Consider the following 55,389-nt stretch of genomic DNA (forward strand, 5'->3'; position numbering starts at 1 on the left):
GTTGCCGTTGCCCCGGCCGGTGCTGCCTGCGGTCGACAACAGCGGGGCGCTGCCCTACGGCACGCGCGACCGGCTGCGCGAACTCGGCGCGGAAAAATTCTCGCGCTGGATGCTCGAGCAGAAGCAGGTCCTGCTGACCGACACCACGATGCGTGACGCGCACCAGTCGCTGTTCGCCACGCGCATGCGCACTGCCGACATGCTGCCGATCGCGCCGTTCTATGCGCGCGAACTGTCGCAGCTGTTCTCGCTGGAGTGCTGGGGCGGCGCGACCTTCGACGTGGCGCTGCGCTTCCTCAAGGAAGACCCGTGGCAGCGCCTTGAGCAATTGCGCGAGCGCGTGCCAAACGTGCTATTCCAGATGCTGCTGCGCGGCTCCAATGCGGTGGGCTACACCAACTATGCGGACAACGTGGTGCGCTTCTTCGTGCGCCAGGCCGCCAGCGCCGGCGTGGATGTGTTCCGGGTGTTCGATTCGCTCAACTGGGTGCGCAATATGCGCGTGGCGATCGATGCCGTCGGCGAAAGCGGCGCGCTGTGCGAAGGCGCGATCTGCTATACCGGCGACCTGTTCGATCCCAAGCGCTCCAAGTACGACCTGAAGTACTACGTCGGCATCGCGCGCGAGCTGCAGCAGGCAGGCGTGCATGTGCTGGGCATCAAGGACATGGCGGGCATCTGCCGTCCGCAGGCCGCGGCCGCGCTGGTCAAGGCGCTCAAGGAAGAAACCGGGCTGCCGGTGCATTTCCATACGCACGACACCAGCGGCATCTCGGCAGCGTCGGCACTGGCCGCGATCGAAGCCGGCTGCGATGCGGTGGACGGCGCGCTCGATGCGATGAGCGGGCTGACCTCGCAGCCCAACCTGTCGAGTATCGCCGCGGCGCTGGCCGGCAGCGAGCGCGATCCGGGCCTGAGCCTGGAACGGCTGCATGAAGCCTCGATGTACTGGGAAGGGGTGCGCCGCTACTACGCGCCATTCGAATCCGAGATCCGCGCCGGCACCGCAGACGTGTACCGCCACGAGATGCCTGGTGGCCAGTACACCAACCTGCGCGAGCAGGCGCGCTCGCTTGGCATCGAGCATCGCTGGACCGAGGTGTCGCAGGCGTACGCCGAGGTCAACCAGATGTTCGGCGATATCGTCAAAGTGACGCCGACCTCCAAGGTGGTAGGCGACATGGCGCTGATGATGGTGGCCAACGACATGAGCGCCGCGGACGTGTGCGACCCGGCCAAGGAAATCGCGTTCCCGGAATCGGTGGTCTCGCTGTTCAAGGGCGAACTTGGCTTCCCGCCCGATGGCTTCCCCGCGGAACTGTCGCGCAAGGTGCTGCGCGGCGAACCGCCCGCACCGTACCGGCCCGGTGACCAGATCCCGCCGGTCGACCTCGATGCCGCGCGCGCTGCTGCGGAAGCGGCCTGCGAGCAGCCGCTCGACGATCGCCAGCTGGCGTCGTACCTGATGTACCCGAAGCAGGCCGTGGATTACCACGCGCACGTGCGCAACTACAGCGACACCTCGGTGGTGCCGACGCCGGCATTCCTGTACGGCCTGCAGCCGCAGGAAGAAGTGGCCATCGACATCGCCGCGGGCAAGACGCTGCTGGTTTCGCTGCAAGGCACGCACCCCGATGCCGAGGAAGGCCGCCTCAAGGTCCAGTTCGAACTGAACGGCCAATCGCGCACGGCATTGGTTGAGCAGCGCATTGCCACGCAAGCGGGATCCGCGCGCCAGAGCCGTCCGGTGGCCGAGCCCGACAACCCGCTGCATATCGCGGCGCCGATGCCGGGCTCGATCGTGACCGTGGCGGTGCAGCCGGGGCAGCGCGTGGCCGCGGGCACGACGCTGCTGGCGCTGGAGGCGATGAAGATGGAAACCCATATCGCCGCCGACCGCGACTGCGAGATCGCGGTGGTGCATGTGAAGCAGGGCGACCGGGTGGCGGCGAAGGACCTGCTGATCGAGCTGAAGCCGTCGGAGTGAGGTGAGGGACGGGCGGCAACTGCTCGGGTTGCCGCCTTCACTTCTGGCGCGTCAGATCGCGCCGGCCGCCGCCAGGGCCTCGATCGAGCCGCTCGACCAGCTGCTCGCGTGTCATGCCCCGCAGATGCCGGCCGATCTCCTGGTCCAGTCCGGCACCATTGGCGACGCGCAGGAGGTTTGAGTTGAAGCGCTCGTTCGCAAAGGGTGAGCTACGTTCCCAACCGCTTCCGAAGCGCGTCAGAAGAAAAAGCAGCGCAAGGTGGCAAGCTGGCAGTCTCGCCACCTTCCGGCGTCAGAAAATCTGCCGGATACCCACGGTGACGCCGACCATGCTCTTTTGTCCCGCCATCGTCGGGTAGCGGAAGGCATAGGCGGTGGCGGCGCTGTCGAAGCTCAGCCCGCCGTTGCGGGCGTAGCCGGCCGACAGGTACACGTCGGTGCGCTTGCTGAAATTGTAGTCGGCGATAAAGCTGACCTGTTGCATGTTGGGCGGGTTGGTTTCGGCCGAGGTCGGGGTCGAGGCTACGCGGGCGCCTTTGACGTCCGCGTAGTAGTAGGCGAGCGACAGCCCCAGCGCCGGCGTGGCCTGGTAGTTGATGCCGGCCCACCAGTAGTCGTCACGCAGCAGGGTGTTGCCGTTGGCGAACTCGGCCTTGTTGTAGCGGTAGCCCAGCGTGAACTTGAACGGTCCGGTGTTGTACAGCGCCGCCGCGCCGAGCTTGGTCATGGTGCCGGGCTGGCCGGTTGTCGCGGCCGGGCGCCATACGTCGGCGGCGATCGACGCGCCGAAGCCGCTGCCGTTCAGGTACATCAGCGAGGCGCCGTAGGCGGTGTTGTCGCTGAAATGCCCCGGCACTTCGCCGGCGCCGCCGTTGGCCAGGAGGATGCTGGCATTCTGCACCGCCACGCCGGTGCCGAACGACCAGTGTGCCACTGCCTGCAGCGGGCCGAACTGGCCGGTGTACTTCACCATATTGTCTTCGCGGTAGTTCAGGCCCATCCACCAGATGCCCGGCTCGTAGGTGGCGGCGAAGCGCATCGGCGCGAAGTTGGCCATGCCTTCGAAAAACGAGGTGTACTGGCGGCCGAAGGTCAGCTTGCCGATGCCCTTGCTCTGCATCCCGATGAAGGACTGGCGGTTGAACAGCGGCGCGCTTTGCAGTTGGCCCGAGTCCCACTGGAAGCCGCTTTCCAGCACGAACAGCACCTGGTTGCCGGCGCCGAGGTCTTCCACGCCGCGCAGGCCCCAGCGCGAGGCGCTCAGACCGCCCACGCTGGGCATGCCGAAGCGTTTGCCGCCCTGGGTGGGCGTGGTGGCCGATGCCGCCACCCGGTTGACGTATTCGATCGATCCGTCGATGACCCCATACAGCGTCACGCCGGACTGTGCATTGGCGGCGCCAGACGCTGCGCCAAGCACGGCCAGGGTGATAAGCGATTTCCTCATGCTAAGTCGTCTCCTGTCGGTTTTGTCGTTTCGGTACCCGGGTGCGATGCCCGGGCCAGCACCCATTAGACCTGTGTGCGTGCCGCCATACCCCATCCCAAAAGGAGTGGTTCGGGGACTGTTGCAACGGGACACAAGCTGCTGGCAGGAGCGGTTTCCCATTGAGATGAATCGATGTGACTGAACGCGGTATCAGTCGTTGGACTGCACCGGCCAAAAGAAACAGGGCCCCGCAAGCGGGGCCCTGTCGGGCACAGCAAAACCGTCTGCTTACTGCACGTTGCCCGCGACCGCGATCACCTGGCCGGTGATGTAGTTCGAATCGGGCGAGCAGAACAGGTACACGCCGCCTGCCGCTTCCTCTGGCGTGCCGCCGCGGCCGAGTGGGTTGCGCTGGGCGTGAGACTTGAGCATTTCCGGGTTCAGGCCCACGCGGATCTCGCGGCCTTCGATGTTCACCGTGGCGCCGGCATGCGCGTCGGCCGAGGTCATGCGGGTGTGGATCAGGCCGAAGGCCACCGCGTTCACGTTGACGTTGAAGCGGCCCCATTCGCGCGCCATGGCGCGGGTCATGCCGATCACGCCGGCCTTGGCGCCGGAGTAGTTGATTTGGCCGGCGTTGCCGTTCAGGCCGGACGTCGACGAGATATTGACGATCTTGCGGTACACCTCTCGGCCGGCTTCCTTGTCGGCTGCCGACAGCGCCTTGATATGCGGGTAGGCGGCGCGCAGGATGCGGAACGGCGCGGTCATGTGGCAGTCCAGGATGGCGTACCACTGCTCGTCGCTCATCTTCTGCACCACATCGTCCCAGGTGAAGCCGGCGTTGTTGACGATGATGTCGATGCTCTTGAAGTTGCTCATCGCCGTGTTGATGAAGCGGTCGGCGAAATCCGGCGCGGTCACGTTGCCCACGCATGCCACCGCTTCCACGCCCATCGCCTTCAGTTCTTCCACCGTCTGCTGCGCGGGTTCGGCGTCGAGGTCATTGATGACCAGGCGCGCGCCTTCGCGCGCCAGGCGCTTGGCGATTGCATTGCCGATGCCGCGGCCCGAACCGGTGACCAGTGCCACCTTGCCTTCAAGTGCTCCCATTGCTGACTCCTTTGTGCTCGATTGGATTTACAGGGCGACGACGGCGTCGCCGAGGATCTTGGTTTCGCCGTACTGGTTGGCGGTCTGGATTTCCAGCTTGATGTGCTGTTCTTTGCCATTCGGGCCGTCCACTTCCAGCTTTTCGACCACGCGGCCGCTGCAGGTGATGCGATGGCCCAGGTGCGTGATGCCGACAAAGCGCACGCCGAACTGGCGCAGCTGGCGCTGGTCGACCCACTGCGTCAGCAGGCGGCCGAGGTATGCCATCGACAGCATGCCGTGCGCAAACACATCCGGCATGCCGGCCTTGCGTGCGTAGTCGGTATCGATATGGATGGCGTTGTGGTCGTTCGACGCGCCGGCGAACAGCGCCAGCGTGGTGCGGTTGACTGGTTCCAGCGTCAGCGGCGGCAGGGTGTCGCCCACCTTGACCTGGTCGAAGCTCAGTTTGCTCATGTGGGGTCTCCCGTTCAGCCGTTGCGTTGCACCAGTACGCTGCGCAGGTCGGCCACGTGCTCGCCATCCTGGTTGGTCACGCGCGTGATGCGTTCGACAAAGTCCAGCGCGCCGCCTTTCTTGTCGTAGATGTCGGAGATGGTGGTCTTGAAGTGCAGCGTGTCGCCGGCATAAGCCATGCGGTGATAGGTGAAGGACTGCTCGCCGTGCAGGATGCGCTCGACCTTGATGCCAAGCTCGTCGCGCCAGCCGCTGGGCGGGTTGACCAGCTCAAGCGAGAACAGGAAGGTCGGCGGCAGCGGCAGGCCGGGGTGGCCGGCGTCGCGCGCCGCGGCTTCATCGATATAGACCGGATCGGTCTGGCCGGTGGCCTTGGCGAAGAAGCGCAACTGGCTGGCCGGCGCGGACGTGCGGAAATCCGCGACGACCTTGCCGATGTGCTTTTTGTCGATCATGAGAAGTCTCCTTGGATGCGCGCGATCAGGCGTGCTTCTGGTACAGGGTCACCACGCAGGCGCCGCCCAGGCCCAGGTTGTGCGTCAGCGCCAGGCGCGCGCCTTCCACCTGGCGCTTGCCGGCCGTGCCGCGCAGCTGCTGGACCATCTCGAAGCACTGCGCCAGCCCGGTGGCACCCAGCGGATGGCCCTTGGACAGCAGGCCGCCCGACGGATTGACCACCCACTTGCCGCCATAGGTGTTGTCGCCGTTGTTGACCAGCTTCTCGGCGCCGCCTTCCTCGCACAGGCCAAGGCCTTCATAGGTCAGCAGCTCGTTCTGCGCGAAGCAGTCGTGCAGTTCGATCACGTCGATATCCTGCGGGCCGACGCCGGCCTGCTCGTACACCAGCTGCGAGCCTTCGCGCGTCATGTCGAAGCCGACCACACGGATCATGTCGCGCGCGTCGTAGGTGCTGGGGCGGTCGGTAGTCAGGGACTGGCCGGCGATCAGCACATCTGTCTTCAGTCCCTTCCTGCGCGCGAATTCCTCCGACACCACGATCGCGGCCGCCGCGCCGCAGGTCGGCGGGCACGCCATCAGGCGCGTCAGCACGCCTTCCCACAGTGCCGGCGCGGCCAGCACATCTTCGGGAGTCATGACGTTGCGGAACACGGCCAGCGGGTTGTTGGCGGCATGGCGGCTGGCCTTGGCGCGGATCTTGGCGAAGGTTTCCAGCCTGGTGCCGTACTTGTCCATATGCGCCTTGCCGGCCCCCGAGAACTGGCGGATGGCGTTGGGCAGGTCCTTGCGCTCGACCAGTTCGTCGACCAGGTCGAGCGCGCGCTCCAGCGCCGGGGCGCGGTCGTCCCAGCGCGACCTGAGCGCGCCGGGCTGCATGTACTCGAAGCCGACCGCCAGCGCGCAATCCACGGCACCGCTCTGCACGGCCTGGCGCGCCAGGAACAGCGCGGTCGAGCCGGTGGCGCAGTTGTTGTTGACGTTGACCACCGGGATGCCAGTCATGCCGACCTGGTACAGCGCCTTCTGGCCGCAGGTGGAGTCGCCGTAGACGTAGCCGGCGTAGGCCTGCTGCACGTCGTCGTAGCTCAGCCCGGCGTCTTCCAGCGCCTGGCGCACGGCCGTGGCGCCCATCACGTCATAGGTGTCGCTGCTGCCCGGCTTCTTGAACGGGATCATGCCGGCGCCGGCGACGAAAACCTTGCGAGTCATGTGTGTCCTCCGATGGATGTTCTGGATGGTCTGGCGTTACAGCTTGCGCGAGATCAGTTCGCGCATCACTTCGCTGGTGCCGCCGTAGATGCGCGTGACGCGCGAATCGGCAAAGGCGCGCGCCACCGGGTACTCGAGCATGTAACCGTAGCCGCCGTGCAGCTGCACCATCTGGTCCAGCGCCTGGCCCAGCGCCTCGGTCGCATACAGCTTGGCCACCGCGGCTTCTTCCAGCGTCAGGCGGCGGCGGATGTGCTCGCCCAGGTAGTGGTCGATCATCAGGCGCACGGCGATGGCCTGCGCCTTGATGTCGGCCAGCTTGAACTTGGTGTTCTGGAAGTCCCACACGGTCTGGTTGAAGGCCTTGCGGTCCTTGACGTAGGCCAGCGTGTGCTCCAGCGAAACTTCGAGCTTGGCCGCGGCGCTGATGGCGATCGACAGGCGTTCCTGCGGCAGTTCGGCCATCAGGTAGCCGAAGCCCTTGCCTTCCTCGCCGAGCAGGTTGGCCACCGGCACGCGCACGTTGTCGAAGAACAGCTCGGCGGTGTCCTGCGCGTGCTGGCCGACCTTGTCGAGCTTGCGGCCGCGGCGGAAGCCTTCGCGGTCGGCTTCGACCACGATCAGGCTGACGCCGCGAGAGCCGGCGGTGGGGTCGGTCTTGCAGACCATGATGATCAGGTCTGCATTCAGGCCGTTGGAGATGAAGGTCTTGCTGCCGTTGATGACGTATTCGTCGCCCTCGCGGATCGCGGTGGTGCGGATCGCCTTGAGGTCGCTGCCGGTGCCGGGCTCGGTCATGCCGATCGCCAGGATGTATTCGCCCGAGCAGACCTTGGGCAGCCAGCGCTGCTTCTGTTCCTCGTTGCCGATGCGGGCGATGTACGGCGCAATGATGTCGGAATGCACGCCGAAGCCCGGGCCGCTGATGCCGGCGCGCGCCTGCTCTTCGTTGAAGATGGCGGAATGGCCGAAGTCGCCGCCGCCGCCGCCGTATTCGGTCGGCAGCGTCACGCACAGCAGGCCTTCGCGGCCGGCCTTGAGCCAGGTTTCGCGATCGACCTTGCCGGCCTTGTCCCACTCGGCCTGGCGCGGCAGGCACTCGCGTTCGAGGAAGCGGCGCACCGTGGTGCGGAACATCTCGTGGTCGTCGCGGAAGATGGTGCGTTGGATTTCCATGGAGGTCTCCGTATGTCTGCCCGCAAGTGGCGCCCGCGGCTTGCGGTCTGCGGCGTGACGAGTTTTCTGGAAAAGCGGTTCGGGCACAGGTCGCCGGCTGGTTGCGGGCCGGGCCACTGGCATGTCGCTAAGTTACTGGGGGGAGGGGGGCGCGAACACCACCCGCGTCAGGTGGTGGGGTGGGCGCGGTTGCCGCGCCCGGCGCGGACGGCGCGGGCGGGCAGGGAGGCGGGTGCCGGGAGGCGGATCAGTGTGAGGCGCGCGCCCCGCAGAGGGCGAGGCCTCGGGCGCGCATGAGCAGTGCCAGCGGTGCCGGCGGTGTTAGTGGTGTCAGCGCGCCCCGTCGGGCGGCTGGCCGCCCTGGCCAAGTTCGCGGTCGCGCACGCGCGCCACCGCCTCGTCGCGGCTGCTCACGCCGAGCTTGCGGAATATGTTGCGCAGGTGCCATTTCACCGTCTCCGGCGACAGGCCCAGCGTGCGCGCGATCTTCTTGTTGGGCAGCGCCTGGCCGAGCAGGCGCACCACGTCGGCCTCGCGGTCGCTCAGTTCTTCGGTGCGCCCCTCCGCGAGCCCCGCGGGGGCGGTGCCGGCGGCCGCTGCACTGGCCGGTGCCCGCTGCGGCATGGCCTGCTGCAGCCGCTCGATGTAGAACGCCAGCACCGGGTCAAGCCCGGGCGTGCCGGCGATGGCTTCGATCTGCCGCATTGCTCCCGGGTAGGCATCGATCAGGCTGCGCATCAGCCCGAGCCGGTGCCCGCGGCGCAGGCCTTCGAGCGCATGCTCGTGCGAGGCTTCGGGATCGCCGCGGCGCATGGCGACGCCCGCGGCCAGCATGTGCAGCTGCGCCACGTGGCGCTGCCAGCCGCGCGTCTCGCAGTAGGCGATCAGCGGTGCCAGCCGCGTCCAGGCGGCGCGCAGGTCGTCGTGCGCCAGGCTTGCCAGGATGTGCGCACGCTCGGTCACCATGTGGATCGCGTCGAGGAAGCCGCGCGGCGCATCGCGGTGGCGCGCGGCAATGGCGTCGAGCCGCGCCAGCACCGCTTCGGCCGTGGCGATGTCGCCGCTGGCCAGGTGCAGGCGAACCTGGTTGGAGAGGCTCTGCGCCACCAGTCGGTCCAGGCCCTGCTGCGCGCCGTAGTCCTCCAGCCGCTCCAGCTGCGCGAAGGCATCGAGCCGGTGGCCGATGATCCAGTGCGCGGCGGCCAGCGCGATATGCACGCGCAGCACGGAATCGGGGATCGACACGCGTTCCAGCACGTCGACGCGGTCTTCGAGCAGCTTGCGCGCGGCGTCCAGGTCGTTGTGCTCGTACAGCACTTCGCCCAGCAGCGCGGCGGCAAAGTACTCCGGCTCGGCGCCGGCGCCGCCGTGTCCCCCCACCTGCTCGACTTCGCGCAGCACGTCGCGGCTGATGCGCTCGACCTGCGTCACGTTGCCTTCCATCGCATGGCTGAACCCGGCCAGGCAGCGGCCGTTGAGCATGCCGCTGGCGGTGCCCAGCAGCGGCACACCGTCGACCAGCAGCGGCGGCGTCTCGGCGTGGATGGCGCGCGCGCGTTGGTAGTCACCCAGGTGCATGTACAGCAGTGACAGCAGGTTGTTGCGCGAGCCCATGTAGAAGGGCGCGAGATCGGCCGGGGCGGCTTCGATTTCGGGCAGCAGCGCCAGCGCGCCGGTGGTGTCGTCGCGCAGCAGCACCAGGCTGAAGCGCAGCAGCGCCAGCCGGTAGCGCAGCGAGGCGTTGCCGGGCCCGGGGCCGATATCGGCTTCGAGCCGGTCGGCCCCGGCGGCACAGCCGTCGAGGTCGCGGGTGAGCATCTGCATGCGCAGCGCCAGCAGCCGCAGTTCCGGGCGCGCCTGGATCTCGCTGGCGGGCAGCAGGCGCAAGAGTCCGATCGCCTTGCGCACTTCGCCGCGCGCCATCAGGGTGTCGGTATAGCGTTCCACGAACTCGGCCGCGGTGCCGGCATCGCCGGCCAGCACGGCATGGTGGACGGCCTCGGCCAGCATGCGATGGTCGCGGAACCAGCGCCAGGCGGCCCCGTGGATGGCGCGCTGCTGCGCTTCGCCGCGCGCGCGGAAACGCTCGGCCAGGGTCTCGCGCAGCAGCGGGTGCAGGCGGTACCAGGCTTCACGCTCGGGGCCGTGCGTGGGAGTGATGAAGAGGTTCTCGTGCTCCAGCCGCGTCAGCAGGGCCAGCACCTCGTGCTCGCCCATCGCCTGTTCGCCCAGCGCCTGGCACAGCGACGCGGTAAAGCGTTCGCACGCGGCGGCGCGCACCAGCAGCTCGGCTTCGTCGGGCGCCAGCCGCGACAGGACTTCGCGCTCGAAATATTCGGCGAAGGCGCCGGCGTCCTGCACGTTGGCCTGTACGAAACCGCTGGCAAAGGTGATGCCGCTGGCGTTGGCCTTCTTGCGCTTCCAGTGCGCGGCGAACAGTTGCAGGCCGGCGACCCAGCCGTCGGCCAGCTCGTGCAGCAGTCGCGCGTCGCGCGCGGAGATATCGCCGAGTTGCGCGCGCAGGAAGTGCTGCGATTCGGCCAGCGTGAAGCGCAGGTCGCGCTGGTCCAGCTCCAGCAGCAGGCCCTGGTCGCGCAGGCGCCCCAGCGACAGTGGCAGCGCCGTGCGCGTGGCGAGCAACACGTGGAAATTCGGCGGGGCGTAGTCGAGCAGCCATTGCAGCGGCTGCAGCACCCTTGCCGAGGCCAGGTGCTGCACGTCGTCGAGCACCAGCGTCACTTCGCGCTGGTGCGCGCCGATGCCGCGCACCAGCGCCACGATCGCGCGCTCGACGGCTTCGTCGTCGCTGCCGCGGTCGGCCAGCAGCACGGCCTCGCGGGTGATGTCGGGGCTGACCTCGGTCAGGCAGCCGAGCACGCGGTCGAGCCAGCGCTGGCGCTCGTTGTCGGTGGGGTCCAGCGCCAGCGCAGCCATGTCGAAGCCCAGTGCCAGCAGATCCAGCCGCCAGGCGCTCAGCAGCGCTGTCTTGCCGTACCCGGCCGGCCCCTGCAGCACGATGCAGCGCCGGCGGCGCGCTTCGGTCAGCTGCGCCAGCAGGCGTTCGCGCGCGACCACCCGCGCGGCGCTGCGCAGCGATGCAGGACGCGACGGCGGCGAAGGCAGCGTGGCGGGCTGGCTGCCAGGTGGCGACGGAGGGTTGGCGGATGAATGGGGCATCGGTGCGGCGGAATTTGCAAGCCTATGGCATGCCTATGGGTGACCTAGGGAAGGCCTATGCAAGGCGGCTGCGCTGGCTCGCAAGCGCCAGGGCGTCCAGCCCCGGCGGGACAAGAGGCAGTTGTTGCGGCGATTGTAATGGCAGAAACCACGGCCGGGAGAAACCGCCCTGGCGCGGCCATCGGCATGCCGGGCCGGGCCGTGCCGGTGCCATGCCGGTGTCATCAGCGTGCTGGGGCGCACGCAGCACCTGCGCGCCACCCGGAACAGGTGGGGGAGGGTTTGCCGGATGCCGGGCTTTGCCATGCTGCGCTTATAGTCGCCCCGCGAAGCGCCCCCCGGCCAGGCGGGCCGTGCCCCGCCGTTTCGATTGCGCACCGCGAAAAAAATCGCCCATGGAAACCCTGAACGCCGTCGTGGCGACCCGGCTGCTGCCGCCGCGCGTGAGCCGCTGCTCGATCCCGCGTACAACGCTGCTGCACAGCCTGCATGCCGTCCGGCACAGCCGGCTGGTGCTGCTGACCGCGCCCGCCGGCTATGGCAAGACCAACGTGATGGCGCAATGGCGCCAGCGCCTGCTCGCCGACGGCGCGCGCGTGGCGTGGCTGGCGCTGGCCGCCGAGGACGACGATCCGCGCCAGCTTTGCGCCAGGCTCGAAGCGAGCCTGCGCCAGGCCGGCGTCCAGCCCCGGCGCGCCGGGGCCGCGCCGTTCCCGGACGGCGCCGGTCCGGCGGCGCTGCTGCCAGCCCTGGCGGCCCTTGTCGCGTTGCTCGACGGTGTGCCGGGAGAGGTCTACCTGATGCTGGACGGCTTCGACCACCTGCGCCAGCCCGCCACGCTGGCGTTCCTGCAAGACTTGCTGCGCGCGCGGCTGCCGCACCTGCACCTGGTCGCCACCGCGCGCGGCAGCACCGGGCTGGCGCTGGCCCGGCTGCGCGCCGGCCGCGAGCTGGCCGAGTTCGGCAGCGCCGCGCTGGCGTTCACACTCGCAGAGACGCTGGCGTTCGTCGGCCAGCGCGCCGATGGCTGTACCCCGGGGGACAGTGCGCAAGCCGCCATCGACACCGCGGTGGGGCTGCACGAGCTGACCGAAGGGTGGCCAGCCGGGCTGGAGCTGGCCGCCGCGTGGCCGGACACGGCCGGGCCGCTACAGTGCGGCTGGCAGGCACCCGCGTCCTTGCAGGCATACTGGCGCGAGGAAGTGACCGCCACTCTGGCGCCGGCGCTGCTGGACTTCCTGCAGCGCATCGCCGTGCCGCGGCAGGTTGACGCGGCGCTGGCCGCGCAGCTGACCGGCGCCGCCGATGCCGGGCAGCAGCTCGCGCAGATTGCGGCGCGCGGGCTGTTCCTGGACGCCGTGCCCGGCCATGCCGAAGGCGGCTGGTACCGGCTGCACCCGCTGTTCCGCAGCCACCTGCTGCACGAGCTGGCATGCGCCGGCCCGGCCGGGCTGCCGGCGCTGCATGTGCGTACCGCCGCCTGGCTGGCGCGGCATGGCCAGCCTGCCGGCGCCATTGCGCACGCCCTGCAGGGCGACGATTTCGAATGCGTGCAGGCGCTGGTGGCGGCCAATGCGGCGCAACTGCCCGGGATGCATCCGCTGCGCGAGTTCCTGCAGTGGGCCGACCGCATCGCCCCGGCGCGGCTGGCCGCGCATCCCGCCTTGCTGCTGGCCGCGGCGTGGGCCTGCGTGGTGTCGGCGCGGCCACGCCAGGCGGAGCACTGGATTCGTCAATGGGAGGCCAGTGCGGCGCACGGCGCCGCCCTCCGCGGCATCGATGCCGAGCGGCACGCCACCGTGATGCGCGCCACCATTGCCGCGCAACGCGACGACCTGCCGCGCACGCAAGCCCTGCTCGACACGCTGCATGGCAAGCCCGCCGGCAATCCCGAGCTCGAACTGGTGCGCATGAGCCTCGGCCTGCGCTGCGCGGCGACGCTGGGCCAGCCGGCGCGTTCGCGCGCGCCATTCCGCGCCGCGGCGCAGCCGGGCGCCACCGAACTGGGCCTGCTGGGCGGCGCCATGATGGCGATGATGGCGTGGCAGGAGGGCAATGCGTATGAAGCCTTGCGCCTGGGCCGGCAGGTGCTGGCGCTGGCGCAGCAGGCGTACGGGCGGCGCTCGATTGCCGCCAGCGTATGTGCCGTGCCGGTGGCCGCGGCACTCTACGAACAAGACCGCATCGACATGGCCAGCGAAGTGCTGGCCGGTCCGCTGCAGACGCTGCGCACCGGCACGCCGGACGTGCTGATCGAGGCCGGGCTGTGCCATGCGCGGCTGCAATGGCTGGCGGGCGCGCGCCAGGAAGCGCTGGCCGAGCTGGCCGAGGCCGAGGCGATGTTCCACCGCCGGGGCCTGCCGCGCGGCGTCGCGCGCATGGTGGCCGAGCGCCAGCGCATCGTGCTGGCGGGCAAGGACCTGCGCCATGCGCAGCGGCTGCAGGGCGCACTGGACGAGCTGGAGCGCCATCACGCCGGCACGGCGCCACGCGACCAGGAGATTGCCGCGCTGGCGGCGCTAGGCCGCGCGCGCCTGGCGCTGGCCGCAGGCGAGCCGGCGTCGGCGCTGGCTGCGCTGGTGCCGATGCGCGGCCTCGCCATCGTGACGGTGCGCGAGCCGCTGATGGCCAGTGCCGACCTGCTGCAGGCGGCGGCGCTGGACACGCTGTACCGTTCCGACGAGGCAGCGGCATCGCTGCAGGCCGCGCTGGCCGCGGGCGAGCGACTGGGGCTGGTGCGCACGTTCGCCGACGAGGGCGCGTGTGTGCAGGCCTTGCTCGACCGCGCCGCGCCATGCGGTACGGAATACCTTGCGCGGCTGCGCGCAGCGTCCGCGCCGGCGGCGGTGGCCATCCCGGCCATGTCGCAACCGTCGCCGCCGCCAAAACCGCTGCCGCCGGCGGACGCCGGCAAGGGCCGGCAGCTGACACGCCGCGAGCGCGAGATCCTGGCCCTGCTTGAGCAATCGATGTCGAACAAGCGCATCGCGCTGGCGCTGAACCTGAGCGTCGACACGGTCAAGTGGAACTTGCGCCAGATTTACGCCAAGCTCGAGGTGTCACGCCGCTACGATGCCATCCTGGTGGCACGCAGCGCCGCCCGGCACGCGGACTGACGGCGCCGCGGCCAGGGCCTATTCCGCGGTGGCGCCGCTGGCCTTGATCATGCGCGCGATCACCGGCTCGGTGGCATCGAACTCGCGCCGGAATTCGGCCGGGCTGTTGCCGACCGGCTCCATGGCCAGCGCGTCCAGGCGCGTGCGCATGGCGGGCGAGAGGATCGAGGCGCGCGCTTCCGTTTCCAGCCGCGACAGGATCGCCGCCGGCGTGCCGGAGCGCATGAACAGGCCGAACCACGCCGGCGAGCGCAGTTCGTGTTCCTTGAGCCCGGCCTCGGCCAGGGTCGGAACCTCGGGCAGTTCCTTGATGCGCTGCTCGCTTATTACGGCCAGCGGACGCACGCGGCCGCTCTTGATGTGCGGACCCAGGGTAGTCATCGAGCCGATCACCCACGACACATTGCCGGCAATCATGTCCTGCACCATGGGCGCCTCGCCCTTGTAGGCAATATGCGCCATGTCGAGGCCGCGGGTCTGGTTCAGGTGCGAGCCGACCAGGTGCGGAAAGGTGCCGACGCCATACGAGCCGTAGCTGACCTTGCCCTTGTTCCTGGCGGCCCAGTCGAACAGTTCCTGCACGGACTTGGCCGGGACGTCGCGGTTGACCGCCAGCACGATCTTGCCGATGCACAGCTCGGTGAGAAAGGACAGGTCGCGGCGCACGTCGTACTGCACATTGCGGTACAGATGCGGCGTGTTGATCAGCGGCGACGAATGGCTGAGCAGCATCGTATAGCCGTCCGGCGCGCCGCGCGTGATGGCCTGCACCGCGATCACGCCGGCACCGCCGGGCTTGTTGTCGACGATGATGGTCTGGCCCAGGCGCTTGCCCATGTCTTCGGCCAGGGCGCGCGCCAGCGTGTCGGTGGCGCCGCCGGGCGGCCCCGGCACCACCAGGGTGATCGGGCGCGACGGATAGGTCTGCGCGCCGCAGGCGGCGCTAAAGGCGACCAGGGCCAATGCAATCAGGGATGTCTTGCTGCGCATGTCGTATTGCCTCGGTGGATCAGGAGTGTGGGAAAGGCGGGATACGACCAAGGTAGCGGATGGGACGGGGCGGTACCCCCCGCCGGAATGGGCGGGGCGGGATAGTCCTATCAGTGTCTACCCTAGACGGGTTGCGGCGGAACGGGTGCCATGCGCCGGAAAAAATGCCGGCCGCATAGGCGGCCGGCAAGGGAAGTGCAGGAACGGAGGGTAAGGCCGGCGCCGCCGGCGACGTCAGCGCGGTGGCTCAGCCTGCCGGGAGCACGCCAAGGCCCATGGCCTGTAGCTGCCCGATGCCGTCACCATCGAAGCCCCAGTCGCGCAGTGCGGCCGCACCGTGCTGGCCGCGTTCGGGGGCGCTGCGCATCACCTCCGAAGGCGTGCCGAGAAAGCGCGGCGCGGGAGCCGGCTGCACCACGCCGTCTACTTCGATAAAGCTGCCGCGCGCGCGGTGGTGCGGGTGCTGCGGCGCCTCGCTGAACTCGAGCACCGGCGCCACGCAGGCATCGCTGCCTTCGAATGCCGCGCACCATTCGTCGCGCGTGCGGGACTGGAACACTGCCTCGAAGCGCTGGCGCAGCACCGGCCAGCCGCTGCGGTCGTACTGCGCCGGCAGCTCGCTGGCATCCAGGCCGAGGCGTTGCAGCAGCTCGGCATAGAAGCGCTGCTCGACCGGGCCAATCGAAAAGTACTTGCCGTCGCGGGTCCGGTAGCTGTCGTACCAGGGCGCGCCGCCGTCCAGCACGTTCGACTGGCGTGCTTCCTTCCAGGTGCCGGAGGCCAGCATGCCCCAGAACACCGCGCCCAGCTGCGCCGCGCCTTCGGTCATGGCGGCGTCGACCACCTGTCCCTTGCCGCCGCGCTGCACGTTGAGCAGCGCCGCGACCACGCCCAGCGCCAGCAGCATGCCGCCGCCGCCGTAGTCGCCGACCAGGTTCAGTGGCGGCACCGGCGCCTCGCCCGCGCGCCCGATGCCCGACAGCACCCCGGACAGTGCCACGTAGTTGAGGTCGTGCCCGGCGCGGTCCGCCAGCGGGCCGGTCTGGCCCCAGCCGGTCATACGCCCGTAGACCAGCTTCGGGTTGCGCGCGAGCGCGACGTCCGGCCCCAGGCCCAGGCGTTCCATGGTGCCGGGGCGGAAGCCTTCGAGCACGACGTCGGCGCGCTCGATCAGCGCCAGCGCCGCGCGCTGCGCTTCGGGCTGCTTCAGGTCCAGCGTGACCGAGCGCCGGCCGCGGCCGGTGATGTCGATGCGGCGGGCGCCTTCGGCCTTCTTCGGGCCGAGGTCGGCGGGCGCCTCGGGGCGGTCGACGCGGATCACGTCGGCGCCCATGTCGGCCAGCAGCATTGCGCCGAACGGGCCCGGCCCGATGGCTTCGAATTCGAGTACGCGGATTCCGCTCAGTACGCCCATGTTCGCTCTCTCCTGTGGTGTGGCGGTGGCGCGCGCGCGGCCCATGCCGGCGCATTGCCGTCTGCCTGCAAGTAGACCAAATGCCCGTTGGCGGCGAACCCACCCGTATCAGGTAGGACGGCGCGATATTCTTTTGCAGCGCACAAACGCACTCCTATAATCGGCAGACGCTGACGGACGGTCCGCACCGGGTCGCACGGCAAGCGAAATCCAGTGAGCCGGAGGCAGCAGTGAGCCAGACCCAGCGCGCCAGCGCATTGCCAACAGGAGCCGACCATTCCCTGCGGACCGCTTCCCCGGCGCGCCTGCTGCCGGTGCTGAGCGAGCTCAGGGAGGAAGTGCGCGCGCTCAGCCGCCAGGCGCACAAGCTCGCGCTGGCGCAGGCCGGCCGTGAAGCGCACGACAGCAAGGCGCACGACGGCAAGGCGCACGACGGTGAAGGTGCCTACCATGCCTGCCTGGCGACGCTGTTCGAGCGCTGGGTCGAAGACCGCGCGGGCCGGGCGCAGGTGGTGTGCTTTGCTTCGGCGGCGGAGTTCGGCCTGCCGCTGCACAGCCATGCGGAGCGCTGCCGCGCGGCGGCCATGCGCGATGGCTCGCACGCGGTGCGCGCGCTGTACTGGGCGGCGCTGCACCGCACGCGCAGCCGTGTCGGCATGACCGCGCAGATGGACGATGCGCTGGCCGCGGTGGCGCCACACGCGGCGGCAGAAGCCATGCAGGCGCCGGCTGCTCCCGAGGTGTCCCGGCAAGCGCTGTGCCGCCATTGCGAGCGGTTGCGGCTGGACGCACGCTGCGCCGACGGCCACGGCGCGCTGCGCGCGTTGGGCGAGGCGCACTGGCGCAGCGTCGGCGCGGGCGTGCCCTGCCAGACGCGCGAGCACCAGTGCGCCTCGTGCAAGACCCGCTGGACGCAGCATCGCAGCGCCGCGGACCCGTTCACCGTCTGGACCATCAGCCGCCGCGGCCGCATCGCGGACACGGCCGTACAGGATGTGAAGATGGCCTGAGACGGCGGGGAGGGCGCGCCGATCCGGCACGGCCACCCTCGTGCCAGCCGCGCTCAGTTCACCGCGCGTGCCTTGCCTTCCCAGTGCGGTGCGCGCAGGTCCCGCTTGAGGATCTTGCCGGCACCGGACAGCGGCAGCGCCTGGCGGAACTCGATGCTCTTCGGGCATTTGTAGCCGGCGATATGCGCGCGGCAGTGCTCGCGGATTTCTTCTTCCGTCGCCTGCGCGCCAGCCTTCAGCACCACCACGGCATGCACGGCCTCGCCCCATTTCTCGTGCGGCACGCCGATCACCGCGCTCATCGCCACCGCGGGATGGCGGCCGATGACGTTCTCCACCTCGGCCGAATAGACGTTCTCGCCGCCGCTGACGATCATGTCCTTGATGCGGTCGACGATAAAGATATAGCCCTGCTCGTTCATGTACGCGCCGTCGCCGGTATGCAGCCAGCCGTCGCGCAGCGCGCGGGCGGTGTCTTCGGGCCGGTTCCAGTAGCCGGGCGTGACGCCGCCGCTGCGCACCAGGATCTCGCCGACGGTGCCGCGCGGCACTTCGTTGCCTTCAGCGTCCGCTATCTTCACCTCGATGCCGATGCCGGCGCATCCGGCCGACAGGTGCAATCCCTGCGCGCGCGCCGTGCTGCCATGGTTGCCTGGCGGGTTGGTAGTGACGATCATCGACTCGGTCATGCCGTACGAGTGCGCGAATTCGACGCCGGGCAGCTTTTCCATGGCCTGTTCCAGCACCGCGGCGCTGATTGGCGACGCGCCATACCCCAGCCGCTGTACGCTGCCGAGGTCGCGCGAGGGAAAGTCCGGGTGGTGGATCAGCATCTGGATGGTGGTCGGCACCATGCCCAGCTCGGTGATGCGTTCGCGCTCGATAGTTTCCAATACCTCGCGCGCTTCGAACGACGGCAGGATCACGTGGGTCTCGCCGGCGATGAACTGCATCAGCACGCGCGCGATCGCGGCGATATGGAAGAACGGATTGGTATGCAGCACGCGGCCGCCTTTCAGCGGCGGGGTGTCGGCCATGCGCTGCAGGGTGCCGCACCACAGCGAGCTGTGGGTCTGCATGACGCCCTTGGGAAAGCCCGTGGTGCCACCGGTGTACATGACGATGGCGAGGTCGTCGCCGCCGCGCTCCGCATCCGGCACCGGTGCGGCGTCGTCGATCAGCCGCTCGTAAGACAGCATGCCGGCGGGCGCGTCGCCGTCGCCGGCATGGATCAGCACCGGTTCGCGCCGCGCCGTGGCGCGGATGCCGTCGGCCATCGGCAGGAACTGGTCGTCGACCACCAGGATGCCGGTGTCGCAATCATCGAGCGAGTAGACCACCTCCGGCACGCTCCAGCGCACGTTGACGGGGTTGAGCACGCCGCCGCCCCACCAGGCGGCCATGGCGAACTCGAGGTAGCGGTCCGAGTTCTGCGCCAGGATGCCGACGCGGTCGTTCGGCCGCATGCCCAGCGCCTGCAGCGCGCCGGCCAGGCGCGCGACGCGCGCGCAGAACTCGCGATAGCTGCGGCGCCGGCCGCGGAAGATGGTAACGATTTCGTCCGGCTGCTGTTGCAGCGAGCGGTGCAGGGCTCGGGTCAGGTACACCGTTGTCTCCGTTCTTGCCTTCTTGTCCTTGGGCCGGCGCATGGTCAGGCCGGGTTGGCTGTATTGTGCGACGCCCGGCGATTATGGAATTCGGATATGCCGAAGGCAGTGTTTGCCAGACGGAAGCGCGCCGCCCCGCTGTTGGCGCCGGCCGCTACAATCCGCATGGGACATTTCTGAATACATGCAAAAAGACTCGATGACATACATCGTTGACGCGGTGGACGAGGCGCTGGGCCTGCTGATGCTGGTGGCCGAACATCCTTCGCTGGGGGTAACCGAGCTGGCCCGCCGCGCGGGGCTGACCAAGGCCCGTGCCTTTCGCCTGCTGGCCACGCTGGAGCATCGCGGCATGATCGCGCGCGAGCCCGCGGCCGCGGTCTACAAGCTCAGCTACAACGCCTTGCTGGTGGGCAATGCCGCGCGCGACCAGTTCGACCTGGTCAAGGTGGTGGCACCGCGGCTGGCCGCGATCGGCGCGGCCTGCGGCGAAAACGTGATCGTGCGCGTGCGCGACGGGCTGGAATCAGTCTGCGTGGCGCGGCACGAATCGTCGCAATCGGTGCGCGTGCATACCGAAGTCGGCAACCGGCGGCCGCTGCATGTGGGCGCCTCGGGCAAGCTGCTGCTGGCTTTCGCCGCGCCCGAGGTGGCCGACGCCGTGGCGGCGCAGGGCCTGGAGCGCTTTACCGAGCGCACCATTGCCAGCGCCGAGCAGCTGCGCGACGAACTTGCCGCGATCCGTGCCGCCGGGCACGCCGTGTCGCTGGGCGAGCGCGATGCCGATGCGGTATCGGCGGCGGCGCCATTGCACGACCACAGCGGTGCGGTGGTGGCATCGCTGAGCATTGCCAGCCCGGCCAGCCGGACCACGCCCGAGGCGCTCGCCAGGCATGTCGCGATGGTGGTGGAAGAGGCCGCGGCGCTGTCGCGGGCACTGGGATTTGCCGGCGGCTGACGCCGCGGCCGCGTAACAGTTGTCCGGTCATGGGCGGCGCTTCGGCGCCGCTATTTTTTTGTCCTCATTTTGTCTTGCCGGGTAAACCCTCGTTACTGGCGGCAGCCGAATGTTTTATTCTCCGACACATCGTATCGGTAAATGAAACAATGTTTCGATCAGCGAGATTTTCCAGGGCCGCGATGGCTACTGCGTTTGCCTTGTCCACACTGGTGGGCGGGAACCATCCCGCGCATGCCGCCGAACTGCGCATCGGCTACAAAGCCGAGGTCAGCGCTGCCGACCCGCACGTGCTCGACGCCGCTGGCCGCAACCTCTGGGGTCACGTGTACGAGACCCTGGTCGGCCTCGACAACGCCCTGCGCCCGGTGCCGCTGCTGGCCACCAGCTGGCGCCAGCTGGATGACCACAACTGGGAATTCCAGCTGCGCCCGGGGGTGAAGTTCAGTAATGGAGCGCCGTTCACCGCGGAGGACGCTCGCTATTCGATCGAGCGTGCGCGCAAGCTGCCGGGCGCGCGCACCTTCCGCACCTACCTGAAATCCATCGAGGCGGTCGAGGCCACGGGCCAGCTGACGCTGCGCGTGCGCACCCGCACGCCCAACCCGGTGCTGCCGCAGAACATCGGCATGGTGGCGATGCTGCCGCACGGGTTGGGACAGGGCGTGCGCGAGGCAGACTTCGCCCATGGCCAGGCCAGCATCGGCACCGGCCCGTTCCGGCTGGTGGCGTGGGAGCATGGGCAGCAGCTGACGCTGGCGCGCAACCCCGGCTACTGGGGCGGCGCGCAGCCATGGGACCGCGTGGTGTTCCAGTTCATTCCCAAGGAGCCGGCGCGTGCGTCGGCGCTGCTGTCGGGGCTGGTGGATGTGATCGATGCCTCTTCGGCCAGCATTGCCGAGGCCTTCGCGCGTACCAACGGCCGCATCCGCACGGTGTCGACGACGTCGTACATGCTCAACTACCTGCAGCTCGACCAGGGGCGGGCGGTCTCGCCCTATGTGCAGGATGCCGCCGGCCGGCCGCTGCCCGCCAATCCGTTGCGCGACGTGCGCGTGCGCCAGGCCATCAGTCTCGCGATCGACCGCGACCTGATCGCCGCGCGCGTGACCAAGGGCGATTCGGTGCCGGCCGGGCAGATGGTGCCGGCAGGCTTTTTCGGCTTTGCTCCGGCCGTGCCCGCGCCGCGCGCCGATGCCGCGCAGGTGCGCAGGCTGCTCGCGCAAGCCGGCTATCCCGACGGTTTCCGCCTGACGCTGGTCAGCCCCACCGCCACCGAGCAGGAAATCGCCGACGCGCGCCACGCGCTCGGGCTGGACCTGCCGGTGCTGCAGCAATACCTGCGCTTCACGCAGGGCGCGCTGCGCGGCGACCTGGGCGATTCCTTTATCTACAACCGTCCCGCGATCGAGCTGATCGTCAGCCGCGTGCCGGCCACGCTGGAGCTGGCTGTGACCGCGCTGCTGCTGTCGCTGGGCATCGGCATCCCGATGGGCGTGTTCGCCGGGCTCAGGCCGGATAGCCGGCTGGCGCGCGCGCTGATGGCGGGCTCGCTGGGCGGCGTGATCATGCCGACGTTCTGGGTGGGCATGATCGGCATCCTGGTGTTCTCGGTGAACCTGGGCTGGCTGCCATCGGGTGGGCGCGGGCCGGTCAGCACCGTGCTGGGCATCCCGCTGTCGGTGACCAGCTGGGAGGGCATCCGCTTCCTGCTGCTGCCGGCGCTGACGCTGTCGCTGTTCAAGATCTCGCTGGTGGCGCGGCTGGCCGAAGCCGGCACGCGCGAAGTGGCGGGGCAGGAGTACATCAAGTTTGCCCGCGCCAAGGGCGTGGGCGGCGCGCGGCTGGTGTTGCGCCACGTGGTGCCCAATGTGCTGATCCCGATCGTCACCGTGGTCGGGCTGGAATTCGGGCACCTGATCGCCTTCTCGGTGGTGACCGAGTCGGTGTTCTCGTGGCCGGGCATGGGCAAGCTGATCATCGATTCGGTGCTGGCGCTGGACCGCCCGGTGGTGGTGGCTTACCTGCTGGTCACGCTGGTGCTGTTCGTGGTGCTGAACCTGGTGGTCGACCTGCTTTATGTGGTGCTCGATCCGCGCCTGCGCCACAAGGCGGGCTGAGCCCGGCTGCATCCACCATCCCCCACAGAAGCAAAAGAACGAACCGGACCCACAAACGAGAACCCATCGATGTCCCTGCCTGCATCCCAACCTGACACTGCCGCGCCGGCGCCGGCGCCGGCGCCGGCGCCGGCGCTGGCGGCAACCGCCGCGCCTGCCGTGCCGCCGCCACCGGTGCGGCCCTCGCTGCTGCGGCGCTTCGTCGCCAACCGCGTCGCGGCGGCTTCACTGGTGCTGCTCGTGGTCCTGCTGTTGATCGCCGCGCTGGCCCATGTCATCAGCCCGCAGGACCCGTACGACCTGGCCACGGTGTCGGTGATCGACTCCGAGTTGCCGCCCGGCAGCGCCGGCTATGAAGCCAACACGCACTACTGGCTCGGCACCGACGGCGCCGGCCGCGACCTGGTCAGCGCGATCTTCTATGGCATCCGCATCAGCGTGGGCGTCGGCGTCATCAGCGCGGTGGTGGCGCTGATGGTCGGCAGTGCGGTCGGCCTGGCCGCGGCCTACTTCGGCGGCATCGTCGATGCCGCGATCATGCGCGTGGTCGACCTGCAACTGAGCCTGCCCGCGGTGCTGGTGGCGCTGATCCTGCTGGCGGTGCTGGGGCAGGGCGTGGACAAGACGCTGCTGGCGCTGGTGATCGTGCAGTGGGCCTACTTTGCCCGCACGGTGCGCGGCGCGGCGCAGGTGGAGCGGCGCAAGGAGTATGTCGAGGCGGCGCTGGGCCAGGGGCTGCCGGCGCTGCGCGTGATGTTCCGCCATATCCTGCCCAACTGCATGGCACCGCTGGTGGTGACCGGCACGCTGCAGATCGCGCATGCGATCACGCTGGAAGCGACCATGAGCTTCCTCGGCATCGGCCTGCCGCGCACGCAGCCGTCACTCGGCATGCTGATCGCCAACGGCTTCGAATACATGCTGTCGAACAAGTACTGGATCAGCATCTTCCCGGGCGTGGCCCTGGTGTTGCTGATCGGCTCGATCAACCTGGTGGGCGACCGCCTGCGCCGCGTGATGAACCCGCGGCTGGACGGCTGAGGCCACGGAGACACACATGGCACTACTGGAAGTCTCCGGGCTGAGCACCACCTTCGCTTTCGCCAAGGCGGGACGCAAGCCACTCAAAGCCGTCGACGATGTCGCGTTCACGCTGGAGCCGGGTGAAATCCTCGGCATCGTCGGCGAGTCCGGTTCGGGCAAGTCGGTGACGGCGTTCTCGCTGATGAACCTGCTGGACCCACCCGGGCGCGTCACCGGCGGCTCGATCCGCTTCAAGGGGCAGGAACTGCTGTCGTGCTCGGCGCGCCAGTGGCAGGCGCTGCGCGGCGATCGCATCGCGATGGTGTTCCAGGACCCGATGATGTCGCTGAACCCGGTGATGCGCGTCGGCGACCAGCTGGTCGAGACCGTGCGGGTGCACCACCGCCGCACCCGCGCGCAGGCGCACGCGCAGGCGGTCGATGCGCTGGCGCGCGTGGGCATCCCGGCGCCGCAGGAGCGCATGCGCTCCTATCCGCACGAGCTGTCCGGTGGCATGCGCCAGCGCGTGGCGATCGCCAATGCGCTGATCAACCGGCCTGACCTGATCATTGCCGACGAGCCCACCACGGCGCTGGACGTCACCATCCAGGCGCAGATCCTTTTCGAGATGAAGCAGCTGGTGCGCGAGACCGGCGCCGCCGCGATCTGGATCAGCCATGACCTGGCCGTGGTCAAGGACCTGGTCGACCGGGTCTGTGTGATGTACGCCGGCAAGGTGGTGGAGCAGGGGCCGGTGGCCGAGCTGATCGCGCGGCCGCTGCATCCGTACACGCGCGGGCTGCTCGACTCGTTGCCCACGCCTGAAATGCGCGGCGCCACGCTGCGCGCGATCCCCGGGGCCGCGCCCGCATTGGCGGCGCTGCCCCCGGGATGCGCCTTCGCACCGCGCTGCCCGCGCGTGCGCGAGGCCTGCAACCAGCCGCCCGCGGCAACCGTGGTGCGCGGCCGTGCGCTGCGCTGCTTTTATCCCCTGGAGGCCGTATGACTGTCCTGCTGGAAACGCGCCAGTTGCAAAAACGCTTTTCGCTCAAGCCCGGCCTGCTCGGCCGCATGGCCGGTAAGACGGTGCAGGCGGTGCATGCCGTCAACGAGGTCTCGCTGCAGGTGTGCAAGGGCGAGGTGCTGGGCGTGGTCGGCGAGTCCGGTTGCGGCAAATCCACGCTGGGCCGCATGCTGGCCGGGCTGCTGCGGCAGAGCGGCGGCGAAATCGCGTGGGAAGGGCGGCGCGCGGATGTTGCATCGGCCGGCTACCACCGCGCGGTGCAGATGGTGTTCCAGAATCCCTATGCCTCGCTCAATCCACGGCTGCGCATCGGCCAGGCCATCACCGAGGGCGCGGTCTACCATCGCCTGGCCAGCCGCGCGCGGGCCGCGGGGTTGGCCGGCGATCTGCTCCAGCAGGTCGGACTCGACCCCAGCTACGCCGAACGCTATCCGCACGAGTTCTCCGGCGGCCAGCGCCAGCGCGTGGCGATCGCCCGCGCGCTGGCGCTGCGCCCGCGGCTGCTGATCTGCGATGAAGCCGTGTCCGCGCTCGACGTCTCGGTGCAGGCGCAGATTATCAACCTGTTCATGCAGCTGCGGCGCGAGCACGGGCTGACCTACGTCTTTATCAGCCACAACCTGGCGGTGGTGGAGCATATGTCCGACCGCGTCGCGATCATGTACCTGGGCCGCGTCGTCGAGAGCGGCGATGCCCGTACCGTGTTCGGCGCGCCCAACCATCCCTACACCCGCGCGCTGCTGGCCGACGCGCCGCGGCTGGGTGGCGGCGCTGCCAGCCACCAGCCGATCCGCGGCGAGTTGCCGAGCCCGCTGGCGCCGCCCAGCGGCTGCGCCTTCCATCCGCGCTGTCCGCATGCCAGCGCACGCTGCGCCGCCGAAGTGCCGGTGCTGCGCGATATCGGCGGACGCCTGTCCGCCTGCCACCTGAACGACTAGCTAGCCGCCGCGCGCGGCCGCGCCTCGCTCCGTGACTTGCGCTGCCATCCCGCCGTGGCGGGTCGGTGGGGGAGCGTTCGCGCTGCGCGCAGGAACAAGACGACGGCAGACGGGAGATCCAACGGGGGAAGTCATGCATCGCCAACGAGGGAAAGGGAGAAGGGCCATGATTCAAGTCAAACCTCAAGTCAACCCATTTCGGCGGCAGGTACGCCATGCGTGCATCGGTAGCGCGCTGGCGCTGCTGTCAGCCGCGGCCGACGCATCGGTGGCGCTGTACGGTCGCCTCGACACCGACGTCGAATACCAGAAGGGACCGGACGGCCCGGCCACGCAGATGGTCGACAACGCCTCGCGCTGGGGCATGCGCGGCAGCGAAGACCTCGGCGGCGGCCTGCGCGCCGCGTTCGGGCTGGAGCAGGGCTTTTCCGCCGACAGCGGCATGGCCACCAACCCGCAGTTCCGCAATGCCTTCGTCGGGCTGCAGGGCGGCTTCGGCGCATTTGCGTTGGGACGGCTGGATTCGGCGACCATCGTCGGTTCGCCGATCTATTCGCAGGTGACGCAGAACGTGGACTTTGCCATCCACGATGCCGGCGCCACCGCGATTGGCACCAAGGTGCTGAATGCGCGCAACCGCGTGTCCAATGCGCTCGGCTACATGACGCCAGACTTCGGCGGCTTTTCCGTGCGGGCGCGCGTGAACCTGGCGGGCCCCGATCCGGCCACGCCCAACGCCGGCTCGCCGGTGAAGGCGGAAGACGATTTCCGCCAGGTCGACATCGGCCTGAACTACGCGGCAGGCAATTTTTCCGCGGGCCTGGGCTATTCGCGCGATGCCAAGACCGGCGGGCTGGTCTCCAACGACTTCCGCGACAAGGTGCAGGCGGTGGCGTCCTACGACTTCACCGTGGTCAACGTGTATGGGCTCTACGGGCGCGACCGCTACGTCGGCACCGCCACCACGCGCACCGACGTGCCGTACTGGCTGGTTGGCTTCACCGTACCGTACGGCGCGCACAGCCTGACCGTCAACTACATGGAGCGCGCGGTGCAGCGCGACCTGCAAGGCCGGCTGACAAAGGTGCAGGCAGCCTATGGCTACCGTCTCAGCAAGCGCACCATGCCCTATGTGTTCTTCGACCGCGAAGACCCGAACTCGCACAAGGCCGGCGATACCGTGACCACGGCCGGCATCGGCATCCAGCATAAATTCTGAGCATGACGTTTCCTTATACGCTTACCGAACCGGCTGGCGGGGCGTTGCCGCTGGTAATCGATTCTCCGCACAGCGGGCAGGCCCGCGCCGGCAGCCTGCCGTCCGCGCTGCCGCTGGCCGCGCCGCCCGAAGCCCTGCTGACGGGCTGGGACGCCTATGTCGACAAGCTGTTCGGGCATGCGCCGGCGGTGGGCGGCACGCTGCTGTGCGCGGAGTTCCCGCGCTGGCTGGTGGACGTGAACCGCGCCCGCGACGATATCGATCCGGCGCTGGTCGACGGCGCCATGCCGTTCGCGCTGCGGCCCAGTGACAAGGCCGGGCGCGGCATGGGTGTGCTGCGCCGGCTGGCGCTGCCGGGCGTGCCGGTCTACGGCGCGCCGCTGTCGCCAGCCATGGCCGAGCAACTGCTGAAGACCTACTACGATCCCTACCATGCCGCGCTTGCCAGCGCGATGGCGGCGCACCATGCGCGCTTCGGCGCGGTGTGGCATCTCGACTGCCATTCGATGAAATCGCGCGGCAATGCCATGAACGTGGACTACGGCTCGGAGCGGCCGGACTTCGTCCTCAGCAACCGCGACGGCGCTACCTGCCCGGAAGCGTTTATCGAGCTGGTGGGGCAATGCCTGCGCGGCCTTGGCTACCATGTCGGCATCAACTGGCCGTACAAAGGCGCGGAACTGGTGACGGCGTATTCGGATCCGGCGCGCGGGCGCTACAGCCTGCAGATCGAGATCAACCGCGCGCTGTACCTGGACGAGGCACGCTTCGTGCCGCATGCCGGGTTTGCCCGGCTGCGCGGCCATCTGGATCAGTTGCTCGAGCGCGTGGCAGACCACATACGCGCGGAGCTGGCGCGCGGCGCATGAGCGTGCTCAGAGCACCTTGCCCGGATTCATCAGCCCCAGCGGGTCCAGCGCGCCCTTGATTGCGCGCATCAGCGTCAGCTCGACCTCGCTCTTGTAGTGCTGCAGTTCCTCGCGCTTGAGCTGGCCCACGCCGTGCTCGGCCGAGATCGAGCCGAAGTGCGAGCGCACGCTGTCGTGCACGATGCGGTTGACCTGGTCCTGGTTGGCAAGGAAGGCGTCATGGTCGACGCCTTCCGGCGGCGAGACGTTGTAGTGCAGGTTGCCGTCGCCAAGGTGGCCGAAGGTCACCATGCGCGCGCCGGGGAAGGCGTTCTGCAGCAGCGCGTCGGTGGTCTCGATGAAGTCCGCCACGCGCGAGACCGGCACGGCGATATCGTGCTTGATGTTCTTGCCGTCCTCGACCTGCGCCAGCGGGATATGCTCGCGCAGGTTCCAGAAATCGCGCGACTGCTGCACCGACTCGGCCACCACGGCGTCAAGCACCACGCCAGAGTCGAAGGCGGCATTCATCAGCGTTTCGAAGATGCCGCGCGCGTGGGCTTCGCCTTCGCTGTCGGACAGCTCCATCAGCACCAGCTGCGGGTGGATGTCGGCGAACGGGTAGCGCAGCTGGGGGTAGTGCTGCGTCACGAGCGCCATGCAGCGCGCCGACATCAGCTCGAAGCCGGTCAGCATCGCCCCCGCATGCGACTGCGCGATCGCCAGCAGCGCCAATGCGGCGCGCGGGCTCTGCACCGCGGCCAGCGCGGTGACCGAGGCGCGCGGCAGCGGGAACAGCTTCATCACGGCGGCGGTGATGATGCCGAGCGTGCCTTCGGCGCCGATATACAGGTCGCGCAGGTCGTAGCCGGTATTGTCCTTGCGCAGGCCGCGCAGGCCATGCCAGGTGTCGCCCGTCGGCGTCACCACCTCCAGCCCCAGGCACAGCTCGCGCGTGTTGCCGTAGCGCAGCACCGCGGTGCCGCCGGCGTTGGTCGACAGGTTGCCGCCGATGGTGCAGCTGCCCTCGGCCGCGAGACTCAGCGGGAACAGCCGGCCGTGCTCGCGTGCCACGTCCTGGAGGTGCTGCAGCACCACGCCGGCTTCGACCGTGATGGTGTTGTTGAGCGGATCGATCTGGCGGATGCGGTTGAGCCGCTGCAGCGACAGCACCACCGTATCGCGCCCGGCCGCCGGCGTGGCGCCGCCGCACAGGCCGGTATTGCCGCCCTGCGGCACCACCGCCACCTTGTGCGCATGGCAGGCATGGACCGCGGCGGCGACTTCCTCGGTGGTGCCGGGACGCAGCACGGCCAGCGCCTCGCCGCTATAGCGCTTGCGCCAGTCGGTCAGGTAAGGAGCCTTGTCGGCGGCCTCGGTCAGCACGTGCTGCGGGCCGAGCGCCGCGCGGCAAAGGGCGAGGAAGGAGTCTTGGGACGAGGTCATGGGCGGGGAATCGATTGCATGGGGAGCGCTGGCTCAGCGTTCTTTTGCAGCTGCCTTGGTGGCCGCGCGGGCGCGGCGCTTGTACGGCCGCAGGTACAGGATGGTGCTGACGAAGAACACCAGCGTCAGCGCCACCTCCACCCAGGCCAGCCTCGCCGAGAAGCCGCGGTCGCTGGTCGCGCGCACGATGCCCTCGGTGAAGAACAGCAGGATCAGCATCGACGACCACTGCATGGTGTAGCGGTTGCGCGTCAGCACGCCACGCAGCGGCAGCAGCAGCGGCAGGAACTTGATGATCAGCCACGAGCCGCCTGGACGCAGCGGCGCCAAAAACCATTCCCAGGCAATGCACAGCACCATCAGCGCCACCAGGCTGCCAGCGCTGATCCGGTGCAGCCAGGGGCTGTGCAGCGTGTTGTCGCTGTCGCCGGGCGCGTTCATGCGTGCGCTCCGGACAAGCGCAGCGCGGCTTGCGCCAGGCGCCGGCCCATGGCCATGGCCAGTGCCGACTCGTCGTCGGTGATGGGGCCGCGGTTGTCGACGTAGGCATGGTGGCTGGGGCCGTAAGGCGTGCCACCCGACGTGGTCGTCATCAGGCCCTTCTCGGAATAGGGCAGGCCCATGATCAGCATGCCGTGGTGCAGCAGCGGCAGCATCATCGACAGCAGCGTGGTCTCCTGGCCGCCGTGCAGGCTGCCGGTGGCGGTGAACACGCAGGCGGGCTTGCCGGACAGCGCGCCCGACAGCCACTGGGCCACGGTGCCGTCCAGGAAGTACTTGACCGGGGCGGCCATGTTGCCGAAGCGCGTGGGGCTCCCCAGCGCCAGGCCCGCGCATTCTTCCAGGTCGCGCAACTCTGCATAGGGCGGGCCGTCGGCGGGAATGTCGGAAGCGGTGGCTTCGCATACTGTTGAGACCGGCGGCACCGTGCGCAGGCGCGCCTGGGCGCCGGGGACGCTGTCGACGCCGTGGGCGATCAGTTCGGCGAGTTTGCGGGTGCTGCCGTGGCGGCTGTAGTACAGGACGAGGATGTCGGTCATGGAGCGGGATGGCCGGCGCTGCCGGAAAGGGGCGGCGGTGCCGCAGGCAATGCGCGTATTATAGATGTGCCCCCGCGCGCGCTCCCCCGCGAAGCGCCGCTTCCGCATCCCGGCAGTCGCCGGTCCGCTTGCCGGCCGATGCCATCGTTCACAACTACCGATCCATCCACGAGGAGATTGCTGCCGCATGCTTGGTACCCGCGTTGCCCGTCTGCGCAGGGAATGGAACCTGCAGAAGGTCCGCGCACTGGCGCGCTATGTCGTACGCCGCGCCGGCGAGGACCGGCTGCCGCAGGTGTCCGCGAGCCTGACCTTTACCACCGTGCTTGCCGTGGTGCCGGTGCTGACGGTGGCGTTCGCGCTGCTGGCCGCGTTCCCGGTGTTCCGCGAATTCCGCAATGCCATCGAGGCGTTCCTGTTCCAGAACCTGATCCCCGGCAACGTCAGCGAATCGATCTCGCGCTATATCGGCCAGTTCGCCAAAAGCGCGCGCGGGCTGACAGCGATGGGCCTGGGCGGGCTGATGGTGACGTCGGTGCTGACCATGCTGACGGTGGAAGACGCGCTCAACGCGATCTGGCGCGTCAAGCAGCGCCGTCCGCTGGCGCAGCGGGTGCTGGTGTTCTGGGCGGTGCTGACCTTCGGCCCCGTGCTGATCGGCGCCAGCCTGTCGATCAGTTCGTACCTGATCTCGATTTCGGCCGGCTACGTCGGCACCATGCCGGTGGGGCTCGGGCTGCTGGTGAGCGCGACCCCGGTGGTGCTGTCGGCGCTGGCCTTTGCTTTTCTGTACACCGCGGTGCCCAACGCCTACGTGGAGTGGCGCGATGCCATCGTCGCGGGCGTGGTGGCGGCGATCGCGTTCGAGTTCGCCAAGCGCGGCTTCGGCTATTTCATCACGCATATTCCGGCCTATACGGCGGTCTACGGCACCTTTGCCGCGCTGCCGATCTTCCTGCTGTGGATCTACCTGAGCTGGCTGGTGACGCTGCTGGGCGCCACCATCGCCGCCAACATGCCGGTGATCCGGCAGGGCTACTGGCGCCGCCGCACCTTTGCCGGCAGCGAGTTCTTCGATGCGCTGGGCGTGCTGCTGCTGCTCTACCGCGCCCGCGACGAGGTCCCGCGCAGCGTGGGCGAACTCGACCTGGGACGCAAGCTGCGCGTGGAAGCGGATTACCTGGCGGGGCTGCTCGGCAAGCTCAAGACCATGCACCTGGTCGGGCGGCTGCAGCAGGAGGGCGGGCAGGCCCACTGGGCACTGCTGTGCGATCCGTCGCAGGTAACGCTGCGCATGCTGTACGACCGGCTGGTGCTGAATCTTCCGCGGCTGCCGCGCACGGCATTGGCGCAACACCTGCGTGGCGCCGACTCGCTCAGGTCGGTGCTGGACAACCCGCAGCTGGACCAGACGCTGGAGGCGGTCTTCAACCAGCAACCAGCCGGCCTGCCACCGGCAGCGGACGACGCCGCGCAGCAGCGGCGCACGCTGGAAGTGGTGCCGCCGGGCTGGCACGGGCAGGTGTGACTCCGCAGGCCGCGGGCAAGGTCGCCCGTGGTCAGAACGGGATCTTGCCGCGCCAGATATCGGCGTACATGACCCAGTCGCCCATCAGGCTGTAGAGCGGATGGCGGAAGGTCGCCGGCCGGTTTTTCTCGAAGCCGAAATGGCCGGCCCAGGCGAAGGCGTAGCCGGCGACCACGGCGCCCAGCAACCACCACGCGTTGCCGGTCACTACCAGCGCCACCAGGCACAGCAGCGCCACGGTGGAGCCGATGAAATGCAGCCGCCGGCAGGTACGGTCCTGGTGCTCGCTCAGGTAGTAGGGGTAGAAGGCCGCGAAGTTCGCGAACTCGCGCGCGCGGGCGTGGGCCATGGCTGTCTCCGGCAGGTCTTGTTTTGTGCAGTGTAGACCTTCCATGCCCCTGAAGGGAGGATGGCCGCCGGCAGCCGGCCGGCCATCCTGTGCGGCGTCAGCCGGCCGCAACCACCTTGCGGGCGAAGCCCGCCAGCGCGTCCAGCACTTCGTCCGGGCGCTCGCCCATCAGCGCATGGCCGCACGGTACCGACACCATGCTCGCCTTGCCCATCTTGCCGGCCAGGGCCTGCGCCGCCTTGGGCGAGGTCATCATGTCCTTGCTGCCGGTGATGAACAGCGCCGGGCAGGCCACCGCGGCAGCGGCTTCCTCGCCGTGCGCGTAGGCATTGCAGGCGGAGAAGTCGTTGTGGAACACATGCGCCTGCGGGTTGTTGCGCGACACGCGCTCCATCAGCCGCTGGCTGCCGCCGTGCATCCACGCGCCCGGACCCGGCGACGAGGGCTTGTTGGCCAGGCTCGAATGCGACCAGGCGTTGACCATGGCGATGGCCTCGCTCTCACGGTTCAGCGACGCATCGAGCAGCGCATCGGAAACCTTCATCGGATAGGCCGTGGCCAGCAGGGCAATGCCGCGAACCGCCTGCGGATGCCGCGCCGCGCATTCCAGCGCGATCAGCGAGCCCATGCTGTGCCCGAACACGAAGGCCGGCGCCTTGACGCCGGCGGCAGCCACCAGCTCCATCACCCAGTCGGCCATGGCCTCGACGGTGGCCAGCGGCGTGCCCTGGCTGCGGTTATGGCCGGGCAGGTCCACCGCCAGCACGGAAAAACCGTGGTTGGCGAACCAGCGCGTCTGCAGCGCCCACACGCTGTGGTCGTTCTGTGCGCCATGGACGAACACGGCGCAGGGCAGGGCGGGATCGAAGGGTTTGCCGCCGGTATAGGCGTAGGCCGGCTGGCCTGCAACGTTCAGTTCCATCAGGCCTGACCTCCCTTGCTCATGGTCTTCTCGGCGGCCTTCAGGCCGCGCTTGAGGTCGTCGATCAGGTCGTCCGGGTCTTCCAGGCCGATCGACAGGCGGATCGTGCCCTCGGCGATGCCGGCCGACTGCAGCGCCGCCGCGTCCATGCGGAAGTGCGTGGTCGACGCCGGGTGGATCACCAGCGAGCGCGCATCGCCGACGTTGGCCAGGTGCGAGAACAGCGACATGCTTTCGATGAAGCGCTGGCCCGCCAGGCGGTTGCCCTTCAGGTTGAAGCTGAACACCGCGCCGCAGCCGCGCGGCAGCAGGCGCTTGGCCAGTTCATAGTCGGGGTGCGATTCCAGCTCGGGGTACGACACCGACTCCACCATCGGGTTTGAGGCCAGGAACTGCACCACCTTGCGGGTGTTGTCGACGTGGCGGCTCATGCGCAGCGGCAGCGTCTCCACGCCCTGCAGCAACTGCCATGCCGCCATCGGGTTCATGCAGGCGCCAAAGTCGCGCAGGCCTTCGCGGCGCGCGCGCAGCAGGAAGGGCGCCACCGTGCTTTCCTCGGTGAACACCATGTTGTGGAAGCCTTCGTACGGCTCTGACAGCTCCGGGAAGCGGCCCGACTTCTCGAAGTCGAACGTGCCGCCTTCCACCAGCACGCCGCCGATGGTGGTGCCGTGGCCGCCCAGGAACTTGGTCGCGGAATGGTAGAGCAGGCCGGCGCCGAGATCGAAGGGGCGCAGCAGGTAGGGCGTGGTGAAGGTGGAATCGACCAGCAGCGGGATGCCGTTGTCCTGGCCGAGTTGCGCCAGCGTGGGGATGTCGAGCACGTCCAGCCCCGGGTTGCCCAGCGTCTCGCCGAACAGCAGTTTGGTATTGGGGCGGATCGCGGCGCGCCAGGCGTCGATGTCGCGCGCCTTGACGAAGGTGGTCTCGATGCCGAAGCGGCGCAGCGTGTAGTGCAGCAGGTTGTGCGAGCCGCCATACAGTGCCGACGAGGCCACCACGTGCGAGCCGGCGCCCATCAGCGTGGCCACGGCAAGGTGCAGCGCGGCCTGGCCCGAGGCGGTGGCGATCGCGCCGGCGCCGTTCTCCAGCGCGGCGATGCGCTCTTCCAGCACGGCCACGGTCGGGTTGGAAATGCGCGAATAGACGTGGCCCGCGCGCTCCATGTTGAACAGCGATGCAGCATGCTCGCTGTCGCGGAACACGAAGGAGGTGGTCAGGTGGATAGGGGTGGCGCGCGCCCCGGTGGCGGGGTCTGGCGCGGCGCCGGCGTGCAGCGCCAGCGTGTCGAAGCGGGTTCCGGACATGGTCGGTCGGGTGTAGTTATCTCCGGCCAGCATCGTAGCATCGTGCGCGCGCCCACGCTGCGCCATCACCCGCAAACCGGCCTCCTGCTTTACTTTGCCGGCTGGTTTGGGCTAGGATCGGTCGCACGGGCATCTCTGCCCGCACATCCCTAAACAGATAACGAAGTGGCCGGCATCGCCCCGCGATGCTTTCAGCGCAGTTCGGCACAGCTCAGTACAAGGCAGCGGAGACCAACATGAAAGTCAGCGACATCCTGCAGATCAAGGGCAATACGCTCTACACCGTGACGCCTGACACCTCCTTGCTGATCGCCGCCAACACCATGGCCGAGCGCGATATCGGCTCGCTGGTGGTCATGGAATACGGCGACCTGGTCGGCATGCTGACTTTCCGCGAGATCATCGAGACCCTGGCCCGCAACGGCGGCACCCTCGGCACCAGCAGCATCCGCAAGGTGATGGACGATGCGCCACTGACCTGCACGATGGAAACCGACGTCAACGAGGTGCGCCGGATGATGCTTGAGCGTCACACCCGCTACCTGCCGGTGCTCGACAATCGCACGCTGATGGGCGTGATTTCATTCTACGACGTCGCCAAGGCGGTGGTCGAGGACCAGAGCTTCGAGAACAAGATGCTCAAGGCCTATATCCGCGACTGGCCGGAAGAGCGGCCCTGAACGCCCGGCCTGCGCCCGCCCCGGCGGCGGGGCAGCCCATCCTGTAGCTTCCTTCGGAAAATTGTTGCGACTGGCGCCGCGCGGCCGCGTGGTGGTGGCATGATGGCGGCCGGTTTCCGGCTCCGGCAAACTTGCCGGCGTTTCCATTTCCGCGGCGGCCCCAGCAGGCCGACCGGTCATCCATGAGCCAACACAGCCAGTTCCGACTGCTCGGCGCGCGCCGCTTCGCCCCCTTTTTCTGGACCCAGTTCCTGGGGGCGATGAACGACAACGTCTTCAAGGTCGCCTTCACCTCGCTGGTGACCTACCACACGGCGCTGTTCGAGGGCGTGGACGCGCGCAGCGCCGCCTTCCTGATCTCGGCCATCTTTATCGCGCCGTTCGTGCTGTTCTCAGCCACCAGCGGGCAGGTCGCCGACAAGATGGAGAAGTCGCGCCTGATCCGGCTGGTGAAGTCGCTGGAAATCGCCATCATGGTGCTTGGCCTGGCCGGCTTTGCCTGGCACAGCGCGCCGCTGCTCTACGCCGGCACCTTCCTGATGGGGCTGCATTCGACGCTGTTCGGGCCGGTCAAGTTTGCCTACCTGCCGCAGCACCTGGATGAAAGCGAGCTGGTCGGCGGCAACGGGCTGGTCGAGATGGGCACCTTTGTCGCGATCCTGATCGGCACGCTGATCGGCGGCGAGCTGGCAGGATTGCAGCAGGGCGGCACGGTGGTGGGGCCGCTGTATGTCGGCGCCGTGTGCGTGGCGATCGCCGTGGCGGGGCGAGTCGTGTCGGGCCGGATCCCGGTGTCGCCAGCGCCCCAGCCGGAACTGCGCATCAACTGGAATCCTTTTTCCGAGACCTGGCGCAACCTGGTGCTGGCGCACGGCAATCGCACGGTATTCCAGAGCCTGCTCGGGATTTCGTGGCTGTGGTTCCTGGGCGCGACCTTCCTGACCTCCTTCTTCAGCTATGCCAAGGACGTGCTGGGCGGCGACCAGAATGTGGTCACGCTGCTGCTGGCGGTGTTCTCGCTGGGCATCGGCACCGGCTCGCTGCTGTGCGAGCGGCTGTCCGGGCGCCATGTGGAAGTCGGGCTGGTGCCGTTCGGCTCGATCGGCATGACGGTGTTCGCCATCGACCTGTACTTTGCCAGCCAGGGGCAGCCACCGGGCGCGCTCACCGGCATCGGCGGCTTCCTGGCCGAGGCGCGCCACTGGCGCGTGCTGGCCGACCTGTTCCTGCTGGCGATGTTCGGCGGCTTCTACAGCGTGCCGCTGTACGCGCTGATCCAGAGCCGCAGCGCGCCCACGCACCGCGCGCGCATCATCGCCGCCAACAACATCCTGAACAGCTTCTTCATGATCGCGGCGTCGCTGTTGGGCGTGGCGATGGCGCTGGCCGGCTACAGCATCCCGCAGCTGTATCTGGTGGTGGGGCTGCTCAATGCGGTGGTGGCGGTCTATATCTACTCGCTGGTGCCGGAATTCCTGCTGCGTTTTATCGCCTGGATCCTGGTCCACACCCTGTACCGGCTGCGCCGCGTGAACGCCGAGCGCATTCCCGCCGACGGCCCGGCGGTGCTGGTCTGCAACCATGTCAGCTTTGCCGATGCGGTGGTGCTGATGGCATGCAGCCCGCGCCCGGTGCGCTTCGTGATGGACTACCGCATCTTCAGCGTGCCGCTGCTGTCGTGGTTCTTCCGCCAGGCCCGCGCAATCCCGATCGCGCCCGCGCACGAACACCCGGACATGCTCAAGCGCGCGTATGACAGCGTGGCGCAGGCACTGGAGGAGGGCGACCTGGTCTGTATCTTCCCGGAGGGCAAGATCACCGCCACCGGCGAGATCAACCCGTTCCGCCAGGGCGTGCAGCAGATCATCCGCCGCACGCCGGTGCCGGTGGTGCCGATGGCGCTGCGCGGGCTGTGGGGCAGCTTCTTCTCCCGCAAGGACGCACCGGCGATGTCGCGGCCGTTCCGCCGCGGCATCCTGAACCGGCTGGAACTGGTGGTGGGCGAGCCGGTGCCGCCTGAGGCGGCCACGCCTGAGGGGCTCCAGCAGATGGTGCAGGCCCTGCGCGGCGACTGGCGCTGAATGCATGTTCTGCATGCTCTGCATGTTCTCCTACGCGGACCCCGACCCACCATGATCACGCTCTATACCTTCGGCCCGGCCTTCGGGCTGCCTGACGCCAGCCCCTTCGTCACCAAGGCAGAGATGCTGCTCAAGCTCGCCGGCCTGCCATATCAGGCGCGCCCCGGCAGCCTGCGGCGAGCGCCCAAGGGCAAGCTGCCGTACCTCGACGACATGGGCCGGGTCGTGGCGGATTCGACCATGATCCGCTGGCATATCGAGAAGACCTACCACATCGACTTCGACGCCGGCCTGAGCCCGGCCGAGCGCGGCATCGCCTGGGCCGCCGAGAAGCTGATGGAAGACCACCTGTACTGGGCGGTGGCGCGGGTGCGCTGGCTCGACCAGGCCAATTTCGATAAAGGGCCGGCGCAGTTCTTCCGCGGCGTGCCGGCGCCGGTGCGCGGCCTGGCCGAGCGGCTGGTGCGCTACAAGGTCAAGAAGACGCTGTGGGGGCAGGGGCTGGGCCGGCACAGCGAGGAAGAACTGGTGGCACTGGCCAGCAAGGGCGTGACCTCGATCGCCGACATCCTGGGCGACAAGCGCTACCTGATGGGCGACAAGCCATGCGGCGCCGACGCCACGCTGTTTGCCTTCGCCGGCAGCCTGCTGTGCCCCACGTTCGACACGCCGATCCGCACCGCGGCGGAAGGGCACGCCAACCTGGTGGCCTATATGGAACGGATGCGGGCGGAGTTCTACCCCGAATTCGCACCGGAAACCGCGGCGGCCTGAGCCGGCCGGGCCGCCAGCGGCCGGGCATTGGCCTTACAATGGAGGCCGTCCCCAATTCCTGTGCGGTTTCCATCATGTCCGGCAACACCCTTGGCCTGCTCTTCACTGTCACCACCTTCGGCGAATCGCACGGCCCCGCCATCGGCGCGGTGGTGGATGGCTGCCCGCCGGGCATGGCGCTGAGCGAGGCCGATATCCAGGGCGACCTGGACCGCCGCAAGCCCGGCACCTCGCGCCACGTCACCCAGCGCAAGGAACCCGACCAGGTCGAAATCCTGTCCGGCGTGTTCGAGGGCAAGACCACCGGCACCCCGATCTGCCTGCTGATCCGCAACACCGACCAGCGCAGCAAGGACTACGGCAATATCGTCGAGACCTTCCGCCCGGGACACGCGGACTACACCTACTGGCAGAAGTACGGCATCCGCGACTATCGCGGCGGCGGCCGGTCGTCAGCTCGCCTGACCGCGCCGGTGGTGGCCGCGGCAGCGGTGGCCAAGAAGTGGCTGCGCGAGCAGTACGGCACTGAGATCCGGGGCTACATGTCGCAGCTGGGCGAGATCGCGGTGCCGTTCGCCGACTGGTCGCATGTGCCCGAGAATCCGTTCTTCGCGCCCAACGCCGACATCATCCCCGAGCTGGAAACCTATATGGACGCGCTGCGCCGCGACGGCGATTCGGTCGGCGCGCGCATCGAGGTGGTGGCCAGCAACGTGCCGGTCGGGCTGGGCGAGCCGCTGTTCGACCGCCTCGACGCCGATATCGCGCACGCGATGATGGGCATCAACGCAGTCAAGGGCGTGGAGATCGGCGCCGGCTTCGACAGCGTGTCGCAGCGGGGCAGCGTGCATGGCGACGAGCTGACCGCTGACGGCTTCCGCACCAACAATTCCGGCGGCGTGCTGGGCGGCATTTCCACCGGCCAGGATGTCACCGTGTCGCTGGCGATCAAGCCGACGTCCTCGATCCGCACGCCGCGCGAGTCGATCGACAAGGCCGGCAATGCCGCCACGGTCGAAACCTTCGGCCGCCACGACCCGTGCGTCGGCATCCGCGCCACGCCGATCGCCGAGGCCATGCTGGCGCTGGTGCTGATGGACCACGCGCTGCGCCACCGCGCGCAATGCGGCGACGTCAAGACCGACACGCCGCACATTCCGGCGCAGGTCGGCCAGACGCGCTGAGTTGAGCACGCTCCCTGGGGCTGGCGGTGCCATGGGTACCGCTCGCCCGGATTACGCCCGCTTCGGGCTTTTCTATCTTGGCTACTACGGCTATGTCGGCGTCATCTCGCCGTACGTGAGCCTGTATTTCGCCGATCGCGGTTTCAATCCGGTGCAGATCGGCGTGCTGATGGCCAGCTTCCAGGTCAGCCGCATCGTCGGGCCCTACCTGTGGGGCTGGCTGTCCGACGTAATGCACACACGCGTGCGCATCCTGCGCGTGAGCGCGTTCACCTCGCTGCTGGCGTTCCTGATGCTGCCCGGCGTGGGCAGCTACGGCGGCATGATGGCGATGATGCTGACGCTGAGCCTGCTCACCAGCGCGATGTCGCCGCTGGGCGATGCCCTCACCATCTCCACGCTGCGCCGCTACGGCGCCTTTGACCATAGCTATGGCCGCATCCGCATGTTCGGCTCGGTCGGCTTTATTGGCGCGGTGCTGGCCGGTGGGGCACTGTTCGAGATGGTCGGCATGCGCGCCTTCCCGTGGGTGGCCAGCGGCTTGCTGGCGATCCTGGCAGGCGTGGTGCTGAGCATGCGCGATGCCGTCGACGACGGGCCGCGCGTGCCCGCGCCGCGCGCGCTGCCCTTGCTGCGCCGGCCGGACGTGGCATGGTTCCTGGCATCGGCCTTCCTGATGATGTTCGCGCACGCCGCGCTCTACGTGTTCTATTCGCTGTGGCTGGAGAAGCTTGGCTACAGCAAGTTCGCCATCGGCGTGATGTGGACCATCGGCGTGGTCGCCGAAATCGTTTTCTTCTATTACCAGGGCCTGTTGTTCGCGCGCTTCGCGCTGCGCACGATCCTGGCCGGCACTTTCGTGCTGGCTGCGGTCCGCTTTGGCCTGACCGGCTACTTCGCGCAGCTTGCCTGGCTGATGGCGCTGGTGCAGGTATTGCACGCGGCCACTTTCGCCGCGCACCACAGCGCCAGCCTGAAGCGGCTGCAGGCATGGTTTGCCGGGCCGCTGCAGGGACGCGGGCAGGCGCTGTACACGGGGATTTCCTACGGCGTCGGCGGCACGCTCGGGGGGCTCGCCATGGGCTGGACCTGGAATGCGCTGGCGCCCGAACACACCTTCGGGCTGGCCGCCCTGGCCGCGGCGGCCGGCGCCTTCTGCGCGGCGATGAGCTTCCGCGCGGAGGGTGCGGCAGGCGGCGATGCGCTTCAGGCCAGCGCGGCGCAGACGCGCTCGCCAATTGCCAGCGACGAGGTCAGCCCCGGCGACTCGATGCCGAACAGGTGAACCAGCCCCGGCACGCCATGCACGGCGGGGCCATCGATGCGGAAGTCGGCCGCCACCTCGTGCGGGCCGCTGATCTTGGGGCGGATGCCGGCATAGCCCGGCTGCAGCGCGCCGTCGGCCAGTCCCGGCCAGTAGCGGCGCACCTCGTCATAGAAGCCGTCAGCATCGGCCGGGTCGACGCTGTACTCGATGTCGTCGATCCAGCGCACATTGGGGCCGAAACGTGCCTGGCCGCCGAGGTCCAGCGTCAGGTGCACGCCCAGTCCTGCGGCCTCGGGCACCGGGTAGATCAGCCGTGAGAACGGCGCGCGCCCGGCCAGCGTGAAATAGCAGCCCTTGGCGTAGTGCTGCGGCGGGATATGGGCCTCGGGCATGCCATCGAGGCGGCGCGCCAGTTCCGGCGCTGTCAGGCCGGCCGAGTTCACCACCGTGCGCGCCAGCAGCGTGGTCGCGCCGCCATCCTCGCTGCCCACTTCCAGGCGGATCCCGTCCGCGGTGATCGCGCCGCCCAGCACCGGCGACTGCACCGCCAGCATCGCACCCGCGTTCTCGGCATCGCCCAGCAGTGCGGTCATCAGGCCGTGGCTGTCGACGATGCCGGTGGAGGGCGACAGCAGCGCGGCATGGCATTGCAGCTGCGGCTCCAGCGCCTGCGCTTCGTCGCGCGAGAGCAGCCGCAGGTCGTCGACGCCGTTGGCCGCGGCCTTGGCGCGGATGCCGTCCAGCGTGGCCACCTGCGCCGCGCTGGTGGCGACGATCAGCTTGCCGCAGCGCTGGTGCGCGACGTGGTGCGTGGCGCAGTAGTCGTACAGCATGGCCTTGCCACGTACGCACAACTCCGCCTTCAGTGAACCGGCGGGGTAGTAGATGCCGGCGTGGATGACCTCGCTGTTGCGCGCGCTGGTGATGGTGCCGAAGGCGTTCTCGGCTTCCAGGATGATCACCTCGCGGCCCTGCAGCGCGAGGGCGCGCGCGGCTGCCAGTCCTACGACACCCGCGCCGATGACGACGCAATCCACCTTTTCCATGCTCGATTCCTTGTTGCTGAGGTTTGTTGCCAGTGCTGACTGCTGTGTGGCGGAATTCAGCCCGCCAGGCCCAGCCGGGAGGCCGCGGCGGCCAGGTGCCGTTGCGCAGCCTCGCGCGCTGCCGGGGCATTGCCGGCGGCGATGGCGTCGGCCAGCGCCGTGTGTTCGGTGTCGGCGGCGCGCGGGCTGCCGGTGGCTGCGCCGAGCCGCGCGGTGTTCTCCCACGCGCGCTGTCGTGCCGCCAGCATCTGCTGGCTGACGAAGTCGGTCAGGCCGGTAAAGCAGGGGTTGTGCGCGGCTTCGGCGATGGCGTGGTGGAAGGCCATGTCGGCGGCAGCCGCGTTGGCCATGTCGCCACGGCCGTCGGCCTGCGCCTGCATGGCCGCGAGTGCGGCGCGGATCGCATCGACATCGGTTGCGGTACGGCGCTCGGCCGCCATCTCGGCGCAGGCGGTTTCGACCACGCGGCGCAGCTCGAACAGCTGCGCCAGCGTGGGTCCGCCGTCCGGTGCGCTCGCCACGCGCCAGGCCTGGCCGCCCGGGGTTTCCGAAACAAAGGCACCGGAACCCTTGCGCGTGACCAGCACGCCGTCGGCCTTGAGCTGGGCGATGGCTTCCCGCACGATCGGCCGGCTTACGCCGAAGGTGTCGGCCAGGCTCGCTTCGGCGGGCAGGCGTCCGCCCGCGGCGTAGCGGCCGGCGAGGATGTCGTCGTGCAAGGACTGGGCGATGCGGCTGGCCAGGGAGGCCGGGCGGTGCAGGGTCATGGGTAGATATGTCAGGCTGTCAGACAGCTTTGTGCGATTGTGCTGGCGAAGTTGTTGCGCGTCAAGCTTGCCGCAGATTGCCGGTGCTAAACATGGCGGCCTCGACCCGCAGTATTCGCTAAATTTCTTTGGCCAACGGCCGATAGATCCCGGATACAGGTGGGGGATACTGCCCGGCAGCTCCGCCGTGGGTTTGCCATGCCCCGCGCGCGGCGACAAACGCGGGGCCCTTTGCAAACAACCATGATCCAGCTTACTCCCAACGATCTCCCGGTCGGACACCCGCTGCCCTGGGCGCTGCTAGACGGCGACGGCAACCTGGTGCTCGGCAGCGGCAGCGTCATCCCCGATGCGCGCGACCTGGCGCTGGTGTTCCGCCACGGCGTGGTCTGCCGCGCCGGTAATAGCGGCAATAGCGATGACACCGACGATAGCGGCAATAGCGGCGATGCCGAGGCCGCCACCCGCACCGCGCCCGGGCCACTAGGCCTGCAGGTCGGTACGCTGCTTCACGTCAAGCACGAAGGCGAGTCCGCGCGCGCCGCCGCCAGCCGCCTGATCGGCTTTATCGAGCAGGGGCTGTTCGTGACCTGGCCGCAACTGGGCGGGCGCGACCTGCCGCTGCAGGCGGGCGACACCGTGTTGCTGCGGGGCTTCTCCGGGCAGGCGATCCATAGCTTTACCTCGACCATCACCGCGGTCTGCCGAAGCCCGTTCCGTTACCTGGTGCTGTCGGCGCCGACCAACCTGCATGCGACCCCGGTACGCAAGGCGGCGCGCGTGCCAACGCGTCTGGCGGCATACCTGACCGAGCCCCCGGAAGACGACGATGACGATCATGGCGTGGCCGTCGCGGTGCGGACGGGTACGGCCCGGCTGGCGCTGCTGTCCGACCTCAGCACCGGCGGAGCGCTGGTGCAGACCACCGCGCCGTCGCCCGCGCCGGGCAGCCGCGTGCGGCTGCGCTTCCAGCTGCGGGCCGCGTCGTTCGACAGCGAAGTCATCGTCGACGGCTGGATCCGGGCGGCGCCGGGACCAGCCAGCCAGGACGATGCCGAATTCCCGGCCTTCGGTGTGGCCTTCGATTTGCTGGCAGAGCGCGAGATGACGCTGCTGCAGTGCTACATCTACGAACAGCTGCTGTCCACGACGCGCCTGCCACTGTAGCCGGCGACCGGCGGCCTCGGTACCTGCGTTCAGCAGCGCGCCAACAAAAAAAACGGCACCGGGAGACCGGTGCCGTTCCATGCGCCAGGCGCTTGCGCGCCCGGGGGCTTACATGCCGACGTAGTTCGGACCGCCACCGCCTTCCGGCGTGACCCACACGATGTTCTGCGTCGGATCCTTGATGTCGCAGGTCTTGCAGTGCACGCAGTTCTGCGCATTGATCTGCAGCCGTTCCTTGCCCGAGGTTTCGTCCTGCACGAACTCGTACACACCCGCCGGGCAGTAGCGCGACTCGGGGCCGGCGTACTTGTCCCAGTTGATGTTGACCGGCACGCTGGCGTCCTTCAGCGTCAGGTGCGCCGGCTGGTTTTCCTCATGGTTGGTGTTGCTGATGAACACCGAGCTGAGGCGGTCGAAGGTCAGCTTGCCGTCCGGCTTCGGGTAGACGATCTTCTCGCACTCGGCCGCCGGCTTCAGGTACACATGGTCCGGCTTGACGCGATGGATGGTCCAGGGCGGGTTGCGGATGCCCAGCTTGGGCAGCAGCCACTGCTCGATGCCGGTCATCAGCGTCGCGGTGGTGCGGCCCTTCTTGAACCACTGCTTGAAGTTCTTGGCCTGCAGCAGTTCCTTGTACAGCCAGCTCTGCTCGAACGCGGCGGGGTAGGCGGTCAGCTCGTCGTGCTGGCGGCCGCCCTGCAGTGCGTCGTACGCGGCCTCGGCGGCCAGCATGCCGGTCTTGATCGCGGCGTGGCTGCCCTTGATGCGCGAGGCGTTCAGGTAGCCGGCATCGCAGCCGACCAGCGCGCCACCCGGGAACACGGTCTTGGGCAGCGACAGCAGGCCGCCGGCGGTGATAGCGCGCGCGCCGTAGCTCAGGCGCTTGCCGCCTTCAAAGTACTGGCGGATTTCCGGGTGCGTCTTGAAGCGCTGGAATTCCTCGAACGGCGACAGCCACGGGTTGGTGTAATCCAGGCCGACCACAAAGCCGACCGCGACCTTGTTGTCTTCCATGTGGTACAGGAACGAGCCGCCATAGGTGGCCGGATCCAGCGGCCAGCCGGCGGTGTGCACCACCAGGCCGGGCTTGTGCTTGGCCGGGTCGATCTCCCACAGTTCCTTCAGGCCGATGCCGTAGCTCTGCGGATCCTTGCCGGCATCCAGGCCAAACTTGGCGATCAGCTGCCTGCCCAGATGGCCGCGCGCGCCTTCGGCGAAGATGGTGTACTTGGCATGCAGTTCCATGCCGAGCTGGAAGTTGTCGGTGGGCTCGCCTTCCTTGCCGATGCCCATGTTGCCGGTGGCCACGCCCTTGACCGAGCCGTCTTCGTTGTACAGCACTTCGGCCGCGGGGAAGCCCGGGAAGATCTCCACGCCCAGCGCCTCGGCCTGCTGGCCCAGCCAGCGCACGAAGTTCGACAGGCTGATGATGTAGTTGCCGTGGTTATGGAAGCACTCGGGCAGCAGCGCGGGCGGGGTGCCCTTGGAGCCGGATTCGTTCAGGAACAGGAACTTGTCCTCGGTGACCGGCTGGTTCAGCGGTGCGCCCAGCTCCTGCCAGTTCGGGAACAGCTCGTTGAGGGCGCGCGGATCCATGATGGCGCCCGACAGGATATGCGCGCCGGGTTCGGAACCCTTTTCAAGCACGCATACGTTGACGTCGCTGCCCTTCTCCTGCGCGAGTTGCTTCAGGCGGATGGCCGTGGCCAGGCCGGCGGGGCCGCCGCCGACGACGACCACGTCGTATTCCATGGCTTCACGCGGGCCGAACTGCTCCAGGAGCTGTTGCTGATCCATTGTCTCTAACCCTCTATTTCTTTGCTGCTAGCTTTGCAATTGTGGGAAGTGCGGTGATCGTTCTGCTCGAACCTGCGCCGGCGGGCACGGGGAGGAATTTTGACGGCTGTTTGCGGCCGATAGCCGGCCGGATCGCTCGTTTTCCCTCTTTCCCTTTGCGGGCCAAGTTCTTAGAATCTCCGGCATTGTCCGGGACTCGCCACCCACAGGCAAGGATTTTTTTGGAACGGTCGTTCTTTTTTATGATATGCCGCCTTCCGCACCCGAAGAGGCTGGAGGGGCGCCCGCACAAGAGGTCATCATGGGTTTGTCGATCAATCTGGAAGGCAAGGTAGCGCTGGTCACCGGCGCGTCAAGCGGGCTTGGCTCGCGTTTCGCCACGGTCCTGGCGGCCGCTGGCGCCAAGGTGGTACTGGCCTCTCGCCGTACCGAGCGCCTCAAGGAACTGCGTGCGGCAATCGAGGCGGAGGGCGGCAGCGCCCACGTGGTGCGGCTCGACGTGACCGACCCGGACAGCATCCGCTCGGCGGTGGCGCATGCGGAGACCGAGGCCGGCTCGATCGACATCCTGGTTAACAATTCGGGCGTGTCGACCACGCAGAAGCTGACCGACGTCACCCCTGACGATTTCGATTTTGTCTTCGACACCAATACCCGCGGCGCCTTCTTCGTCGCGCAGGAAGTGGCCAAGCGCATGATCGCGCGGGCCAAGGGCGCCGAGAAGAACGGCAGCCCGCTGCCGCAGGCGCGCATCGTCAATGTCGCGTCGGTGGCTGGCCTGAAGGTGCTGTCGCAGATCGGCATCTATTGCATGAGCAAGGCGTCGGTGGTGCACATGACCAAGGCCATGGCGCTGGAATGGGCGCGCCATGGCATCAACACCAACGCGATCTGTCCCGGCTATATCGATACCGAGATCAACCACCACCACTGGGACTCGGACGCCGGCCAGAAGCTGATCCAGATGCTGCCGCGCAAGCGCCTGGGCAAGCCCGACGATCTCGACGGCTTGCTGTTGCTGCTGGCGTCCGACCAGTCGCAATTCATCAACGGTGCCGTGATCACCGCCGACGACGGCATGGTCTGACTCCGGCCGCCGGCGCCGCGCCGCCCGCTTTCTACCCGCTACCTGCCCGCGCGCCACAAGCGTGCGGCGGGGCATCCCAGCTGTCCACCCCAGGGCTTATCCGGTCCCCTTGGGCGGGCTTTTCGAGCGCGGCTTCCAGTTCCCCATCAAAGAAAGTTGATGCGCGTCGTGCCAGTCTTGGCATAATCCGCCATGTCTTTAGACTAAGTCTTTACATACAAGCAAAAAATGCCGCAGTGGCCGCCTGGCCCAAGCGGCCCTGGACCGGAGGCCGGGGAGATGGAGCAACAAGAAGAGGCACGGCGCAATGCCGTGCCGCAACACGTCGTCGATTCCGCGGTGATCCCGCGGGCGGCAGACGAAGCGCAGGACACTGAATTCCGGGTTTCACCCCGCCTCGAGGACTGGATTGGCGTGATCGTGATGCTGCTGCTGGTAGGCATCACCTTCGCCAACGTGGTAGTCCGCTATTTCACTGACGAGTCGTTTGCCTGGACCGAGGAATTCTCGGTCTTCCTGATGATCGTGCTGGCACTGGTCGCGGGCAGCGCCGCGGTGGCGCGCAATCGCAATATCCGCATCGAATTCTTCTTTGAGCGCGGCAGCGCGGCGCGCCAGCGCCGGCTGGCGATCCTGTCGGCGCTGGCGGTGGCCGTGATGTTCATCGCGCTGGCAGTATTGGGTGCGCGCATCACCTGGGATGAGTACACCTTTGGCGAAACCTCGCCGGGCATCGGCGTGCCGAGCTGGTGGTACTCGATCTGGCTGCCGGTGCTGTCGGCCGGCATTGCGCTGCGCGCGCTGGGCCTGGCGTTGCGCAACGTGCGTGCGCTCAAGGCGCTGCATGAAGAGAACCGGATGGCGAAGGAGCGTTTGCAATGACGCTGGTTGCCATCATCCTGTTTGTGGTCTTTATCGGCCTGATGCTGCTGGGCGTGCCCATCGGCGTGTCGCTGGGGCTGGGCGGCCTGATCGCGATCGGCCTGTCCAACCTGGATACCCAGATGTTCGGCCTGCTGGCCGTGCCGCAGAACTTCTACGCCGGGCTGGCCAAGTACCCGCTGCTGGCGATCCCGATGTTCGTGCTGGTGGGGTCGATCTTCGACCGTTCCGGCGTGGCGCAGCGGCTGGTGACCTTTGCCATCGCCGTCGTCGGGCGCGGACCGGGCATGCTGCCGCTGGTGGCGATCCTGGTGGCGATGTTCCTCGGCGGCATTTCCGGCTCGGGTCCGGCCAACGCGGCCGCGGTCGGCGGCGTGATGATCGCGGCGATGTCGCGGGCGGGGTATCCCGGTTCGTACAGCGCCGCGGTGGTCGGCGCGGCGGCCGCGACCGACATCCTGATCCCGCCGTCGGTGGCCTTCATCATCTACAGCGTGCTGGTACCCGGCGCGTCGGTGCCGGCACTGTTCGCCGCGGGCATGATTCCGGGCGTGCTGGCCGGCGTGGCGCTGATCGTGCCGGCGGTGTGGCTGGCTCGCAAGCACAACATGGGTGCCGCCGAGGCTGCGCTGCCGCGTCCGCCGTTCTGGAAGAGCCTGCGCGAAGCGGCGTGGGGCCTGGTGGCGCCGTTCCTGATCCTGGGTGGCATGCGCGCCGGCTGGTTCACGCCGACCGAAGCCGCCGTGGTGGCGGTGGTGTACGGCCTCTTCGTCGGCATGGTGGTGTACCGCAGCATCGGCATGCGCGACCTGTTCACGATCTTCCAGGAAGCGGCCGAGACCTCGGCGGTGATCCTGCTGGTGGTCGCGCTGGCCGGCATCTTCGCCTATGCGCTGTCTACGCTGGGCGTGATCGATCCGCTGGCGCACGCCATCGCCAATTCCGGCCTGGGCGAGTACGGCGTGCTGGCGCTGATCGTGCTGCTGCTGATGACGGTAGGCATGTTCCTGGACGGCATCTCGATCTTCCTGATCTTCGTGCCGCTGCTGCTGCCGATCGCCAATGCCTTCCACTGGAACCCGGTGTGGTTCGGCGTGGTGCTGACGCTGAAGGTGGCGCTGGGCCAGTTCACGCCGCCGCTGGCCGTGAACCTGATGGTGTCGTGCCGGATCGCCCGCGTGCGCATGGAAGAGACCGTGCCCTGGGTGATCTGGATGCTGCTGGCGATGTTCGTTGCCATGCTGATGGTGCTGGCCTATCCGCCGCTGGCGACCTGGCTGCCGGAATACCTCGGCTATTGATCGCTGTTGACTTCACTTTGCATTCACAAACAAGAATTGACGATTCCCGAGAGGAGATAAGATGAAACGTCGTGCCCTGATGCTCGCAACGGCCGCCGCCATTGCCGCTTCCGCCTTCGCCCCCCCCGGCGCGATGGCGCAGACCTACAAGTCCGAGTACAAGATGTCGCTGGTGCTCGGCCCGGCCTTCCCGTGGGGCAAGGGTGGCGAGATCTGGGCCGACCTGGTCAAGCAGCGCACCAATGGCCGCATCAATATCAAGCTGTACCCGGGCACCTCGCTGGTGGCCGGCGACCAGACCCGCGAGTTCTCGGCGATCCGCCAGGGCGTGATCGACATGGCGGTCGGCTCGACCATCAACTGGTCGCCGCAGGTCAAGGAACTGAACCTGTTCTCGCTGCCGTTCCTGATGCCGGACTACAAGGCGCTGGACGCACTGACGCAGGGCGAAGTCGGCAAGTCGATCTTCACCACGCTGGAAAAGGCCGGCGTGGTGCCGCTGGCCTGGGGCGAGAACGGCTTCCGCGAGGTGTCGAACTCCAAGCGGGAGATCCGCAAGCCGGAAGACCTCAAGGGCATGAAGCTGCGCGTGGTGGGCTCGCCGCTGTACATCGAGACCTTCAACGCGCTGGGCGCCAACCCGACGCAGATGAGCTGGGCCGACGCGCAGCCGGCGATGGCCTCGGGCGCCGTGGACGGCCAGGAGAACCCGCAGTCGGTGTTCGCCGCCGCCAAGCTGTACACGGTGGGCCAGAAGTTCGTCACCGCCTGGGGCTACGTGGCTGACCCGCTGATCTTCGTGGTCAACAAGCAGATCTGGGAAAGCTGGACCCCGGCTGACCGCGAGATCGTCAAGCAGGCCGCCATCGACGCCGGCAAGCAGGAAATCGTGCTCGCCCGCAAGGGCCTGGCCGAGGCCGGCGCGCCCGCCTGGAAGGAAATGGAAGGCCACGGCGTCAAGGTCACGCACCTGACGCCGGCCGAGCATGACGCCTTCCGCAAGGCGACCGCCAAGGTCTACGACAAGTGGAAGAAGCAGATCGGCGCCGACCTGGTGACCAAGGCTGAAGGCGCGATCGCCAAGCGCTAAGTCACGAAGCAGGCCCGCCAGTGTTGGCGGGCCTGTTGCATTGGAGGCTGTGATGAAACACGTCTATACGGTGGTCATGCCGATCCGCTGGGGCGACATGGATGCGATGGGCCATGTCAACAACACCGTCTATTTCCAGTACCTGGAGCAGGCGCGCATAGAGTGGTTCGCGTCGCTGGGGCGCGGCGGCAAGGATCCGCAAGGGCAGGGCCCGGTCATCATCAATGCGCATATGACCTTCCTGAAGCAGTTGCGCTATCCGGGGGATATCGAGTGTCGGGTCTATGCCGGGCAGCTGGGGCGTACCAGTTTCGAGACGCGCATGGAGATCCGGCGTACCGATCTGCCCGACGTGGTCTGGGCAGAGGGCGGGGCCAAGGTGGTGTGGTGCGATTATTCGGTGGAGAAGTCGGTGCCGGTGCCCCCGGAAATCCGCGCGATCATCGAGGGTTGAGCTTCAGTGGTTGACCAGCCGCTGGACCAGGTCGACCGACGTGCTCGCCCCATACTTCTTCATCAACCGCGCGCGGTAGATATCCACCGTGCGAGGGCTGATTGCCAGCAGCTTGCCGATCTGCTTGCTGGTCTTCCCCTCCACCAGCTGCGCCGCGATGTCGCGCTCGCGCGCGGTCAGCTCGGCCGTGACCTGCCGCTTCTGCGACAGGTCCTCAAAGGTCCAGATCCCCGCGCCCAGCGGCTGCGAACGATCGAGCGCGCGCCCGGTGACATGGCACCAGAACAGCTCGCCGCCGGCGCGCTTCATGATGCGCTCGTCCGAGTACATGCCGTGCTTGTTCATGATCGGCACGATGCGCGCGCCGGTGCGCTCGAATTCGTCCGGGGTGGGGTAGAGCACCTGGAACGACTGGCCCAGCAGCGCCTCGCGCGTCGTGCCGAAAATGCGGCAGACTTCTTCGTTGCAGTCTTCGATCACGCGCTCGCGTGACAGCACCAGGCCCACGGGGGCGAGCTGGAAAGCGGTCTGGTAGTCGATGGCGGGCATCTACTTATGTATTTTTACGTAATGGCGTAGCCGGCGGGGCTTGCGTATCCTGTCGGTCGGACGAGAGACGGTGGTAATCGCCGATTGTACCGTTACAATTTCCCTGCGTCGCCCGCCGCACAAGCCGGCGGGGGAAGCACGACAGCGGAACCCCGAGGAACTACCGAGGAAGGAGCGAACATGAACAAGGTCCACGCCAGCGCCGCAGAAGCGCTTGCAGGCGTCGTCCGCGACGGCCAGACGATCGCCGTTGGCGGTTTCGGGCTGTGCGGCATCCCCGAGGCGCTGATCGTCGCGCTGCGCGACAGCGGCGCCAAGCAGCTTACCTGCATCTCCAACAATGCCGGCGTCGACGGCTTCGGGCTGGGCCTGCTGCTGGCCACCCGCCAGATCAAGAAGATGATCTCGTCCTACGTGGGCGAGAACAAGGAATTCGAGCGCCAGTACCTGGCCGGTGAACTCGAGCTGGAATTCACCCCGCAAGGCACGCTGGCCGAGAAGCTGCGCGCCGGCGGCTCCGGCATCCCGGCGTTCTTCACCAAGACCGGTGTCGGCACCATCGTCGCCGAAGGCAAGGAAATCCGCGAATTCGACGGCGAGCAATACGTGATGGAGCGTTCGCTGACCGCCGACGTCGCGCTGGTCAAGGCCTGGAAGGCCGACAAGGCCGGCAACCTGGTGTTCCGCCGCACCGCGCGCAACTTCAACCCGATGTGCGCGATGGCAGGCAAGGTCACCGTGGCCGAGGTCGAGCAGATCGTCGAGACCGGCGAACTGGATCCGGACGAGATCCACCTGGCAGGCATCTTCGTGCAGCGCCTGGTGCTGAACACCAATCCCGAGAAACGCATCGAGCAGCGCACCGTGCGCGCGGCCAGCTAAGGAGACACCATCATGGCATGGACACGTGACGAAATGGCCTCGCGCGCCGCGGCCGAGCTGCAGGACGGTTTCTACGTCAACCTGGGCATCGGCCTGCCGACGCTGGTTGCCAACTGGGTGCCCGAGGGCATGGAAGTGTGGCTGCAGTCCGAGAACGGCCTGCTCGGTATCGGCCCGTTCCCGACCGAAGACCAGGTCGACGCCGACATGATCAACGCCGGCAAGCAGACCGTGACGACGCTGCCGGGCTCGTCGATCTTCTCGTCGGCCGACTCGTTCGGGATGATCCGCGGCGGCCACATCAACCTGGCCATCCTGGGCGCGATGCAGGTCAGCGAGAAGGGCGACCTGGCCAACTGGATGATCCCGGGCAAGATGGTCAAGGGCATGGGCGGCGCGATGGACCTGGTCGCAGGCGTCGGCCGCGTGGTGGTGCTGATGGAACACACCGCCAAGAAGAAGGACGGCACCGAGGACATCAAGATCCTGAAGCAGTGCAACCTGCCGCTGACCGGCGTGGGCGTGGTCAATCGCATCATCACCGACCTGGGCGTGATCGACGTGACCCCGGAAGGCCTGAAGCTGGTCGAGACCGCCCCGGGCATCAGCCGCGAGGAAATCCAGGCGAAGACTGGCGCGCCGCTGCTGTAAGCAAGCCTTCGGCGATTGCCTGACGGGCCCTGTGGCGCACTGCGCCCCAGGGCTTTTTTCATTTGGTGCGCGGGGTAACCGACGACGCCAATCGGCTGTCCGGGCTAGCTCTATCGGCGAATGGCCCGCCCGCGCACAAGTCACTATGCTGGCCGCTTCCCAGCAGGCGTGTTCCTGCCAACACAAGTCTTTACGGAAGGTGCGCGATGCCGGCTTCCCCCACCCGATCCCTGCCACTGGTGTACGCCTGCTCCGGCTGCTCCAGCGTGGCGCAACTGGCCAATGCCTGCGCGGTGCGGCTGGACCGCAGCGGCCGCGCCGAAATGTCGTGCATCAGCGGCGTGGGCGGCGGCGTGCCGGTGCTGACGCGCGTGGCGCAATCGGGCCGGCCGATCCTGGCGCTGGACGGTTGCCCGCTGGCGTGCGTGCAGGCTTGCCTGGCAAACGTGGGCGTGGTGCCGGACCAGCATTTGGTGCTGAACCGGCTGGGTGCGGTCAAGCGCCAGCACGGCGAATGCACCGAGGGCGAGACCGAGTCGGTATGGCGGGAAGTTGAAGCGGCCTTGGAAAGCCTTGCGGGTGTGTAGGGCAGGCCGGACGCGCGGCGGCGCATCCGGCGGGGCGGCTGGGCGGCGCCTTAGGCCGCCGGCTTGTTGTAGCGTGCGAACACCGAGGCCGCGCCGTCGGCCTTGACCAGCAGCACGTCGAAGGGATCCTTGCGCGAGCCCTGTTCCATGCCGGGCGAGCCGACCGGCATGCCCGGCACCGCCAGCCCGACCGCCTTGGGTTTGGCGGCCAGCAGCTTGCGGATATCGGCCGCCGGCACGTGCCCCTCGATCGCATAGCCGCCGATATAGCCGGTATGGCAGGAGCCGAAGCGCTCCGGCATGCCGAAGCGCTTGCGGTATTCGCCGGTATCCTCGACGTCATGCACCGTCACGGTGAAGCCGTTTGCGCGCAGGTGCTTGACCCATTCCTCGCAGCAGCCGCACAGCGGGCTCTTGTAGACCTCGATGGCCAGGGGCTTGGCTTGCGCAAACGCATCGGCCGCGGGCCCGAGCACGCCCACGGCGAGCGTGCCGAGCGCCAGCGCGCCCAGGGTGCCAAGTAAACGTCGTCGTTGCATCCGTTGCTCCTTGTCTTGCCGCCGGACTGTGCCGCCGGACTGTGCCGTCTTACTGCGCGACCCAGCCGCCATCCATGTTCCAGATTGCACCGCGCACCTGCCGGGCCGCGTCGGACGACAGGAACACGGCCAGCGCGCCCAGTTCGTCGGGCGTCACGAATTCCCCCGAGGGCTGCTTCTCCAGCACCAGCTCGCGCTTGGCCTGTTCGACCGGGATGCCTTCCTTCTGCGCGCGTGCTTCCACCTGCTTCTGCACCAGCGGCGTCAGGACCCAGCCCGGGCAGATCGCGTTGGCGGTCACGCCGGTCTGCGCGGTTTCCAGCGCAATTACCTTGGTCAGGCCGACGATGCCGTGCTTGGCTGCCACGTAGGCCGATTTCTGCGCCGACGCCACCAGCCCGTGCGCCGAGGCCACGTTGATGATGCGGCCCCAGTTCTTCTGGCGCATGCCGGGCAGCACGAGGCGGGTGGTGTGGAAAGCGGAGGTCAGGTTGATGGCGATGATGGCGTCCCAGCGCTCCGTGGGAAAGTCCTCGATCGGCGCCACATGCTGGATGCCGGCGTTGTTGACCAGGATGTTGGCGCCGCCGAAGTCGGCCTGCGCATAGCGCATCATGTCCTCGATCTCTGCCGACTTGCTCATGTCCGCGCCGTGGTAGCCGACCTTGATGCCCTGGCCGGCCTGCGCGATCTCGTTCTTTGCGGCGTCCGCGTCACCAAAGCCATTGACGATGATGTTGGCGCCCTGGGCCGCCAGCGCCTTTGCGATGCCGAGCCCGATACCACTGGTCGAGCCAGTCACCAGAGCGGTCTTGCCTTTGAGCATGTAAGCCTCCGTCGAGAGAGAGATTCCACAGGAAGGAAAGGGCGGCCCGGGTGGCCGGGACCGCCTGGTCTGGGACAACCACGCACCAGCATGTGGCGCGTGCGGTGGCGCAGACAGTGTGCTGTGGCATTGTACCCGGTGCGGCGTACAATCCAGTTTTGCTCAACTACCGGCAGCGCCGCTTTTTTTCGCGGTCCCGGCCGGGTCCGTCAGGAGTTCAGATGTCTGCCAGTCCGCGCCTCGGTTTTGTCCAGTGCATCAGTCCGGCGGGCCTGCACCGCATGGCCTATCACGAATGGGGGGATCCCGCGAATCCTCGCGTGCTGGTGTGCGCGCACGGGCTGACGCGCACCGGCAGGGATTTCGATGCCGTCGCCAGCGCGCTGTGCGGCGACTATCGCGTGATCTGCCCCGACGTGGTCGGGCGCGGCCGCTCGGAATGGCTGGCCAACCCGGACGGCTACATCGTGCCGCAGTACGTGTCCGACATGGTCACGCTGATCGCCCGGCTCAACGTCGAGCAGGTGGACTGGTTCGGCACGTCGATGGGCGGGCTGATCGGCATGGGGCTGGCAGGGCTGCCCAAGTCGCCGGTGCGCAAGCTGCTGCTGAATGACGTCGGCCCCAGGATCGCGCTGTCGGCGGTGGAGCGGATCGGTGCCTACCTGGGCCTGCCGGTACGCTTCAAGACCTTCGAGGAAGGCCTGGCCTACCTGCAGACCATCAGCGCGTCGTTCGGGCGCCACACGCCTGACCAGTGGCGCGAGCTTAACGCCGCCATCTTGAAACCGGTGCAGGGTGGCGAGGGGCTGGAATGGGGCTTGCATTACGACCCGCAACTGGCCGTGCCTTTCCGCAAGTCCACGCCCGAAGCGGTGGCAGCGGGCGAAGCCGCGCTGTGGCGCAGCTTCGAGGCCATCGAAGCCTCGGTGCTGGTGGTGCGCGGTGCGCAGTCCGATTTGCTGCTGCGCGAGACCGTGGCCGAGATGGTGGCGCGCGGCAAGCATGTCAGCTCGGTGGAAGTCCCTGAAGTGGGGCATGCACCAACCTTTGTCGATCCGGCGCAGATCGCGATCGCCCGGCAGTTCTTTGTCGGGTGAGTTTGCGCGCATCGCGCGGCGGACCTGTTTTTATCGATCAACGCATTGTCATGAGTAACCTTGAACTGAAGCGCGCCCACGTGGGCAAGCGGTTGTCCGAATACGCGGTCTATAACGGCGTGGTCTACCTGGCCGGCCAGGTTCCGGAAGTCGATCCCAAGGCCGATCTCCGCGGCCAGACGAGCGAAGTGCTCGGCCATATCGATCGCCTGCTGGCCGAGGCCGGCAGCGACAAGACCCGCATCCTGTCGTGCCAGATCTTCCTGACCGACATCACGCAGATCGGCGTCATGAACGAGGTCTGGGACGCCTGGGTCCCGCAGGGCAATACGCCCCCGCGCGCCACCGTCGAAGCCCGCCTGGGCAATCCCGATTACCTGATCGAAGTGGTGGTGACCGCTGCGCTCAACTGATGCAGGCGTTGTGACATGGTGACGTCGACCGACCTGGCTGGCCGGGTCGCAGGCATTCCGGATACCGAGCTGGTTGAGCGCGCACTGGCGTACGTGCGCGAGCATGGAGCCGGCGTGGCGCTGCCCACCGGCGAGACCGTGCAGTCGCACGCTGAGGGGATGCTGCGCATCCTCGATGGGCTGCGCGTGGACGATGCCGCGCGCGCCGCCGCATGCCTGTTCGGGCTGGCGGCATTCGTGCCCGGGACCGAGGCCGAGATCGAGCCGCGCTTCGGCGAAGAAGTGGCGCGGCTGGTCAACGGTGTGCGGCAGCTGCTGCGCATCGGCGCCATCGCCGGCAATCGCCCTGATGTGGAAGCGGCCGCGCCGTCAAAGAACGAGGCGCAGGCGCGCCACGAAC

The 55,389-nt window shown here is 68.2% G+C and carries 51 protein-coding genes (2 of these 51 only partly in view); 29 read left to right on the top strand and 22 right to left on the bottom strand.

Going from position 1 to position 55,389, the window contains the following annotated elements; translation table 11 throughout:
* Together CTP10_RS05515 and CTP10_RS05520 are read left to right on the top strand one after the other, a co-directional pair.
* On the top strand, positions 1-1,987 hold the 3' portion of the coding sequence (locus CTP10_RS05515; RefSeq protein WP_116317677.1) for a pyruvate carboxylase. The gene continues 1,523 nt to the left of window position 1, outside the view; only the last 1,987 of its 3,510 coding nucleotides appear in the window; the start codon falls outside the window, past its left edge; it ends in the stop codon at positions 1,985-1,987.
* A gap of 28 nt (positions 1,988-2,015) precedes the next feature.
* Positions 2,016-2,168, top strand: a complete 153-nt coding sequence (locus CTP10_RS05520) for a hypothetical protein (RefSeq protein WP_158577633.1) — start codon at positions 2,016-2,018, stop codon at positions 2,166-2,168.
* Between the two features lie 111 nt (positions 2,169-2,279).
* On the opposite strand, the gene CTP10_RS05525 is transcribed toward CTP10_RS05520, so the two are convergent.
* The 7 genes from CTP10_RS05525 to CTP10_RS05555 form a co-directional block, all read right to left on the bottom strand.
* A complete protein-coding gene (locus CTP10_RS05525) occupies positions 2,280-3,434 on the bottom strand; it encodes a porin (protein WP_116317678.1) in 1,155 nt (384 codons plus the stop codon).
* Between the two features lie 270 nt (positions 3,435-3,704).
* The gene (locus tag CTP10_RS05530; RefSeq protein WP_116317679.1) at positions 3,705-4,529 is read right to left on the bottom strand and encodes an SDR family NAD(P)-dependent oxidoreductase; all 825 of its coding nucleotides are present in this window, start codon (positions 4,527-4,529) and stop codon (positions 3,705-3,707) included.
* A 27-nt stretch (positions 4,530-4,556) separates the two neighbouring features.
* Positions 4,557-4,985 carry a MaoC family dehydratase gene (locus CTP10_RS05535; protein WP_116317680.1) on the bottom strand — a complete coding sequence of 143 codons (429 nt, stop codon included), beginning with the start codon at positions 4,983-4,985 and terminating at the stop codon, positions 4,557-4,559.
* Positions 4,986-4,999: 14 nt separating this feature from the next.
* Positions 5,000-5,440, bottom strand: coding sequence for a MaoC family dehydratase N-terminal domain-containing protein (locus CTP10_RS05540; protein WP_116317681.1), 441 nt, complete (start codon positions 5,438-5,440; stop codon positions 5,000-5,002).
* 25 nt (positions 5,441-5,465) lie between these two features.
* Positions 5,466-6,653 carry a lipid-transfer protein gene (locus tag CTP10_RS05545; protein ID WP_116317682.1) on the bottom strand — a complete coding sequence of 396 codons (1,188 nt, stop codon included), beginning with the start codon at positions 6,651-6,653 and terminating at the stop codon, positions 5,466-5,468.
* A 36-nt stretch (positions 6,654-6,689) separates the two neighbouring features.
* Positions 6,690-7,829, bottom strand: coding sequence for an acyl-CoA dehydrogenase family protein (locus CTP10_RS05550; protein ID WP_116317683.1), 1,140 nt, complete (start codon positions 7,827-7,829; stop codon positions 6,690-6,692).
* 330 nt (positions 7,830-8,159) lie between these two features.
* Positions 8,160-11,006: a LuxR C-terminal-related transcriptional regulator gene (locus CTP10_RS05555; protein WP_116317684.1), complete on the bottom strand. Its 2,847-nt coding sequence runs from the start codon at positions 11,004-11,006 to the stop codon at positions 8,160-8,162.
* A gap of 395 nt (positions 11,007-11,401) precedes the next feature.
* On the opposite strand from CTP10_RS05555, the gene CTP10_RS05560 reads away from it, so the two are divergent.
* Positions 11,402-14,122, top strand: coding sequence for a LuxR C-terminal-related transcriptional regulator (locus CTP10_RS05560; protein WP_158577634.1), 2,721 nt, complete (start codon positions 11,402-11,404; stop codon positions 14,120-14,122).
* A gap of 18 nt (positions 14,123-14,140) precedes the next feature.
* Here CTP10_RS05560 and CTP10_RS05565 read toward each other — a convergent pair whose 3' ends face one another.
* Together CTP10_RS05565 and CTP10_RS05570 are read right to left on the bottom strand one after the other, a co-directional pair.
* Positions 14,141-15,112 (bottom strand): Bug family tripartite tricarboxylate transporter substrate binding protein, encoded by a 972-nt coding sequence (locus CTP10_RS05565; RefSeq protein WP_116317686.1) that lies wholly within the window; start codon positions 15,110-15,112, stop codon positions 14,141-14,143.
* Positions 15,113-15,359: 247 nt separating this feature from the next.
* Positions 15,360-16,526: a CaiB/BaiF CoA transferase family protein gene (locus tag CTP10_RS05570; protein ID WP_116317687.1), complete on the bottom strand. Its 1,167-nt coding sequence runs from the start codon at positions 16,524-16,526 to the stop codon at positions 15,360-15,362.
* Between the two features lie 230 nt (positions 16,527-16,756).
* Between CTP10_RS05570 and CTP10_RS05575 the strand changes: the two genes are divergently transcribed.
* Positions 16,757-17,536 carry a hypothetical protein gene (locus tag CTP10_RS05575; protein ID WP_233527962.1) on the top strand — a complete coding sequence of 260 codons (780 nt, stop codon included), beginning with the start codon at positions 16,757-16,759 and terminating at the stop codon, positions 17,534-17,536.
* A 53-nt stretch (positions 17,537-17,589) separates the two neighbouring features.
* On the opposite strand, the gene CTP10_RS05580 is transcribed toward CTP10_RS05575, so the two are convergent.
* Entirely contained in the window at positions 17,590-19,143 is a 1,554-nt protein-coding gene (locus tag CTP10_RS05580; protein ID WP_116317688.1) for a long-chain-fatty-acid--CoA ligase, read from the bottom strand.
* A 199-nt stretch (positions 19,144-19,342) separates the two neighbouring features.
* Between CTP10_RS05580 and CTP10_RS05585 the strand changes: the two genes are divergently transcribed.
* From CTP10_RS05585 to CTP10_RS05615, 7 genes are all read left to right on the top strand, one after another.
* Positions 19,343-20,101, top strand: a complete 759-nt coding sequence (locus tag CTP10_RS05585; protein ID WP_116317689.1) for an IclR family transcriptional regulator — start codon at positions 19,343-19,345, stop codon at positions 20,099-20,101.
* A 182-nt stretch (positions 20,102-20,283) separates the two neighbouring features.
* On the top strand, positions 20,284-22,221 hold the full coding sequence (locus CTP10_RS05590) for an ABC transporter substrate-binding protein (RefSeq protein ID WP_233527963.1): 1,938 nt from the start codon (positions 20,284-20,286) through the stop codon (positions 22,219-22,221).
* A 69-nt stretch (positions 22,222-22,290) separates the two neighbouring features.
* The gene (locus tag CTP10_RS05595) at positions 22,291-23,262 is read left to right on the top strand and encodes an ABC transporter permease (RefSeq protein ID WP_116317691.1); all 972 of its coding nucleotides are present in this window, start codon (positions 22,291-22,293) and stop codon (positions 23,260-23,262) included.
* A 16-nt stretch (positions 23,263-23,278) separates the two neighbouring features.
* Positions 23,279-24,250: an ABC transporter ATP-binding protein gene (locus CTP10_RS05600; protein WP_116317692.1), complete on the top strand. Its 972-nt coding sequence runs from the start codon at positions 23,279-23,281 to the stop codon at positions 24,248-24,250.
* Positions 24,247-25,206: an ABC transporter ATP-binding protein gene (locus CTP10_RS05605; RefSeq protein ID WP_116317693.1), complete on the top strand. Its 960-nt coding sequence runs from the start codon at positions 24,247-24,249 to the stop codon at positions 25,204-25,206. Before CTP10_RS05600 ends, CTP10_RS05605 begins: the two co-directional genes overlap by 4 nt.
* 166 nt (positions 25,207-25,372) lie before the next feature.
* A complete protein-coding gene (locus CTP10_RS05610; RefSeq protein ID WP_116317694.1) occupies positions 25,373-26,425 on the top strand; it encodes a porin in 1,053 nt (350 codons plus the stop codon).
* A 2-nt stretch (positions 26,426-26,427) separates the two neighbouring features.
* Positions 26,428-27,294 (top strand): N-formylglutamate amidohydrolase, encoded by an 867-nt coding sequence (locus CTP10_RS05615; RefSeq protein ID WP_116317695.1) that lies wholly within the window; start codon positions 26,428-26,430, stop codon positions 27,292-27,294.
* Positions 27,295-27,300: 6 nt separating this feature from the next.
* Here CTP10_RS05615 and CTP10_RS05620 read toward each other — a convergent pair whose 3' ends face one another.
* Genes CTP10_RS05620 through wrbA form a run of 3 tightly spaced genes read right to left on the bottom strand, consistent with a single transcriptional unit; the run spans position 27,301 to position 29,759 of the window.
* A complete protein-coding gene (locus CTP10_RS05620; protein WP_116317696.1) occupies positions 27,301-28,719 on the bottom strand; it encodes an FAD-binding oxidoreductase in 1,419 nt (472 codons plus the stop codon).
* Between the two features lie 33 nt (positions 28,720-28,752).
* Entirely contained in the window at positions 28,753-29,160 is a 408-nt protein-coding gene (locus CTP10_RS05625; protein ID WP_116317697.1) for a DUF2069 domain-containing protein, read from the bottom strand.
* Entirely contained in the window at positions 29,157-29,759 is a 603-nt protein-coding gene (gene wrbA, locus CTP10_RS05630; protein ID WP_116317876.1) for an NAD(P)H:quinone oxidoreductase, read from the bottom strand. The genes CTP10_RS05625 and wrbA overlap by 4 nt, the downstream gene beginning before the upstream one ends.
* A gap of 187 nt (positions 29,760-29,946) precedes the next feature.
* On the opposite strand from wrbA, the gene CTP10_RS05635 reads away from it, so the two are divergent.
* Complete coding sequence (locus tag CTP10_RS05635; protein WP_116317698.1) at positions 29,947-31,287, top strand: YihY family inner membrane protein; 1,341 nt, start codon at positions 29,947-29,949, stop codon at positions 31,285-31,287.
* 31 nt (positions 31,288-31,318) lie between these two features.
* Here CTP10_RS05635 and CTP10_RS05640 read toward each other — a convergent pair whose 3' ends face one another.
* The 3 genes from CTP10_RS05640 to CTP10_RS05650 form a co-directional block, all read right to left on the bottom strand.
* On the bottom strand, positions 31,319-31,636 hold the full coding sequence (locus CTP10_RS05640) for an Mpo1-like protein (protein ID WP_116317699.1): 318 nt from the start codon (positions 31,634-31,636) through the stop codon (positions 31,319-31,321).
* A 97-nt stretch (positions 31,637-31,733) separates the two neighbouring features.
* Entirely contained in the window at positions 31,734-32,558 is an 825-nt protein-coding gene (locus tag CTP10_RS05645; protein WP_116317700.1) for an alpha/beta fold hydrolase, read from the bottom strand.
* On the bottom strand, positions 32,558-33,865 hold the full coding sequence (locus CTP10_RS05650; protein WP_116317701.1) for an O-acetylhomoserine aminocarboxypropyltransferase: 1,308 nt from the start codon (positions 33,863-33,865) through the stop codon (positions 32,558-32,560). The genes CTP10_RS05645 and CTP10_RS05650 overlap by 1 nt, the downstream gene beginning before the upstream one ends.
* Before the next feature lie 236 nt (positions 33,866-34,101).
* Between CTP10_RS05650 and CTP10_RS05655 the strand changes: the two genes are divergently transcribed.
* The 5 genes from CTP10_RS05655 to CTP10_RS05675 all read left to right on the top strand — a co-directional run bounded on the left by CTP10_RS05655 (position 34,102) and on the right by CTP10_RS05675 (position 39,869).
* Entirely contained in the window at positions 34,102-34,545 is a 444-nt protein-coding gene (locus CTP10_RS05655; RefSeq protein WP_116317702.1) for a CBS domain-containing protein, read from the top strand.
* 182 nt (positions 34,546-34,727) lie between these two features.
* Positions 34,728-36,626 (top strand): MFS transporter, encoded by a 1,899-nt coding sequence (locus tag CTP10_RS05660; protein WP_116317703.1) that lies wholly within the window; start codon positions 34,728-34,730, stop codon positions 36,624-36,626.
* Between the two features lie 51 nt (positions 36,627-36,677).
* A complete protein-coding gene (locus tag CTP10_RS05665; RefSeq protein ID WP_116317704.1) occupies positions 36,678-37,400 on the top strand; it encodes a glutathione S-transferase C-terminal domain-containing protein in 723 nt (240 codons plus the stop codon).
* 74 nt (positions 37,401-37,474) lie between these two features.
* Positions 37,475-38,584 carry a chorismate synthase gene (gene aroC / locus CTP10_RS05670; protein ID WP_116317705.1) on the top strand — a complete coding sequence of 370 codons (1,110 nt, stop codon included), beginning with the start codon at positions 37,475-37,477 and terminating at the stop codon, positions 38,582-38,584.
* A gap of 31 nt (positions 38,585-38,615) precedes the next feature.
* On the top strand, positions 38,616-39,869 hold the full coding sequence (locus CTP10_RS05675) for an MFS transporter (RefSeq protein ID WP_116317706.1): 1,254 nt from the start codon (positions 38,616-38,618) through the stop codon (positions 39,867-39,869).
* On the opposite strand, the gene CTP10_RS05680 is transcribed toward CTP10_RS05675, so the two are convergent.
* Positions 39,791-40,897 carry an NAD(P)/FAD-dependent oxidoreductase gene (locus CTP10_RS05680; protein WP_116317707.1) on the bottom strand — a complete coding sequence of 369 codons (1,107 nt, stop codon included), beginning with the start codon at positions 40,895-40,897 and terminating at the stop codon, positions 39,791-39,793. The two genes, CTP10_RS05675 and CTP10_RS05680, sit on opposite strands and share 79 nt — an antisense overlap.
* Before the next feature lie 56 nt (positions 40,898-40,953).
* Positions 40,954-41,664: a FadR/GntR family transcriptional regulator gene (locus CTP10_RS05685; RefSeq protein WP_116317708.1), complete on the bottom strand. Its 711-nt coding sequence runs from the start codon at positions 41,662-41,664 to the stop codon at positions 40,954-40,956.
* Between the two features lie 243 nt (positions 41,665-41,907).
* Between CTP10_RS05685 and CTP10_RS05690 the strand changes: the two genes are divergently transcribed.
* Entirely contained in the window at positions 41,908-42,831 is a 924-nt protein-coding gene (locus tag CTP10_RS05690; RefSeq protein ID WP_116317709.1) for a flagellar brake protein, read from the top strand.
* A gap of 108 nt (positions 42,832-42,939) precedes the next feature.
* Here CTP10_RS05690 and CTP10_RS05695 read toward each other — a convergent pair whose 3' ends face one another.
* Positions 42,940-44,628: an electron transfer flavoprotein-ubiquinone oxidoreductase gene (locus CTP10_RS05695; RefSeq protein WP_116317710.1), complete on the bottom strand. Its 1,689-nt coding sequence runs from the start codon at positions 44,626-44,628 to the stop codon at positions 42,940-42,942.
* 301 nt (positions 44,629-44,929) lie between these two features.
* Here CTP10_RS05695 and CTP10_RS05700 point away from each other — a divergent pair, with 301 nt between their 5' ends.
* From CTP10_RS05700 to CTP10_RS05720, 5 genes are all read left to right on the top strand, one after another.
* Positions 44,930-45,715 carry an SDR family oxidoreductase gene (locus tag CTP10_RS05700; protein WP_116317711.1) on the top strand — a complete coding sequence of 262 codons (786 nt, stop codon included), beginning with the start codon at positions 44,930-44,932 and terminating at the stop codon, positions 45,713-45,715.
* A gap of 279 nt (positions 45,716-45,994) precedes the next feature.
* Positions 45,995-46,597, top strand: coding sequence for a TRAP transporter small permease (locus tag CTP10_RS05705; protein ID WP_116317712.1), 603 nt, complete (start codon positions 45,995-45,997; stop codon positions 46,595-46,597).
* Positions 46,594-47,898: a TRAP transporter large permease gene (locus tag CTP10_RS05710; RefSeq protein WP_199414509.1), complete on the top strand. Its 1,305-nt coding sequence runs from the start codon at positions 46,594-46,596 to the stop codon at positions 47,896-47,898. Before CTP10_RS05705 ends, CTP10_RS05710 begins: the two co-directional genes overlap by 4 nt.
* A gap of 61 nt (positions 47,899-47,959) precedes the next feature.
* Positions 47,960-48,988, top strand: a complete 1,029-nt coding sequence (locus CTP10_RS05715; protein ID WP_116317713.1) for a DctP family TRAP transporter solute-binding subunit — start codon at positions 47,960-47,962, stop codon at positions 48,986-48,988.
* A gap of 52 nt (positions 48,989-49,040) precedes the next feature.
* Positions 49,041-49,442 (top strand): acyl-CoA thioesterase, encoded by a 402-nt coding sequence (locus tag CTP10_RS05720; RefSeq protein WP_116317714.1) that lies wholly within the window; start codon positions 49,041-49,043, stop codon positions 49,440-49,442.
* A 3-nt stretch (positions 49,443-49,445) separates the two neighbouring features.
* Here the strand turns inward: CTP10_RS05720 and CTP10_RS05725 are convergent, their stop codons facing one another.
* A complete protein-coding gene (locus tag CTP10_RS05725) occupies positions 49,446-49,991 on the bottom strand; it encodes a PAS and helix-turn-helix domain-containing protein (protein ID WP_116317715.1) in 546 nt (181 codons plus the stop codon).
* A 180-nt stretch (positions 49,992-50,171) separates the two neighbouring features.
* Here CTP10_RS05725 and CTP10_RS05730 point away from each other — a divergent pair, with 180 nt between their 5' ends.
* The 3 genes from CTP10_RS05730 (at position 50,172) to CTP10_RS05740 (ending at position 52,111) form a co-directional block, all read left to right on the top strand.
* Complete coding sequence (locus CTP10_RS05730; RefSeq protein WP_116317716.1) at positions 50,172-50,873, top strand: CoA transferase subunit A; 702 nt, start codon at positions 50,172-50,174, stop codon at positions 50,871-50,873.
* Between the two features lie 12 nt (positions 50,874-50,885).
* Complete coding sequence (locus tag CTP10_RS05735) at positions 50,886-51,524, top strand: CoA transferase subunit B (RefSeq protein WP_116317717.1); 639 nt, start codon at positions 50,886-50,888, stop codon at positions 51,522-51,524.
* 206 nt (positions 51,525-51,730) lie between these two features.
* Entirely contained in the window at positions 51,731-52,111 is a 381-nt protein-coding gene (locus tag CTP10_RS05740; protein ID WP_116317718.1) for a putative zinc-binding protein, read from the top strand.
* Between the two features lie 50 nt (positions 52,112-52,161).
* Here the strand turns inward: CTP10_RS05740 and CTP10_RS05745 are convergent, their stop codons facing one another.
* Together CTP10_RS05745 and CTP10_RS05750 are read right to left on the bottom strand one after the other, a co-directional pair.
* Entirely contained in the window at positions 52,162-52,650 is a 489-nt protein-coding gene (locus CTP10_RS05745) for a DUF411 domain-containing protein (RefSeq protein ID WP_116317719.1), read from the bottom strand.
* 49 nt (positions 52,651-52,699) lie between these two features.
* Positions 52,700-53,476, bottom strand: coding sequence for a 3-hydroxybutyrate dehydrogenase (locus tag CTP10_RS05750; protein WP_116317720.1), 777 nt, complete (start codon positions 53,474-53,476; stop codon positions 52,700-52,702).
* Positions 53,477-53,697: 221 nt separating this feature from the next.
* Here CTP10_RS05750 and CTP10_RS05755 point away from each other — a divergent pair, with 221 nt between their 5' ends.
* The 3 genes in view from CTP10_RS05755 to CTP10_RS05765 are tightly spaced (at most 50 nt apart) and all read left to right on the top strand, a layout consistent with a single transcriptional unit that may run on beyond the window.
* Positions 53,698-54,576 (top strand): alpha/beta fold hydrolase, encoded by an 879-nt coding sequence (locus tag CTP10_RS05755; protein WP_116317721.1) that lies wholly within the window; start codon positions 53,698-53,700, stop codon positions 54,574-54,576.
* 50 nt (positions 54,577-54,626) lie between these two features.
* Positions 54,627-54,989, top strand: coding sequence for a RidA family protein (locus tag CTP10_RS05760; protein ID WP_116317722.1), 363 nt, complete (start codon positions 54,627-54,629; stop codon positions 54,987-54,989).
* A gap of 15 nt (positions 54,990-55,004) precedes the next feature.
* Positions 55,005-55,389 carry the 5' portion of a RelA/SpoT family protein gene (locus tag CTP10_RS05765; RefSeq protein ID WP_116317723.1) on the top strand. 1,841 nt of this gene lie beyond the right edge of the window, so 385 of the gene's 2,226 nt are visible here — the first part of the coding sequence; it begins with the start codon at positions 55,005-55,007; its stop codon lies beyond the right edge, outside the window.

This window comes from Cupriavidus sp. P-10, assembly GCF_003402535.2.
GTDB lineage: Bacteria > Pseudomonadota > Gammaproteobacteria > Burkholderiales > Burkholderiaceae > Cupriavidus.

Excerpts from the sequence above, each read along its gene's own strand:
- CTP10_RS05525 (WP_116317678.1), bottom strand. The coding sequence starts at position 3,434 with ATGAGGAAATCGCTTATCACCCTGGCCGTGCTTGGCGCAGCGTCTGGC.
- CTP10_RS05530 (WP_116317679.1), bottom strand. The coding sequence starts at position 4,529 with ATGGGAGCACTTGAAGGCAAGGTGGCACTGGTCACCGGTTCGGGCCGC.
- CTP10_RS05535 (WP_116317680.1), bottom strand. The coding sequence starts at position 4,985 with ATGAGCAAACTGAGCTTCGACCAGGTCAAGGTGGGCGACACCCTGCCG.
- CTP10_RS05540 (WP_116317681.1), bottom strand. The coding sequence starts at position 5,440 with ATGATCGACAAAAAGCACATCGGCAAGGTCGTCGCGGATTTCCGCACG.
- CTP10_RS05545 (WP_116317682.1), bottom strand. The coding sequence starts at position 6,653 with ATGACTCGCAAGGTTTTCGTCGCCGGCGCCGGCATGATCCCGTTCAAG.
- CTP10_RS05550 (WP_116317683.1), bottom strand. The coding sequence starts at position 7,829 with ATGGAAATCCAACGCACCATCTTCCGCGACGACCACGAGATGTTCCGC.
- CTP10_RS05555 (WP_116317684.1), bottom strand. The coding sequence starts at position 11,006 with ATGCCCCATTCATCCGCCAACCCTCCGTCGCCACCTGGCAGCCAGCCC.
- CTP10_RS05560 (WP_158577634.1), top strand. The coding sequence starts at position 11,402 with ATGGAAACCCTGAACGCCGTCGTGGCGACCCGGCTGCTGCCGCCGCGC.
- CTP10_RS05565 (WP_116317686.1), bottom strand. The coding sequence starts at position 15,112 with ATGCGCAGCAAGACATCCCTGATTGCATTGGCCCTGGTCGCCTTTAGC.
- CTP10_RS05570 (WP_116317687.1), bottom strand. The coding sequence starts at position 16,526 with ATGGGCGTACTGAGCGGAATCCGCGTACTCGAATTCGAAGCCATCGGG.
- CTP10_RS05585 (WP_116317689.1), top strand. The coding sequence starts at position 19,343 with ATGACATACATCGTTGACGCGGTGGACGAGGCGCTGGGCCTGCTGATG.
- CTP10_RS05590 (WP_233527963.1), top strand. The coding sequence starts at position 20,284 with ATGGCTACTGCGTTTGCCTTGTCCACACTGGTGGGCGGGAACCATCCC.
- CTP10_RS05595 (WP_116317691.1), top strand. The coding sequence starts at position 22,291 with ATGTCCCTGCCTGCATCCCAACCTGACACTGCCGCGCCGGCGCCGGCG.
- CTP10_RS05600 (WP_116317692.1), top strand. The coding sequence starts at position 23,279 with ATGGCACTACTGGAAGTCTCCGGGCTGAGCACCACCTTCGCTTTCGCC.
- CTP10_RS05605 (WP_116317693.1), top strand. The coding sequence starts at position 24,247 with ATGACTGTCCTGCTGGAAACGCGCCAGTTGCAAAAACGCTTTTCGCTC.
- CTP10_RS05610 (WP_116317694.1), top strand. The coding sequence starts at position 25,373 with ATGATTCAAGTCAAACCTCAAGTCAACCCATTTCGGCGGCAGGTACGC.
- CTP10_RS05615 (WP_116317695.1), top strand. The coding sequence starts at position 26,428 with ATGACGTTTCCTTATACGCTTACCGAACCGGCTGGCGGGGCGTTGCCG.
- CTP10_RS05620 (WP_116317696.1), bottom strand. The coding sequence starts at position 28,719 with ATGACCTCGTCCCAAGACTCCTTCCTCGCCCTTTGCCGCGCGGCGCTC.
- CTP10_RS05625 (WP_116317697.1), bottom strand. The coding sequence starts at position 29,160 with ATGAACGCGCCCGGCGACAGCGACAACACGCTGCACAGCCCCTGGCTG.
- wrbA (WP_116317876.1), bottom strand. The coding sequence starts at position 29,759 with ATGACCGACATCCTCGTCCTGTACTACAGCCGCCACGGCAGCACCCGC.
- CTP10_RS05635 (WP_116317698.1), top strand. The coding sequence starts at position 29,947 with ATGCTTGGTACCCGCGTTGCCCGTCTGCGCAGGGAATGGAACCTGCAG.
- CTP10_RS05640 (WP_116317699.1), bottom strand. The coding sequence starts at position 31,636 with ATGGCCCACGCCCGCGCGCGCGAGTTCGCGAACTTCGCGGCCTTCTAC.
- CTP10_RS05645 (WP_116317700.1), bottom strand. The coding sequence starts at position 32,558 with ATGGAACTGAACGTTGCAGGCCAGCCGGCCTACGCCTATACCGGCGGC.
- CTP10_RS05650 (WP_116317701.1), bottom strand. The coding sequence starts at position 33,865 with ATGTCCGGAACCCGCTTCGACACGCTGGCGCTGCACGCCGGCGCCGCG.
- CTP10_RS05655 (WP_116317702.1), top strand. The coding sequence starts at position 34,102 with ATGAAAGTCAGCGACATCCTGCAGATCAAGGGCAATACGCTCTACACC.
- CTP10_RS05660 (WP_116317703.1), top strand. The coding sequence starts at position 34,728 with ATGAGCCAACACAGCCAGTTCCGACTGCTCGGCGCGCGCCGCTTCGCC.
- CTP10_RS05665 (WP_116317704.1), top strand. The coding sequence starts at position 36,678 with ATGATCACGCTCTATACCTTCGGCCCGGCCTTCGGGCTGCCTGACGCC.
- aroC (WP_116317705.1), top strand. The coding sequence starts at position 37,475 with ATGTCCGGCAACACCCTTGGCCTGCTCTTCACTGTCACCACCTTCGGC.
- CTP10_RS05675 (WP_116317706.1), top strand. The coding sequence starts at position 38,616 with ATGGGTACCGCTCGCCCGGATTACGCCCGCTTCGGGCTTTTCTATCTT.
- CTP10_RS05680 (WP_116317707.1), bottom strand. The coding sequence starts at position 40,897 with ATGGAAAAGGTGGATTGCGTCGTCATCGGCGCGGGTGTCGTAGGACTG.
- CTP10_RS05685 (WP_116317708.1), bottom strand. The coding sequence starts at position 41,664 with ATGACCCTGCACCGCCCGGCCTCCCTGGCCAGCCGCATCGCCCAGTCC.
- CTP10_RS05690 (WP_116317709.1), top strand. The coding sequence starts at position 41,908 with ATGATCCAGCTTACTCCCAACGATCTCCCGGTCGGACACCCGCTGCCC.
- CTP10_RS05695 (WP_116317710.1), bottom strand. The coding sequence starts at position 44,628 with ATGGATCAGCAACAGCTCCTGGAGCAGTTCGGCCCGCGTGAAGCCATG.
- CTP10_RS05700 (WP_116317711.1), top strand. The coding sequence starts at position 44,930 with ATGGGTTTGTCGATCAATCTGGAAGGCAAGGTAGCGCTGGTCACCGGC.
- CTP10_RS05705 (WP_116317712.1), top strand. The coding sequence starts at position 45,995 with ATGGAGCAACAAGAAGAGGCACGGCGCAATGCCGTGCCGCAACACGTC.
- CTP10_RS05710 (WP_199414509.1), top strand. The coding sequence starts at position 46,594 with ATGACGCTGGTTGCCATCATCCTGTTTGTGGTCTTTATCGGCCTGATG.
- CTP10_RS05715 (WP_116317713.1), top strand. The coding sequence starts at position 47,960 with ATGAAACGTCGTGCCCTGATGCTCGCAACGGCCGCCGCCATTGCCGCT.
- CTP10_RS05720 (WP_116317714.1), top strand. The coding sequence starts at position 49,041 with ATGAAACACGTCTATACGGTGGTCATGCCGATCCGCTGGGGCGACATG.
- CTP10_RS05725 (WP_116317715.1), bottom strand. The coding sequence starts at position 49,991 with ATGCCCGCCATCGACTACCAGACCGCTTTCCAGCTCGCCCCCGTGGGC.
- CTP10_RS05730 (WP_116317716.1), top strand. The coding sequence starts at position 50,172 with ATGAACAAGGTCCACGCCAGCGCCGCAGAAGCGCTTGCAGGCGTCGTC.
- CTP10_RS05735 (WP_116317717.1), top strand. The coding sequence starts at position 50,886 with ATGGCATGGACACGTGACGAAATGGCCTCGCGCGCCGCGGCCGAGCTG.
- CTP10_RS05740 (WP_116317718.1), top strand. The coding sequence starts at position 51,731 with ATGCCGGCTTCCCCCACCCGATCCCTGCCACTGGTGTACGCCTGCTCC.
- CTP10_RS05745 (WP_116317719.1), bottom strand. The coding sequence starts at position 52,650 with ATGCAACGACGACGTTTACTTGGCACCCTGGGCGCGCTGGCGCTCGGC.
- CTP10_RS05750 (WP_116317720.1), bottom strand. The coding sequence starts at position 53,476 with ATGCTCAAAGGCAAGACCGCTCTGGTGACTGGCTCGACCAGTGGTATC.
- CTP10_RS05755 (WP_116317721.1), top strand. The coding sequence starts at position 53,698 with ATGTCTGCCAGTCCGCGCCTCGGTTTTGTCCAGTGCATCAGTCCGGCG.
- CTP10_RS05760 (WP_116317722.1), top strand. The coding sequence starts at position 54,627 with ATGAGTAACCTTGAACTGAAGCGCGCCCACGTGGGCAAGCGGTTGTCC.